This window comes from Chondromyces crocatus (assembly GCF_001189295.1).
In the GTDB taxonomy this organism is placed as follows: domain Bacteria; phylum Myxococcota_A; class Polyangia; order Polyangiales; family Polyangiaceae; genus Chondromyces; species Chondromyces crocatus.
Genome location: NZ_CP012159.1, coordinates 4,373,747 through 4,431,417 on the forward strand (window position 1 = coordinate 4,373,747; position 57,671 = coordinate 4,431,417).

The window sequence follows — 57,671 nt, forward strand, 5'->3', positions numbered from 1 at the left end:
CGCTCGACAGGCGCCCGACCCAGGCCACCGCGTGCTGGAACCCTTGCTCGGCCGCGGCGGCTGCAGGAGCGAGCCTCCCTCCAGCGGCACCCCCACAGAGGCGCGCGATCTCCGCTCCGAGCACCTCCAGCGAACGATCCTTCGCGATCGCGCGCAGGGCGTCGAGGGAGAGCACGTTGGTCGTCCCCTCCCAGATCGGGAGCACCTGGGCGTCCCGCAGGATGCGCGGCAGACCCGTGTCTTCGACGTACCCGGCCCCTCCGAAACACTCCAGGGCTTCGCTCGTCACGGCCACCACCTGCTTCGCCGTGGTGAGCTTCATCAACGGCGTGAGCAGCCGGAGCAGCCGCGCCTCGTCGGCCGTGATCTCACCGGCCTCTTCGCGCCCGAGCAGCTCGACCACCCGGAACGTCAAGTGGAGCGCGCCCTCGAACTCGGCCTGCATTCCGGCCAGCGTGTCCACGTGGAGGGGCTTGCGGTTCAGGGGCGCGCCGAACTGCACCCGCCGGTTTGCGTAGTCCATCGCCAGCGCGATCCCGCGACGCATGCCCGCCAGCGCCCCCACCGCGTTCCACGTGCGGGTGATGTTCAGCATGGGGGCGATGTTGCGGATCCCGTCGCCGAGCCCCGCGACCGGCAGGGCGAGCGCACCGTCGAGCGTCAGCTCGGCGGTCGGGACCTTGCGCGTCCCCAGCTTGTCCTTCAGCCGGTTCACCAGGATCCCCTCGCGCCGACCCTTCTCGTCGAACACCTCGACATAGAACAGCGCGAGACCTCGCCCTCCTGGCGGGTTGCCCTCGGGCCTCGCCAGCGTCAGCGCCATCTGCGAGGTCGTCGCCGAGGTGAACCACTTCGTGCCATGCAACCGAAACGCGCCGTCGGGACCGGGTGTGGCGATCGTCTCGCTGAGCCCGACGTCGGATCCTCCGGTGCGCTCGGTCATCCATTGCCCACTCGTCCACGCTTGCGCCGGATCGCGGCTGGTGAGACGCGCGACCGCGCGCTCGTTGATCTTTTGGTTGCCATGCACCACGAGCGTCTTGGCTGCCCCGTCCGTCATCGCGAGCGGGCAGGTGTAGACGTCGGTCGAGGCATCGAAGAGGAAAGCGAGGGCGAACTGATGCACCCGGGAGAACCGGCCGTGTGCGCGCTCGTACGCCGTCGCCACGACGCCGTGTTCGGCCGCGATGCGCGCGGCCTCTTTCCAGAGGGGCGTCACCTCGATGTGATCCACCCGCCTCCCCCAGGCATCCCACTGCGTGAGCACGGGCTCGTTCAAACGGTCGGCGAGCTGCAGGCGGTACAGGCTGCCACCGGCCAGCTCACCCATCTCCCTCAGCGAAGGGATGACCGCACCGTGGACGTCGGACGGCAGCGCGCGAGAGAGGTACGAGCGCAGGGCGCGGTCCTCGTCGAACTGATTGCCCAGAGCAGGGGGATCCTGAAAAAATGCCATCCCCACCGACTTAGCGCGGCGTGCGTCGGGCGCCTAGGAGCCACGGCATCCAGCGCTTATCCTCGCCGGGATGAGACACCTACAGCTTGCAGGGTGGGCCTTCGCTTCGACGCTCTCGTTCCTCGCCGTCGCCGCGTGTGGTGGCGATGACGATGGCTCGGGGGCGAGTGGGACGACCACCTCTTCCACCGGGGGTTCGGGCGGCTCAGGGGGGCAGGGCGGGGCGGACGGGCGTCCTCCCGCCGGCCAGGACTGGACCCGCGACATCCTCACCACCGACCTGCAGATCAACCTCGACGGGCTGTCTGGCCGCGCCACGATCACCCTCGCACCTTCGGACAGTCAGGCGGCCTCGTTCGAGATCGGTGATCTCGAGATCGTCTCGGTTCACGACGCGGAAGGGGACCTCAACCACGCCGTCGACGCGGACGCGGGCAGGCTCGACGTGGGCGTCCCTGCCGGTGGCGAGGTGACGCTCGTCGTCGAGTATGGCTTCCAGCCTCACGAGGACTTCGACGGGTGGACACCCGACACCGGCGTGTCGTTTCTCTGGCCCTACTTCTGCGGGAACCTCTTCCCGTGCAAATCGGATCCCTCCGACGGCGTGCGTTTCACGATGAACGTGACCGGCATCCCCGATGGCGCCACGGCCGTCTACCCGGCCACCATCCCGGCGGACGCACCGTCGTACATGCCAGCGATTGCCGTGGCGAGCTTCACCAAGATCGACCTGGGAACCACCACCGCAGGGACCGACGTCCATGCCTGGCACCTGCCAGGGGAGGAGACGCAGACCCTCGAAGGGGTCGCCCACCTCGTGGACGTCGTCGAGTTCTTCGAGGAAACCTACGGACCCTACACGTTCGGCAGCAGCGTCGGCAGCGTGTCCGCGAACTGGGGCGGCGGTGACTTCGGCGGCATGGAGCATCATCCGTTCTGGCATGTCTCCAGCGGCTCGATGTACAGCGAAGAGGTCCACGCCCACGAGGCCGCGCACGGCTGGTTCGGCAACGGCGTCCGCATCTCCTGCTGGGAGGACTTCGTCCTCTCCGAAGGGACCGTCACCTACATGGCGGCGCATGCCCTCGATCAGGTCGGCGTCGACGTCTGGGCGGACTACGAGTGCGAGCTCCAGTACTACTGCGACCCGGCCAACGACGAGAACACCATCGCCCTGCCGGACAGCTCCTGCAACGAGATCGATCTCCTGTCGCATCCCCTCTGGTCGGGCGTCCCTTACTACAAGGGCGCGTTCTTCTTCCGCGAGGTGGCCCAGGCCATCGGCGTCAACGTGCTCGATCAGGCGCTCGGCTCGTTCTACCTCGCCCAGGTCGGTCAAGACGCGCGCATGGTCGCCTTGCTCGACCACATCAAGAGCATGACGGACGCCGCTGGCGCCACGGCCGTCGACCAGCTCGTCGAGACGTGGCTCCGCTCCGAAGTCTGCCCGATCGACATCACCACCCTCTGCGCCCAGTGATGGCGACACCGGGGCGGCCGTCCTGCCGCGCCGGCACGTAAATCCTGACCCGGGCGCTCCTCGGCGCCCGCCGGCCGCTGGATCTCCAGGAAAGTGCTGGATAAACCAGTTCTTGACTCCTCCGATGTGCCAATGCACATCTGCTCCTGTGAAGCTCTCGAACAAGGGCCGCTATGGCGTGCGCGCGCTGTTCGACATCGCCTACCACAACGATGGCGGACCCACGCAGATCCGCGAGATCGCCGAGCGCGAGCTCATTCCCGCGCGCTTCCTCGAGCAGATCTTCCAGGACCTCAAGAAGGCAGGGATCCTCGGCGCGAAGCGTGGCCCACGCGGCGGCTACCACCTCACGCGCCCCGCGTCCGAGATCAGCATCGGGGACGTCATCCGGGCCCTCGAAGGCACCTCCCTGGTCTTCACCGACGATGGCGGCGAGGCGGCTGAAGACGCCACCGCCTCCATCTTCTGCGACCTCGCCACCTCCATCGAGCGCTGCTTCGACGCCGTGACCATCGCCGACGTCTGCGAGCGAGGTCGCGCCCTCGGTGTCGAGAGCAAGGGGCGCCTGGACCGTGTGAACTACGCCATCTAGGAGCTCTTCATGTCGCTCGAACACCCCACCTTGCCACCTCTCCCGTCCCACCCGCGTGTCGTCGAGAGCGTGCTCGATCTCGTAGGTGACACGCCGCTCTACGAGATCCGCAGGCTGGAGACCGCCACGCCGCGCGGGCGCGTTTTCGGCAAGGGAGAGCACCAGAACCCTGGCGGTTCGGTGAAGGATCGCATCGCCCTCGCGATGATCGAGGGGGCCGAAGCCAAGGGCGCGCTCGGCCCCGGTGGGGTCGTCATCGAGCCCACGTCGGGGAACACCGGCATCGGCCTCGCCCTCGTGTGCGCAGCCAGAGGTTACCGCTGCATCCTCACCATGCCTGCCAGCATGAGCCTCGAACGGCGACAGCTCCTCGAAGCGTATGGCGCCGAGGTGGTGCTCACCGAGCCCGAACTCCAGATGGACGGCGCCATCCAGCGTGCGCGCACCCTCGCCGCCGAGATCCCGGGCGCGCTCCTCCTCGGCCAGTTCGACAACCCGGACAACCCTCGCAGCCACGCGGAGACCACCGCCCAGGAGATCCTCCACGCGATGGCCAACCTGCGCATCGACGCCTTCGTCGCCGGTGTGGGCACGGGCGGCAGCATCACCGGCGTCGGGCGCGTTCTCCGACGGCAGCATCCACGACCGCGCATCATCGCGGTCGAGCCCGAGGCCTGCGCCACGCTCTCGCGCGGGGAGCGCGGCCCCACCAAGATCCAGGGGCTCGCGGCGGGCTTCGTCCCGGAGAACTACGACCCCGGTGTGGTCACCGAGGTCCGCACGGTGAGCGACCGCGCTGCCTGGGAGACCAAGCAAGCGCTGTCCCGAGAAGAAGGCCTCCTCGTGGGCATCAGCGCTGGCGCTGCCGTGCGCGTCGCCCTCGATGTGGCGCGCGAGCTGGGCCCGGACGCGAACGTGGTCACCATCCTGTGTGACACGGGAGAGCGCTACTTCAGCCTCGGCGAGTACTTCCCGTGAGCCACGCCCGTCGCGCTGTGGCGCCCCAGCTCCCTGCCGATCACGGCCCCCTGCTCCTCATCGGCGCAGGTGGGATCGGCGCCCCTGCGGTGCTCGCGCTGGCCGCCGCTGGCCTGCGCCGCCTCCGCGTCGTCGATGACGACGAGGTCGACCTCACCAACCTCCACCGCCAGATCCTCTTCGCCGACACCGACGTCGGCCGCCCCAAGCTCGACGCCTTCGTCGACGCCCTCGCCCTCCGCGCTCCCGACCTCACCGTCGACCCGCGCCCCGGTCGCTTCACGCCCGACACCGTCGACGACCTCCTGCAAGGGATCGGCGTCGTCCTCGATGCCACCGACAACTTCGCCTCGCGCTTCCTGATCGCGGACGCCTGCTACCTCGCCGGCGTCCCCGTGGTCCACGCCGCGGCCATCCGGTGGCGCGCGACCGTCCTCGCCACGGCCGCGCGCGGCGCCCCTTGCTACCGCTGCCTCTTCGAGGACCTCCCCGAGGGACCAGCCCCGGACTGCGCCACCGCCGGCGTCATGGGCCCCGTGTGCGGCGTGTCCGGCGCCATCGCGGCGGACCGCGCGCTCGCCCTCCTCCGGGGCGACCCGACCGCCGCTGGCCACGTGACCACCTACGACGGCCTGACGGACCGCCTCCGCCGCGTCCCCATCGCTGCCCGCGCGACCTGCGCCCTCTGCGGACCCGACCGCACCATCCGTTCCATCGACCTCTCACGCTACATCGCGGACGAATGTGCCGCCCAGATTGGAGACCACCATGGCTGAGACCGAGGCGACCATCCGCATTCCCACCCAGCTCCGCACCCTCACCGGAGGCCAGGAAGAGGTGAAGGCCCAGGGCGCGACCGTCGCCGAGATCATCGAGAACCTCGAGCGCGCCCACCCCGGCCTGCGCGACCGCCTCCTCGATGCCAAGGGAGTGCGCCGCTTCGTGAACATCTTCGTCGGTGACGAAGACATCCGCTTCCTTGAAGGCCTGAACACCCAGCTCAAGGGCGGCGAGCAGATCTCGATCATCCCCGCGATCGCTGGCGGCCGGAGCTGACCTCGTGATCGATCCGCGCTACCTGCGCCAGGCGCTCCTGCCCGAGGTCGGCTCCGAAGGCCAGGCCCTCCTCGCCAGCGCCACGGCTGCCATCCTCGAACCTGGTGCCGGCAGCGCGGAGGATCGCCTGACCCACGAGGTCGCCGAGCGTTACGCGCGTGGGGCCGGCTTCGGCGCGCTCACCCCTGGCGCCATCGATCGCGACGCCCTCGCTCCCCCCGAACTCGTCACCTCACCCGAGGCCGCCGCCGTCCTCGCTGGCGCCCGCGCGGCGCTTGCAGCCGTCCGCGCCGCCCTCTTCGCCAGCGCGCGCGTCGCAGACCACAGCCACCCAGCTCCCGAGGAGGGCGCGTGAGGACGACGCTCCTCCGATCGGTCCGCGCCACCGTGCTCGACACCGTCGGCAACACGCCCCTGGTGCGGCTCTCGCGCGTCACCCGCAGCGCTCCCTCCGTGGAGGTCTACGTCAAGCTCGAGTTCTGCAACCCGGGCGGCTCCGTCAAGGATCGCGCCGCCCTGCGCATGATGACCCGTGCCGCTGCCGATGGCCGGCTCACCTCGGACAAGACGCTCATCGACTCGACCAGCGGCAACACGGGCGTCGCGTACGCCATGTTCGGCGCCGCCATGGGCTTCCGGGTCGCCCTGGTCATGCCCTCCAACGTTTCCCGCCCTCGCAAGGAGATCGCCCGCGCCTACGGCACCGAGATCATCTTCAGCGATCCGCTGGAAGGCTCCGACGGCGCCATCCGCCTGGCGCGTGAACTCGTCACCCGCGACCCCGACCGCTACTTCTACCCGGACCAGTACTCCAACCCCGACAACCCGCTCGCCCACTACCACGGCACGGGCGCGGAGATCCTCGACGCCGTCGGCGATCGCATCACGCACTTCATTGCAGGCCTCGGCACCAGCGGCACCATCATGGGTACCAGCCGACGCCTCAAAGAGCACACCCGCCCCATCCGTTGCATCGCCATCGAGCCCGACGACGCCATGCATGGCCTCGAAGGCCTCAAGCACCTCCCCAGCTCCCTCGTGCCCGGCATCCACGACGCCAGCGCCTACGACGAGACCGTGCGCGTCGGCACCGAGGACGGCTGGGACATGGCCGACCGCCTCGCCCACGAAGAAGGGCTGCACGTCGGCCACTCCTCCGGCGCCGCCGTCTTCGCTGCCGTGAGCCTGGCCGAGCGCCTCCACCGGGAGCAAGGCGGCGGCTGCATCGTCACCATCCTCTGCGATCGCGGCGATCGCTACTTCGCGCCGGCTGCCTGGGAGAAGCGCTACACATGGTGACCCTCTCTCCTCCCTGGACCCGAGGTGGCCTCGCGATCTCCCGCGCGGCCCTGCAGGCCGTCGAGGCCGACGCCATTGCCGCCTACCTCCGCGACGAAGAGGCCTGCGGCTACCTCGTCGGCCCGTCCACCGAGCCGCTCCTCGTCGACGAGCACGTCCGCATGGACAACCTGGCGAACAAGCTGCACGCCCTCGATCCCGAGCAGTACTTCCGCACCGCCCGCTCCTTCTTCGCCTTCAACGAGAAGCGCTTCGACGACGCCGTCCGGCGCGGCGAGGCCGCTGGCCGCCCCGTGAAGATCCTCTATCACTCGCACCTCGACGCCGGCGCGTACTTCAGCCCCACGGACATCGCCGTCATGAGCGGCGGCGAACCTCCCGCCCACGAAGGTGGCTCGATCACCGTCGGCCCTGGCCCCGCGTGGCCGCTGGCGTTCCTCGTCACCAGTGTCCGGAAGGGGGAGGGCGGTGCCTCCGACGCTCCCCACGTCGACGAGCACCGCCTCTTCTTCTGGGACGGCGCGACCTTCGCCCCGAGCCCCTTCTCCATCGTGGAGTGAACCCACCACCACCTTCTCGCCAGGCGCCCTTCGCGCTGGCCTTGGGGGAGCGCCGAGCATGTCAGGATTCGTCGTCTGGTTCACCGGCCTGAGCGGCGCAGGCAAGAGCACCCTGGCCGCCATGCTCTCGGCCGAGCTGCGCGCCCGCGGCGTCCACGTCGAGGTCCTCGATGGCGACGAGGTGCGGACCCATCTCTCGAAGGGCCTCGGCTTCTCCCGCGAAGACCGCGACACCAACGTCCGGCGCATCGGTTTCGTCGCCAAGCTCCTCGCGCGCGCCGGCGCCTGCGCCATCACCGCCGCCATCAGCCCGTACCGCGCCACCCGAGACGAGCTGCGCGCCCAGATCCCGGGCTTCGTCGAGATCCACTGCGCGTGCGCGATCCCGGCACTCGCCGAGCGCGACCCCAAGGGCCTGTACAAGAAGGCGCTCGCCGGCGAGATCAAGCATTTCACCGGCATCGACGACCCCTACGAGCCACCGGAGCATCCCGAGGTCGTGGTCCACACCGACCGCGAGTCCAAGGAAGCGAGCCTCGCCCACATCCTGAGCGCGCTCGAAGACCTCGGCCACATCCCGCGCCTCGGCCACATCCCGCGCCTCGACCTCCAGCCGACCGGCTCGGGCGAGGCGTCCTCGGCGCCCCTGTCCATCTCGGCGCCGTCGCTGCCACGCGCGCTGGAGCCCTCGGCGCTGCCGCTGCCGCACGGCGGCGAGCTGATCTCACGGCAGGTCACCCCGGCGCGACACGACAGCCTTTCGGAGCGTGCCCGCGCCCTCGTCGCCATCGACCTCGACGCGCGCACGGAGAGCTTCGTCACGCTGATCGGCTCGGGCGCCTACTCACCGCTCGGCGGCTTCATGACCTCGCGCGACTACCTCCGCGTGCTCGGCGACCTGCGTCTGGAGCGCGGCCTTCCCTGGCCGCTCCCCGTCACCCTCGCCGTCCCCGAGCACATCGCGGCCAGGTTGCGCATCGGCACCGAGGCAGCGCTCCGTGCGCGGGACGGCCGCCTCGTCGCGATCATCGAGGTGAGCGAGCTGTGGCGCCCCGACCGGGAGCGGGAGGCCCTCGCCATCCACGGCACCACCGACCCATCCCACCCGGGCGTGGCCGCCCTCCTCGACGCAGGCCCCGTGTACGTGGGTGGTGAACTCCTCGGCCTCGAACGCCCAGCCCCGCCGTTCTCTCCCGCGTACGACCACACGCCCTCCGCGCTGCGCGCCGTCTTCACGGCCCGGGGCTTCCGTCGCGTGGTCGGCTTCCAGACGGTGGATCTCCTCCACCGCGGCCACGAGCACATCACCCGCGCTGCGCTCGAGATCTGCGATGGCCTCCTGGTTCATGCTCTCGCCGGGGGCGACCCCACGGAGGACCTGCCCCTCGACGTGCGGCTGCGCGCCTGCGAGGCCGTGCTCGCCCACTATTACCCCCTCGATCGTGCCGTGCTGTCCGTCTACCCGGCCGTGACGCATCACGCGGGACCTCGCGAGGCGCTCCTGCACGCGCTCACCCACAAGAACTACGGCTGCTCGCACGTCATCGTGGAGCACGACCACGCCGTGGGGAGCGTCCTCCAGGCCCCCTCCCATGAAACCCGCGCCCTCTTCGACCGCTTCGCCCCCGCGGAACTCGGCGTGGTGCCGCTTTTCTTCGAGGAAGCTTTCTACTCGACCGCGATCGCCGCCACGGCGACACGCAAGACGGCGCCTGGCGATGCCTCCACGCGCATCCCTTGCTCGGGCAAGGAGGTGCGGCGGATGCTCGCCCGTGGCGAACTCCCGCCCTCCGAGATGCTCCGCCCCGAGGTCGCGCGCCTTCTCGCCGGTTCGCTGCGGCGCTCCTGACCTTCCCCGGAGCGTTCCCGATCCCGGGGACGGGCGCTGCGACCCCGTCGGAGGAGCGACCCGCGGACGCGCCGGGGGTGCTCGACCTCGGACGCAGGGACGTCGATCTGGGCCAGCGGCCTGGACGCCTCGCCTCACCGGGCTGTGGTAGCTTCGCGGAGGGCCCTCATCGGGAGCGTGAAGGCGATGCGATGCGCCAAGTGCGACGGGACTTTGCAGCGGGTGCTCGTCGAGGACGTGGAACTGGATCAGTGCAACCGCTGCTCGGGGATCTGGTTCGACGCGGGAGAGCTACGGCGGATCCAGGACAAGCGGAGCATCGACAAGCTGCGTAGCCTCGCAGGCGCCCAGTCGGCCGACGACGAGCGAAGGGGGACGTGCCCTCGCTGCAAAGGCGTGGGGTGGCTGGTGCGGGTGGCGAGCTGGGACGCCGACATCCACATCGATACGTGTGCCGTGTGCGGAGGGCAGTGGCTCGACGCGGGCGAGCTGGAGCTGCTCCGGGGAGAGGGGGGCTTCATCGGGGGGCTCGTCGCGAGAGTCCGGCGGCTGGTCGGCTGACCGGAGGCGCCGCCGTCCGGGTGAGCCATGGCGAGGGCGGCCACGGTGGCCACCGTGCTTCGCCTCCGGGGGCCGCGAGCGGCTGGTGCTGGTCCGGTGTAGGATCGGAGGATGGGATCCTTGCCGTTCGAAGGGGGCCGGAAGGCAGCGTGCATCCGTCAGCAGGGGAGGCGGTCGGCGCTCCAGACGGTGTTCGCGCTCTCGCTGGGCGCATTGTTCTCCTGTGACGGGCTCGACAACATCGACGTCGAGGTCTCGGGAAAGGCCGTCGTACGGGCGGGAACGCTGCTGGAGGAGCTGCTCGACGCCCTGAACATCCCGGCGTTCGACAGCATCGACCTGACGCAGGAGCTCGAGAACCAGGGCGTCACCAAGGACGACGTCGACTCGGTGATCATGACCCAGTTCGTGCTCACCATCGAAGGGCCGCCAGAGGCGACGTTCGAGTTCCTCGACTCCGTGCGGTTTTACGCCGAGACGTCAGGGCAACCGAAGGTCCTGATCGGGAAGATCGACGAGATCCCGGCCGGTGCGCGGCAGGTCGCACTCGAGCTCGTGGAGGGAGTGGAGCTCAAGCCCTACGTGGTCGCGCCCCGGATGAAGATCACGGGGGAGATCTCGGGCCGGCGCCCCAAGCAAGACACGACCGTCGTCGCCGATGTCGTTCTGGATGTCGACATCACCATCCCAGGCTGCTAGCGCGCCGAGTCTTCGACGACGGGCCGCGCGACCTGGGGCGTGTGGCGCTCACCGCGGCCTCTTCACCCCTTCGTAGGTCTCCAGGGCGAATGGCAGCGTCAGCGCTCCGAAGTCCGGAATGCTGCCTGTGAGGGCGGCCTCGCCCTCGCCAGCCGGCGCGTCGAGTCTGCTGTTCTGCTCCAGCGCGATGTCCTGGTTGCGTGTCACATAGGCGCGCAGGGTGGCCTCGTACGAGGCGATGCCACCGACGAGGTCGTCCTTGTGCGCGGCGAGTTCACCCGCCAGGACGTAAGCGCCGACCATCGCGACCGAGGTCGCCTGACCTGTGCCCAGCGAGACGGCGTAGCCCGCATCGCCGACCAGCACGACCCGCCCGCACGACCAGCGATCCATGCGGACCTGGCTCAGCGAGTAGAAGTGGAAGTCGGTCGCGCGCAGCATGTGCTCCACGATCTCCGGGATCACCCACCCGGCGCCAGCGCACCGGTCGGCGAGCAGCCGCTTCTGCGCGTCGATGTCGCGGGAGCCCTGGTCGATCCCCTCCGGCGCGTTGAAGCCGAGGTACGTCCTCGCGTCGACGTCCTTCCGCAGGCCCATGACGAGCGCGCCCACGGTGTCGGGCTGCTGGTGCATGACCTGCCAGCGCTCGAGACCGAGGAAGTTCGGCATGCCGAACGTCGCGACGTACAGGTCGCCGAAGGGGCGTACGAACTGCTCGTCGGGGCCGAAGGCGATCCGCCGCACTGCCGAGCCCAGCCCATCCGCGCCGATCACGAGGTCGAAGCGTCGAGGCGTGGCGGTGACGAACGTGACGTCGACGCCCGACGCGTCCTGGATCAGCGACGCGATGGAGTCACCGAAGAGGTACTCGACCCGGGGGCCCACGGCGCCGTGGAGCACGTCACAGAGGTCGTCCCGCAGGATCTCCACATCGGGACTGTCGAGCCGGCCGCCGGTCAAGGTGCTTTCCGTGCTCCGGAAGATCTCCTGACCGGCTGCGTCGACCACCGAGATGCCCGTGAGCTTCGTGCTGCGATCGCGGAGCGTCGTCAGGACGCCCATCCGCGCCGCGACCTCCAGGGCCGGACCACGCACGTCGAGCGCATGACCGCCTGGCCGCAGATGGGGAGCGCGCTCGACCACCGTGACCTCGAAGCCATGGCGGGTGAGCCAGCAGGCAGTGGTGAGACCGGAGATGCTGGCGCCGGAGACCAGCGCTCGGCGCGGCGCGAGGGGCGTTGCGTTCATGAGCGTTCACGTACGCTGCGCGCATCGAGCCATCCAGGACGTTGATCGGCTGCGTATGATGCCTCTTTGGCAACGGTAGGACACCATGGAACTCCGACACCTGCGCTACTTCGTGACGATCGCCGAGGAGCAGAGCTTCCGACGTGCTGCCGAGAGGCTCCACGTCTCGCAGTCACCGCTGAGCCGGCAGATGAAGGATCTCGAGGAGGAGATGGGCGTCGCGCTCTTCGAGCCCGAGGGACGTGGCATCAAGCTCACTGCCGCCGGGAAAGCCTTCGCCGAGAGAGCCCGGGGCATCCTGGCGAGCGTCGACGCGGCCGTCGACGAGGCCAAGGGGGTCGCCGAAGGGAGGCTCGGCACGGTGGTCATCGGCTTCGAGACGGGGACGACCTTCATGGGGGCGCTGCTGTCCCTCGTCGCGGCGTTCCGGAAGCGCGCGCCCCGCGTCGGCTTGCAGCTCGTCCCCATGAGCAGCGTCGAGCAGTGGACGGCGCTACGACAGGGGACGATCGCCTTCGGTTATGGCGCCTACGCGCCCAGCGATGACACGCTCGTCCACCTGGAGATGAGCCGCGACCGGCTCGGGCTGCTGCTCTCCACGGACCATCGTCTCGCACGGCGGAAGAAGATCCGGCTGCGGGACCTCGACAGCGAGCGGGTGCTCCTCCAGCCGCGTCAGCTCTATCCACGGCTGCACGCAGACCTCATCACGGCGGCGCGTGCACAGGGGGTGACGCTGCACGTGACGGCAGAGGTGCTGGACCTGGAGGCGCTTCTGGCGCTGGTGGTGATCGGTGACGCGGTCACGTTCCTCACCGAGAAGTTCTGGGAGCCGGTCTTGCACACATCGCTCTCGTGGCGACCCGTCGAAGACCTTCACATCCACCTGAGCGAGGTCGTCACCTGGCGCGCGGAGGATGCCAGCGTGCCCGTGGTGCGTGCGCTGATCGAGAGCGCACGCGAGGTGAGCCCGATCGCGCAGAGCGCGACGAAGCGAGCGTCATCCTCCTCGACGGACGAGCGAAAGCGTCGTGACCAGCGCCGAACGTCCTGATGGGCGGCAGGAACGACCCGTGGCCCTTGTGTGCTGGGGTGGCGGCTTTGCTCCTGCAACGGCTGACGTATGTCCACGCGAAATTTTCCGTGTTCGAGAGCTCCTCCCGAGCGCCCCTTCGAGGGGAACCAGACCCTCCAGCAGAAGCTGGCTGACGCTCCTCGTCGTGGTTCCTGAAGCACGAGCAGGAGGTAGCGGACCCCCCTCATCGTGGTTCCTGAAGCACGAGCAGGAGGTAGCGGAAGCTCCTCATCGTGGTTCCCGGAGCACGAGCAGGAGGTAGCGGAAGCTCCTCATCGTGGTTCCTGAAGCACGAGCAGGAGGTAGCCGAAGCTCCTCGTCGTGGTTCCCGGAGCACGAGCAGGAGGTAGCGGAAGCTCCTCATCGTGGTTCCCGGAGCACGAGCAGGAGGTAGCGGAAGCTCCTCATCGTGGTTCCCGGAGCACGAGCAGGAGGTAGCGGGAGCTCCTCATCGTGGTTCCCGGAGCACGAGCAGGAGGTAGCGGAAGCTCCTCATCGTGGTTCCTGAAGCACGAGCAGGAGGTAGCGGAAGCTCCTCATCGTGGTTCCCGGAGCACGAGCAGGAGGTAGCGGAAGCTCCTCATCGTGGTTCCCGGAGCACGAGCAGGAGGTAGCGGAAGCTCCTCATCGTGGTTCCTGAAGCACGAGCAGGAGGTAGCGGAAGCTCCTCATCGTGGTTCCCGGAGCACGAGCAGGAGGTAGCGGCCCCTCTCCTCAGCCGATCTCTCCACCTTGCACAAGCCGTCCAGGGGGTCTGGCGTGGTGATGTCGATGTGGTGTGGAACACGTCCTCTCGCGTTTGCGGCAGGCGGATTCGCCCTCATGCAGGCGGCACGCCGTCTCGAACGGTCCACATCGCCGCGCTAGGCCCCTGGTGCCGTCCCGCGTACCTTCCACCCCGATGGCCCTGCGCTGGCGCCTCGTCCCGCTCCTCGCGTTTTCACTGGGCTGCCTCGTGGCCACCACGGCCACCTCCGCGGCGGACGCTCCAGCCGTCCCCAGCTCGGCCGAGCCAGGGCGACCCGACCTCATCGACGACGCCAACCGGCTCACGCGCCTCTGGTCCACGCCCACCGACGCGGATCTCGCTGCGGGGACGCGCCCCCTCGTACGCCGTCTCCCACCGGTGTTCGTCGAGCATGGCCGCATGACCCTGGTCCGACTGCAGGAGCCCACCGCGGTCGCGCCAGCGGGCAGCGGAGCGCCTGGCGCGCGACCCGGCGGCGCCTGGCCCGAAGGGTGCTTGTCCGTCGTCTTTCTGGGCCCTCGCACGGCCGACTTCGTCGTCGACACCGAGATCGTCCCCGAGGAGCAGGCTTCGCTCGAGGAGCTTCTGCGTCAGGTGCATCGGGGGGGAGCCACGCGCCGCTTCCGCAGTGTCGCCGGGGCAGCACGCATCGATCGCTGCGGTCCGGAGCGCGACAGCCTCCGCCTCGCGGTCCTCCAGATCGAGGGGCCCCGTGCCGCCATCGAGGTCATCGTGTCCGACTCGACGACGCTGCAGGAGCCGCTCGAAGCCGTGTTTCCGGAGCGCGTGTTCGGCCCCCTGGCGCCGCGAGGCGATCTCGGCCCCGCCCTGGAGCCCGGCCCGCTCGCCGAGCGCGTCGCACGGGCGGAGCGTCGCGCGCGTGCCGACGGGGCGACGCGCTTCGTCAAGACGGAGACCCGCTCGTCCGTGGAGGGGACGGGCGAGCTTGCGCTGAGGTTGCCCGAAGGGTGCCACCGCGTGGAGGTCATGGCCGATGTCCCGTCGACGCTTCCGAGAGCAGCCACGGACGTGGACGCAGCGATCCGAGAAGAAGGCGCGGGGCGCTTGCTCGACCGCGATCGCGGCGAGGCTGCCGACGCGCGCCTCTTCGCCTGCGTGGGTGAGCCGACCCTGGTCGAGATCCCCTTCGTGGGCACGGCGGGCGCGGTCCGGGTGATCGTTTCCGACGCGACCTGGCCCATCCCCTCCGCGGTCCCGGCGCACCATGGCGCGCGTGCGCGTGGGGGCTTTGCTGCTGCACTCCGGCGCCGCAATGCTCCAGCGCCCGTCGCGGCGCCGCTCCACGAGGTGGTGGGCATCGCGGGTGACACGCTCGTTCCTCTGTCGGTGGAGCCGGGCCGCTGCTACTTCGCGGCCGTCGCCGTGGCGCGAGGCGAGGCGCGTGCGCTCCGGCTCGGGGTGGAGATCGGGGAGCGCGCCTTGCGGGACGACGCGCCTCGCGCGGACAGCGCTGGCGCCGCCTTCTGTGCGGAGGCCGAAGACCGCGTGGTGGTGCGGGTGTTCTCGCGCGGTCAGTCGGCGTGGTGGGCGCTTGCCGTGTGGCCGATGAGCTGACGTCCTCCGTGCAACCAGCGCCTGGATTTCGTGCTCGATGCACTCAGCCGTGCAGGCCGCAAGGCTGGCATCGTGTGAGCGCTGGAGGTCCGCCGGAGCACGTGAGGGGGTGGGTCTCGGGTTCCCGGGTCGACCTCGCTCCCTTGACCAGGGTCCTCGCGTGGGTGATAGTGGGACCTCCATGGACGACGGGCCCCGCGTTGTCGGCGCTCCTTTACTGAAGCGTTATCAGCTTCAGACGCGCCTCGCGCGCGGCGGTACCGGAGAGGTTTTCCGGGCCCTCTGCACGGATCCAGACGCCGAAGAGGAAGACCGATCCAGCGAGCCGGTCGTCGTGCGTCGCATCATGCCGCTGCACGTCGGCAGCCAGGGGCTCACCGAGCAGTTCCTCGCGGAGGCCCGGGTCATGCAACGGCTCGACCACCCGAACCTCGTGCGCGTGCTCGACTACGGGGTAGGGGACGACGGCAATTTTCTGCTGGTCCAGGAGCTGGTTCACGGTCTCGACTTCGCCCGTTTCTGCCGCTGGCTCTGGGCGCGCGAGGAGCAGCTCCCCGTGCCGCTCGCCCTGTACGTCGTGGCGCAGGCCCTTCGTGGGCTCGCCCATGCGCACACCCACGAGGTGGCGGAGGGCGAGCCGCTCGTCCACCGCGACGTGAGCCCGGGCAACATCCTGCTCTCCACGACCGGGCAGGTGAAGCTCGCCGACTTCGGCGTCGCCCTGGCGGAGCGCGAGCCGAGCCCGCCCGACTCCACGCGCGAGGTCACGCCGAGCGGTCGCCACCTGCTCACGGGCAAACCCGACTACATGGCGCCAGAGCAGTTCGACGGGGCTCCCGTCGATGCCCGTGCCGATCTGTTCTCGGTCGGTGTCGTGCTCTACGAGGCCCTCACGGGCTCCCGGCCTTTCTCGGGGGCCTCGGTCAGCGAGCGCATGGAAGCCGTCCATGCCGGCCGCGCGCAGTCCGTTCGCGATCTGCGACCCGACGTCGGTCCAGAGCTGGAAGCCCTGCTGGCGCGCGCGCTCGCGCCTCACCCCGAGGATCGCTTCCCCGACGCCTCGACCATGGCCCACGCGCTCGACGTTCTCCGGTCGACGGTGGCGAGCCTTCCCGAAGAGCGTCGGTCCGCGGTGACCCGCGCTTCGTCCGCGGCGACGGCGCTGGAAGACCTGACCGTGCCCGAAGAGGCGAGTTCCTCCCCCGAGGACGAGGGCACCAGCGATGGCCTGCAAGGCGACGCCAACCAGTGCAGAGGCAGGTCGGCGAGACCCTCGGCATCGGATGACCTGAGCCAGCCGGATGCTCTCGACGCTGCCCTCCTGGCCGAGCTGCTCGCGGGGGCCATCCGTGACGTGCCACCGCCTCAGCCATCGCTTCGCCCTCCAGCGGATGCACCCGATGCGGACGAGGACCTCACCGGGCGTGAGCTCCTCCGCTCCCTGGAAGACGACCGCTTCACCCTCGCCCCCCTGCCCGAGCCGGTGTCGTTCGACAGTGACCCCGCGCTCGACCTCTTCGTCTCGAAATCCCTCCTCCGGGCCAGTGTCTCGGAGGTGCCGGGCCACGGCGCCCTCGCCACGCCCATCCCTCTGCTGTCCCATGCCGCCCTGGAGCGGAGCGCCGCGACCTCGCGTCCGCCGCCGACCCGGGCCCGCAGGAGCTGGATGCTCGTCGGTGCGGCCGTGGCGATCGCCGCCCTCACCGCGATCGCGCTCCGGCCACAACAACAGGGTGCGTCGAGCCGCGCCCGGCCAGCATCGCACCTGCTGCGCGCCGCGGTTGCCACGGCAGCACCCGCCGTGTCCAGCGTGGCCATGCCTTCCCTCGCCCCGACGCCTCCGCCGGCCACGGCCCAACCTCCTGCGGGGGCATCTCCTGCGTCGCTGTCCAGCCCGGCCGCGGTCCGATGACGCCCAGCGCTGCCCGCTGAGCGCCGCAGCGCGCCAGGATGCGCCCACGTCCCCGTGATGGATCGCCAGGTCGAGTGCGAGTCCTGACGGCGGCAGCGCGACGTGGGGGATCCGCATGCTCGGGACGCGGCGTGACCGCGGGTGTACTAGTACTCGTCGTGCGTTCCCCCCTCAGTCAGGGGACGCAGCACGAGCCTTCCACCCCCGACCTTGCGCACCTTCAAGAGTTCCTCTCCATCGCGTCTCCGCTTGTGGCTCCGGTCGTCCTCGTGGCCTTCCCTGGGCGCGCTGTCGCTGCTCGCCAGCGTCGGTTGCGGGGCCTCGGGTGCCACAGCCTCCACGGGGAGCGCCGGGGATCGTGAGCCCGTCGCGTTGCAGGTGCTCCCTGATCGCGTCGAAGGCCGCGCGCTGCTCACGAACGACGGGGCCCTGGCCGAGCAGGCGGGGGCTTCCGGCTTGGAGGTGGCGGCGGCGGACATTTTGGCCGAGGGGGAGCGCCTGGGTCGCTTTCTGGAGATCCCTGCGGGGGAGTGCGCGCTGGTGCTCGCGCGTGCCTCGCCGACCGTGGGCAGCGTGCACCTGTTCGCCTACGACGACGAAGGGAGCACGTTCGCCGCAGACGAGTCGACGGACGCGAAGGCGACCTTGCTCGCGTGTCCGCCGCATCCGCGGCGGCTCTACGTGGTCACGCGGGTGATGTCCGGGGCCGGGCTGGTCGCCATCGGGGTGCAGCGGGTCACCGTGGAGGTCGCGGACGCGGTGGCCCTGGCGGTGGGGGCGCGCGGTCGCCCGGGAGAAGGGAGCGAGCGGCTGGAGTCGTGGCCTGGGCTGGAGGCGAAGGTCCGCGCCCACCGGGCAGCCATCGGGGGTCGTTGGTCGGACGTGCGGCGCTCCCCGGTGCCGGTGGGGCCGCGGAGCCCGACGCGGGTGAGCTTCGTCATCGAGCCGGGCCGATGCCTGGATGTGTTCGTCGCACCGAGCGACGAGATCCCCTCGCTCGAGATGGTCGCCGAGGACGCCGGGGGGCGCATCGTGGCGCGCGCGCGGGAGACGGGCTCGGATCGCGCGCTCGTCCTGTGCTCCGCGACGCTCACCGAGGTCTCGCTCGCGCTGCGGTCGCGGGGGGCGCAGGGCGTGTGTGCGCTGGTCGCGGGGCGCTCCGGGGTGGGGGCCGAGGAGGAGATCGCGGCGTCGTCCGTGGCGGTGCAGGTGATCGAGACGCGCCCTCTTTCGGCGGTGCGCGAGGGGCACGAGCGCGCCTTGAAGGGGCATGGCTTCGGGCCCGCGCGGGCTTCGACGGGGACGGCGAAGGTGGGGAGTCGCAGCTCCGTCGCCCTCGATCTGCCGGCGGGCTGTGCGCGCATCGACGTGCTGGCGGGGAAGCCTCTGGGGGAGTTCGTCGCCGAGCTGTGGAGCGAGCACCACGAGCTGCTCGCGTCACGACGAGGCGGCGCGGCCACCACGCTCTACGCTTGTGGTGCGGGAGGCGCCGGGCGGGTGGATGTGGAGTCCCTTGCGAGGACCGGGCCGTTCGCCGTCACGGTGCGGAAGGATCCGGTGGCTCCCGCGGCGCTCGTGGCGCATCCGCTGGCAGCTTCGCGGCTGCTGTCGCGGCTCCTCGCCGGGGCCACGGGCGAGGGGGAGGGAGTGAGCGTCCTGGGGGCGGGGACCGCGGCGGGGGCCGAGGTGGTGGCGCTCGACGATGCGCGCTTGAAGCGGGTGCCGCTCTCGATCCCGGCGGACGGTTGTGTGGAGGTGATCGCTGCGCTCGACCGGGAAGGGGCGGGGCTCGATCTGCGCCTGGTCGATGCGGGGACGGGGGAGGGGCAGGTGGCGCGAGGTCGGTATGTGATCTCGGATCGCCGCTGTGCCGGGAGCGTTGCCTCGACGGGCGTGGCGGAGCTGCGCCTCGCTGCGGGCAAGGGGGACGCGCTGGTGCTGGTGCGCGCCGTCCCGGGGCCCTGAGCTGCGCGGTCCGGGAGGGAAGGGGAGGAGCCGAGAGGGGAGCGGGAGGAGGCGCGTCCCGCGCGCCGAGGGGCTGCGCGGGACGTCGATCGGGGTGGGGTCAGGTCACGCCGTGGGTCAGCCGTTTGAGTGGCTTGACCAGCAGGCACAGCAAGACGGCCCCGACGAGGGAGGTGTAGACGAAGATCATGAAGTACGACGTCGGCGTCACCAGGCCCCAGCTCTCGCCCAGGCTGCCGCCCACGTACTGCGCGACGGAGTTGGAGAGCATCCAGACGCCCATGAACAGCGAGCCGTAGCGCGCGGGGGACAGCTTGGTGACCATGGAGAGGCCGACCGGCGACAGGCACAGCTCGCCGAGCGTGGCGAGGAGGTAGCTCAGGACCAGCCAGAGGCCCGTGACGCGCGCGGCGTTGGCGCGCTCGGCGAGGTTCTGGAGTGCCTCCTGGTAATCCGTCGGGGCACCGGCGCGGAGGAGCTGGATCTTCGCGTCGACGTCGATCGAGTTCTTGACGGTGAGCGTGCTCGTCGCCGGATCCCAGGCCTCCACGATGCGTTCCCGCTGCTTGTCCGAGAACAGGAGCTGGAACCCTTCGGGCAAGGGGCTCAGCTTCACCGGGATGGCGTGCTTCGGCGAGGCGTTCTTGCTCTCCTTCTCCAGCGCGTTCAGGGATTCGAGGTAGGCCGGGTCGACGGCGTACTCGAGGGCCTCCTTGATGGCGTAGGAGGGGAATGCGCCGCGGGTCGACAGCTCCCCCTTCGCGGCGTCGAAGCTGACGCGACCGGCGTTGATCGACTCCAGCTGCACCCGCTCGGGCAGCGCCTTCAGCGGCACGCTCGACGTGGTCCCGTTCTCGCTCACCGCGGCGCCGACCATCGCCATGAAGGAGAGGGTCATCAGCGTCATCGCGACGGCCATCTTGCCCGGGATGGACAGGTTCATGTTCCGGCGCGCCAGCCACACCCAGAGGCCGGCGAACACGGGGCCGAGCGTGACGATGAAGAAGGGGTTCACCGACTGGTACCACTCGGCGGGGAACTGGAAGAACACCAGGGTGCGCGTCGTCTGGAACTCGGCCCAGAGGTTGAGCGCGTTGCCGGCCTGCTCGAAGGCCATCCAGAAGAGGACGGCGAAGAAGAAGACGGCGAAGATGACCGTGCTCTTGTCGCGGGTCGCGCCCTTCAAGGTCCGGAGGGTAATTCCCATCCAGCCAGCGATCGCGCCGAAGGCGACGGGCATGATCAGGTCGCTCCAGTGCGCGGCGCCCCGGAGCACGTCGACCGTGTACTTGGCCGGGAGGAGCACGGCGATGACGAGCATCAGGATCGGCAGGCCGTTCGAGATCATCCCGGCGAAGCCATCGGCGCCGGGCTCGTGGGCGTCGTGCGCGTCGCGGGTCACCGGATCGTCGATCTCGCCCGCGTGGGCAGGATCGCGCTTGGCCTTCTCCGCGTCGTCACGCTCGATCTGCCGGGCCGTGCGGAAGTCGTTGCCCGCCGCCTTCACGGCGTCGGCGATCTTGCCCTGGCCCGCGAGGAAGATGATGAGCCCGAGGACCATGCCCACGCCGGCCGCACCGAAGCCGTAGTGGAACCCGAACTTGTCGCGGAGCCAGCCGCAGACCAGGGGCGACAGGAAGGCGCCGGTGTTGACGCCCATGTAGAAGATGGTGAACGCGCCGTCGCGCCGCGAGTCGCCAGGGCCGTACATGCGGCCGACCAGGGTGGAGATGTTCGGTTTGAAGAAGCCGTTGCCCACCACGAGGAACACCAGGGCGGAGAACAGGAGGGGCAGCGGCTCGAAGGCCATCAAGAAGTGGCCGATCGCCATCAGCACGCCGCCGGTGATGATCGCGGCGCGCAGCCCCAGGTAGCGGTCCGCGAGCCAGCCGCCGATGAGCGGCGTCAGGTAGACCAGGCTGGTGTACCACTTGTACACCTGCGAGGAGTTGCTCGGGTTCCACCCCAGGTAGCTGACGAAGTACAGGACGAGCAGGGCGCGCATGCCGTAGTAGCTGAAGCGCTCCCACATCTCGGTCGCGAACAGCACATACAGGCCGGTGGGGTGTCCCTTCGGCGTCGTGCCGTCCGCGGTGTGGGCCCCCTCTGCTCCGGGGGCAGCAGTCGAACTCATGGCGCGGAGCACACCCGGCAGGAAGAGCCTTGTCAAGGCGTGCGGGGGCCCGGCACCCTCGGAAATGCACGGCGAGCCGCCCTGTGTCGAACGACGCAAGGCGGCGTGGCGCGTGCGGGCCGGCGGTCAGCGGCGGCTGATGGCCGTCATCTGCGTGGCGCGATACCCCCCCATGTCGAAGCGGCCTTGCATGCCAGCGTAGACGAAGGTGCTGAGGGAGCGATCCTCGAGCAGCCGGTCGCCGCGTGGGCCCTCGGGGTTCTCCCACATGAACATGGTGAGATCGGCGCCGATCATCGGGCCGATCGCGACGCTGTCGCTCAGCCGCATGTCGAGGCCGAGGTTCACCCTGGCGATCTGGAAACCATGGGTGAGCGTGTTGTCGTTCAGCCCGCCCTCCGGGATCCGCCAGAGCATGCGGTAGCCCGCGCCGACCGTGAGGTGCGGATCGATGCGCTGGTACGGGAGGAGGTGGAACGTCGCCTGCGCGCCGGCGGTCATGCCGTGCACCTCGGTGCGGGTGCGCGCCGACGGCGTGTCGAAGGTGAAGTTCTGGTACTGCGAGTACAGCCCGAAGCCGAAGCTGGGCACGGCGCGGTAGCCGATGCCGAGGCCGACCCCGAGACCTGCGCCCGCGGTGTCGCTCACCGGGCTCCCCGAGGCGATGTCACCGAAGCCTTGCGTGTAGCCCACGTCGATGCCGAGCTCGGCGGCGTTGACGGGAGCGCGCACGGGTGAGCGCAGATAGGTCGGTCGAAGCTCCTCGTTCACGGGCTGGGCGAGGGCCGTGCCGGCCGCGGCCACGGTGAGCGCGGCGCTCGCGAAAGCGATCCCAAACGTTGCATTCATCGCTGCTTTCCCCTTGATCGGAGGCGCTGAACTGGGAGCGCCGTGTCGCCCGGGGAGAGCATCGCGTATGCCAGGGGCGCGCGAGCAGGAGGTTCGCGCTACGGCCTGGGCGGGCACGCACGATCGACCTCGCGCGCCCTCGCGATCGAGGGTGGGCGGAGAAGTGCGCACGGCGAGCGCAGGGTGGGCGCGACCCGCGCGGGACGTGGACGCTGGGCGGAAAGCCGAGGTGAAACCTGGGGTTCGCATCCGTCCCGCCCCTTCGCAGCGCCATGTCGATTCCGTTCCTGGGAGAGGAGTGCTTTGCAACCGCGGGCACCTGGGCGAGCATCCCCGCGACCATGAAGCCCCTCATTCATCTCGAAGGAAAAGTCGCGCTGGTGACCGGCGGAAGCCGTGGGATCGGTGAAGCCATCGCGCGCGCCTACGGTCTCGCTGGCGCCGAGGTCGCCATCGCCTCGCGCAAGAAGCAGGGCGTCGACGAAGCCGCCGAGCGCCTCCGCAAGGAGGGCATCACCGTCGAGCCGTACGCCTGCCACGCGGGCAAACCGGCCGAGCTGGATGCCCTCGTAGAAAGCGTCATCAAGCGCTTCGGCCGGATCGACGTGCTCGTGAACAACGCTGCGACGAACCCGCACTTCGGCCCGATGATGACGGCGGACGAGCCCGCCTTCGACAAGACGTTCGAGGTCAACGTGAAGGGGTATCTCCACCTGGCGCGCCGCGTGGCAGGCCACCTCGTCGATCGCGGTGCCCCGGGATCGCTCGTGTTCGTCTCCAGCGTGGTGGGGCTCGCGGCGGCGCCGCTCCAGGGCATCTACGGCATGACCAAGGCCGCCGTCATCTCGATGACCCGCACCCTGGCGCTCGAACTCGGCCCCAGCCGGATCCGGGTGAACGCCATCGCGCCGGGGCTGATCGAGACGAAATTCTCGCAAGCGCTCGTGAACAACGAGGACATCTCGCGGCGCATCCTCGATCGCACGCCCCTCGGTCGCGTGGGGCAGCCCGACGAGATCGCCAGCGCGGCGCTCTACCTGGCGTCCGACGCGGCTTCGTTCGTCACCGGGCACACCCTGGTCGTCGACGGCGGTATGACGATCGCTTGAACCGCGGACCGGCGACGCTCCGTTCGGCGGCTCAGCGGCAGAACGGGGCGAGGTCTCGGGAGCCCACGTCGCAGGCAGGACGGGCCACCTCGGTCGCCTCCGCTGCGCGCCCCTGGTTCGTGAGCATGACGGCGAGCATGCGCCGCATCTCCACATCGAGCTTCCGATCCGGGTAGTGCAGCCGCAGCGCCCCTTGCTTGGAGAGGCCCTGCCGCAGGTAGGCCTCTCGCTCCTTGGTGCCACCGTCGTCCTGGGGCTGCAGGGCGGCGAGGTAATACACGTACGGATCCTCGGGGAACCGGCTGATCAACTCGCTCACGGGCTGGGACGCGAACTTCTTGTCGAAGTCGTCCTTGGTGAGGAACTCTCCCTGGAACGCGCCTTCGTAGGTCGGGCGCAGGAGCGCCGCCTGCCAGATGGCGAAGGCGTAGAGCATCACGCCCACGCCGGTGAGGGTGAGCGCCGCGCGACCGAAGCGTGGCGTCGGCCTGTCGCGCGGCCAGAGGCGGAGGAGGATGGCTCCCGCGACGGCGCCCGCCAGGGCACCACCGAGGTGCGCTGCGAAGTCGACCTTGCCGGACGAGCGGTGCGTCGCGAGCGGGATCAGCGACGGCACGAGCATCTGCATCAGGGGCATCGTCAGGGGAGCGCGGTCGCGCGCTGGCAGGCGATACGTCAGCACCAGCGCTCCTGCCAGGAGCCCCATGATCGCGCCGGACGCCCCCACGCCGACGGCCGCCTCGCTGTTCCACATCAAGCTGGCCAGCGACCCGCCGAGCGCCCCGGCGAGGAAGAGGGGGACGAGCCACGCCCGACCGACGAACGACTCGAGCAGCGCAGCGCCCAGGAACAGCGCGACGCCGTTGAGCGCGAGGTGGAAGAGATCGCCGTGGAGGAGCGTGGCGGTGAGCACGCGATGCCACTCGCCGGCCCCGACGGTGAGTTCGCCGCGGAGACCGCCCAGGGTGATCAGCGTCGGCACGGACGAGCCGAGCAACCCCTTCGCCTCCGCGAGCACCGAGAGGCTCCCCGGCTGTCCGGGCCCGACGGCGTAGAGGTGCTGCGCCGCGAAGGCGAGCGCCAGGACGGCCAGCATCGCGCAGGTGACCACCGGCCGCCCACCCGCTCCGGTGGCGGCGACGGGCCCAGGCTCGTCACCAGGCTCCACGCGCGGCTCCGTCATCAGCTTGCGCATCTCGCGCTGCCGGAGGAAGCCCAGCGGCGCGCTCGACCACGCCTCGCCCGTCGCGGGGACCAGGATCATCGCCGTCACCCCCACCTTGGCGAGCCCCGGGACGCGCTGCAGTGCCTTCAGGCGCGCTCGATCCTCTTCGGTGATCGACGAACGCACCTCGATGATCTGGATCCCGACGGGCAGCTTGGTCCCGTTCATGCGGCCGGTGAACTCGAGGCACCCCTTGCCGATCTCGACGAGGCGCTCGACCTCGATCGGCCATCGCTTCGACGCGTCCTCCTCGGCGTCGACGATGCAGAGCATCGAGAAGGCGTAGCCGTCGCCGTAAGTCAGCGCGAGATCGGCATGCTCCGAGAGCGGCGCCGCGATGTCCGGCAGACCGACGACGAAACCTTTGTCGGTGACGTGGCGGCGCGCGAGGTACGACGCGAAGGGCTCCACGGCGGGGAGGCTACCAGCCGTGGTCGGGACCGCCTACCAGCGGTGGTACGCCGGGTGCCCCTCTTTCACCGCGACGAACGTCCCCTTGCACGTCGCGGTGATCTTGCCCCCCGCCTCCAGGGTCGCCTCCACGATCACGCGGTCGCCCTCGGTCTCGACCACCCGCGCGCGCAGGCGCATCGGGCCGAGGGGCGTCGGTCGCTTCAGCTTCACGTGGAAATCGGCGGTCACGGTGCAAGGAGGTGCCTCTTCTCCCCGCACCTGCATCAGGTGATGGGCCGCCGCCCAGTTGGAGTGGCAGTCGAGGAGCGCCCCGGTGATGCCGCCGTTGAGCATCCCCGCGAACGCCTGGTGGTGCTCCTCGGGGACGAAGTCGGCCACCAGCTCGTCGCCCTCGACGCGGCTCTTGAGACGGAGCCCCTTCTCGTTGGCCGGACCGCAGCCGAAGCACATGTTGTTCGGTGCGTACCGATCCTGGAGGCTCTCGGGCGTGTTCGCGGTGGCGCTCATGCTCAGCTCCCGAAGGCCTCGTCGACGAGCATCTTCTGCTCGATCAGGTGGGCGGCCTTCGAGCCCGTCGCCGGGCTCGCGCTCGGCGCGCGGCCCGCGCAGCTCAGAGGGAAACGGTCCCCGAGGATCTGCGGCAGCACGGCGTTGATGTAGTACCAGCCGCCGTAGTTGAGCGGCTCCTCTTGCACCCAGACGAGCTTCGTCCCGTCCTTGTACGACGCGAGGGCCTGCACCAGCTCGTCGTTGATCGGGTAGAGCTGCTCCAGCCGCAGGATCGCCACGTCGTTCGCCTTGCGCTCGTCGCGTGCGATGGCGAGGTCGTAGTAGACCTTGCCCGAGCAGAGCAGGATCTTGCGGATCTCCGTCGGATCCACGCCGCCCGTGTCGGGCAGCACGCGGTGGAAGCGCCCTTCCGAGAGATCCTTCAGCGTCGACACCGGGCGGTGCGGCCCCTTCGAACTCGCTGCCACGCGGAGCAGGCTCTTCGGCGTGAAGATCACGAGCGGCTTCCTCCAGGGCCGGTGCACCTGGCGTCGCAGCGCGTGGAAGAGCTGCGCGGGCGTGGTCAGGTTGCAGACCTGGACGTTGTCCTCGGCGCTGTTCTGGAGGAAGCGCTCCATGCGGGCGCTGGAGTGCTCGGGCCCCTGACCTTCGTAGCCGTGCGGCAGGTAGAGCACGAGGCCCGACAGCCGGTGCCACTTGTCCTCGCTCGACGTGAGGAACTGATCGATGATCACCTGCGCCCCGTTCAGGAAGTCGCCGAACTGCGCCTCCCAGATCACGAGCCCGTCGGGATGATCGAGGCTGTACCCGAGGTCGAAGCCCAGCACGCCGGCCTCGCTCAGCGGGCTGTTGAACACCTCGAACCGAGCGGGCCACTCGGCCACCTGGCCCAGCGGCGCGAAGCGGTCCCCGGTCTCCACGTCGGACAGCACCGCGTGGCGGTGGCTGAACGTACCGCGCTGGGCGTCCTGACCCGAGATGCGCACCGACGCCTTCTCGGAGAGCAGCGAGGCGTAGGCGAGCATCTCGCCCGTACCCCAGTCGAAGCTCTCTCCAGCGATGAGTCGCTCGTGTCGCGCGTTGAGCAGCGGCAGCACCTTCGGATGCGCCTTGAAGCCGGCCGGCAGCACCAGCGTCTGCTCGGAGAGCGCGATCAGCTTCTCGGCGGGGACGGCCGTGTCCACCTCCGGCGTCGCCGCATCCGGCCCGCCACGGTAGCTCGTCCACACGCCTGCCATCGAGTAGGTGACCGGCGCGAAGCCCTTCTGCTTCACCTCGTCGAGCGCCGTCGTCAGCACCTCGCGGCGCTTCTTCACGAGCTCCTCGGCCGCGGCCTCCGTCACCTGACCCATCTCGACCAGGCGCTGCACGTAGGCCTGGCGCACCGTCGGCTTCTTGTCGATCGCCTGGTACATCTTCGGCTGCGTGAAACGCGGCTCGTCGCCCTCGTTATGGCCGTACTTGCGGTAGCAGTACATGTCGATGACCACGTCCTTGCCGAAGCGCTGACGCCAGTCGATCGCAAGCTGCGCCACGTGGGTCACCGCCTCCGGGTCCTCACCGTTCACGTGGAACACGGGCACCTTGAGCATGCGCACGATGTCCGACGCGTAGCGCGTCGAGCGCGACTCGTGCGGCATCGTGGTGAAGCCGACCTGGTTGTTCACGATCACGTGGACCGTGCCGCCCGTCGCGTAGCCGTCGAGGCTCATCATGTTGAGCGTCTCGGCCACGACGCCCTGCCCGATGAAGGCCGCGTCGCCGTGGATCAGGAGCGGCATCACCTGGCGGCGCGTCTCCTCCGCGTTCCCTTCCTGCGTGAGCAGCCGGTCTTGCTTGGCGCGCGTGCGCCCCTCGACGACCGGGTTCACGAACTCCAGGTGGCTCGGGTTGAACGTCATCGTCAGGTGGACGTTGCGCCCGTTCTCGAGCTTGCGATCCGTCGAGTACCCGAGGTGGTACTTCACGTCGCCCGACCCGAGGTTCCGCTCGCCGTCCTTGTCCTCGAACGCCGCGAAGATCTCCCGGATGCTCTTGTCCATGATGTTGACGAGCACGTTGAGCCGGCCGCGGTGCGCCATGCCCATCACGATCTCGCGCACGTCGTGATCGCCGCTGTGCTCGATGAGCAGGTCGAGCAGCGGGATCAGGCTCTCGGCGCCCTCCAGCGAGAAGCGCTTCGTCCCGGCGCCGTACGACACGTGGATGAACTGCTCGAAGATCTCCGCGTCGCTGAGCTTCGTCAGGATGCGGAGCTGCTTCTCCCGGTCGATCTGCAGCCGGTTGCGCGTCGACTCCATCTGCTGCTGGAGCCAGTTCCGCTCCTCGGGCACCTCGATGAAGTTGAACTCCACGCCGATGGTGCGGCAGTACGTCTCGGAGAGGTGCTGGATGATCTCCCGCAGCGTGAGCACCGGCGGGACGCCGGCGATGTCGCCGGTGGGGAAGGGCTTGTCGAGATCTTCGATGCTGAGCCCGAAGTTCGTGAGATCGAGCTCGGGCGGCGCGCCCGGCGGCCGGTTCAGCGGATCGAGGTGGGCGAACAGGTGACCGCGCACGCGGTAAGCGTTCATCAGCGCGTAGGCACGCGCTTGCAGCGCACCCTGGGCGAGCACCTGCAGATCGCGCGTCGTGTCCGCGGCGGGGTACTGGCTGAGCGTCTTCGCGAAGGCCGTCTCCAGCTCGCGCGCCTGAGCGTCGTTCGAGGTTTTCTGCGGCTCCTCCCGGCCGGCGGCGGCGGCAGCGGGCGCCGTGGCGCGCCGCTGCGCCACGGAGAGTGTCGGACCGGCTCCGTTGCCATGGCCATTGCCATGACCGTTCGCGCCGTTCGCCTCGAAGAAGGCGCGCCAGCTGGGGTCGACCGACGCCGGGTTCTCCACGAACTGTGCGTAGAGTTCCTCGACGAAACCTGCATTGACTCCGAAATCAAGCTGCATTGGGACGCCTTGCAAATAACGCGAGACGGACTCGCGTGCCAGACCGGAAGTTGACTCGAATGCCGGTCTGGCGCCGAGGCACGGGTTGTCAAGGTCTCGGCCGACGTTTTCCGGGCCTGTACCGACCGGTCGGGGTACAACGGGCCCATGGCCCTGGACCGTTTCGACCGCTTCCGCGACCTCTTGATTCACGCGCCAGCCCTGGGTTTCTGGCTCGATGTCAGCCGGATTCGTTTCGACGAGGGGTTCTTCGAGCGAATGGCGCCGCGCATCCAGGATGCTCTGCGCCGCATGGCCGATCTCGAGGCGGGCGCCGTCGCCAACCCGGACGAGCAGCGCCGCGTCGGCCATTACTGGCTGCGCGCTCCTGCGCTCGCGCCCACCCCCGAGATCCGCGGCGACATCGAGCGCACCCTGGCCCGCGTCCTCGCGTTCGCCTCCGACATCCACGCCGCTCACCTCCGGCCCGAGCGCGCGGCCCGCTTCCGCCGCCTCCTCGTGGTCGGCATCGGCGGCTCGGCGCTCGGTCCTCAGCTCGCGGCGGCAGCCCTCGGCTCACCGGCAGACCGGATGGTCCCTCACTTCTTCGACAACACCGATCCGGATGGCTTCGATCGTGTCCTCGACGCCATCGGCGACGACCTCGGCGCCACGCTCGCCGTCATCATTTCCAAGTCGGGCGGCACCAAGGAGACCCGCAACGGCATGCTCGCCCTCGAGGCTGCGTACCGGCGTCTCGGCCTGACCCTCGGCGCCCACGCCGTCGCCGTCACCGGGGAGGACAGCGCGCTCGATCGCTACGCGACCGAGAACGGCTTTCTCGCGCGCTTCCCCATGTGGGACTGGGTTGGCGGACGCACCAGCGAGCTCAGCGCCGTTGGTCTCCTCCCCGCCGCGCTCCAGGGCCTCGACATCCAGGCGTTGCTCGCCGGTGCCGCCGACATGGATGACCTCACCCGCACCGCGGAGCCCCTCGAGAACCCTGCCGCCCTGCTCGCCCTTGCCTGGTACAGCGCCACGGGCGGCGCTGGCCGCAAGGACATGGTCATCCTGCCCTACAAGGACCGGCTGGAGCTGTTCTCCCGCTACCTGCAGCAGCTCGTCATGGAGTCGCTCGGCAAGCAGCATGATCTCGACGGCCGCGAGGTCTGGCAGGGCATCGCCGTCTACGGCAACAAGGGCTCGACCGACCAGCACGCTTACGTGCAGCAGCTCCGTGACGGTGTCGACAACTTCTTCGCCACCTTCATCGAGGTCCTCCGCGATCACGCGCCCGGGCGTCGTCACGACGAGGTCGAGCCTGGCGTCACCGCGGGCGACTACCTCTCGGGCTTCCTCCAGGGCACCCGGAGCGCTCTCACCGATCGCGGCCGCGAGTCGATCACCGTCACCATCGAGGCGATGGGCCCCCGCGCGCTGGGCATGCTCATCGCCCTCTACGAGCGCGCCGTCGGCCTCTACGCCTGGCTCGTCAACATCAACGCCTACCACCAGCCCGGCGTCGAGGCCGGCAAGAAGGCGGCGCAGGAGGTGATCAGCTTGCAAGGGCAGGTGCTCGCGGCGCTCTCCAGGCACCCTGGCCGCGCGATGACCGTGCAAGAAGTCGCTGCCGCTGCTGGCGCCGACGATCCCGAGCCGGTCTTCTGGATCCTCCGCCGCCTCGCCGCGAACCCGGAGCGTGGTGTCGTCCGCGAGGTGCCCCCGGGAGGATCGATCTTCGACGCGACCTACCGCATCACCGGCTAGCGCCCTGGCGCCGCCTGGAGCCGGCCCGAGGCGCGACGCCTCATTCACACGGCAGGGGCACGCGCCCCCGCCGCCCCGCCGAGCCAAGCTCGTCGGGGCCACACCACCCCGCGATCCACGCGGGAAATCAGGCATGTCTCGCCGCTTCGGGCCTGACGTCGTTGCATCGAGAAGCGGACGAAGTTTCCGGTCGTGTGCATCAGAACCGCACGCGCACGCCACCGCCCTGCGGACCCATCGTGAATTCCGGCAGCGTCACCCGGGGCGTCACCTGGGCCTTCTGCGGGATGTCGTCGCGCACCCAGACCGGTTTGTTCGACAGCAAGCCTGCGACGAGCAGCACCGCACCCGTCACCTGGGCGACTCCATCGAAGAGCAGCAACATGCCGAGCGGCCCGTCATGTCGTCCCCCGATTCCCGCGTCGGGGGCGGTGGCCATCGTGATGAAGGGGCCTGCGAGCGGAACGAACAGCGGGAGGTGATCGCTGGCCCCGCGCTCTCCCATGGTGACGATGGTCCCCCCCGTCAGCGCGGCGACGAGGTATGCGGTGCCCAGCAGCGCGCCTCCGCTGATCACGAGCGGCCTGCTGACCGTCGTCTCCAGGCGGTACCCAGGCGGCGGAGGCACCCTCTCCCGGTAGGGCAGCGTGCGCGGGAACGCCGCGGGTTCCATGTAGACGGGCGGGTACGGGTAGGGGAAGGGGGCGCCATGGCCGCCGCCGGGAGGCACGGGAGGGCCGTAGTCGCCTGACGGTGGCGCAGCAGCAGGTGGCCCCTCCTGCAGCGCTGTCTCTGAACGCGGATCACCCGGCACCGGCGCGTGAGGCCCTGGTCCCCCGGGTTGCGCTTGCGGTGGCTGTGCTTGCGGTGGCTGTGCTTGCGGTGGCTGTGCTTGCGGCGGCTGCGCTTGCGGCGGCTGCGCTTGCGGCGGCTGCGCTTGCGGCGGCTGCGCCTGAGGCACCTGCGCCTGAGGCACCTGCGCAGCGGCCGATGCTGGCAACCAGGGCACGCCGGCGAGCGCGGCGAGGGACACGAGCCTGCGGAGCATCTTCACGGGACCTCTCATCCTCACTCGGAACTGCCAGCGCACCGCGCTCAGAACTGCCAGCGCACCGAACCTCCGCCGAACCCGAGCTGAACTTCCGGGCGGAGCGCGACGTCGAGCGCTGTCTCTCGTGACGCATGCCCCTGGCGCTTCAGGTAAACGTCTTCATGCGCGAACGCTGCGGCCAGGAGGAGAACCCCCAGCGTCTGCATCACCCCGTCGGCGGCGAGCCAGAACGCCCCGGCGCGCTCGGCGCCGAGTGTCTCGATCGCGATGAACGGCCCCGCCACCGGGATCAGCAGCGGGGCGGTTCGGCCGTCTTGTTCTCCCGAGAGCAGCGTGATCGTCGCGACGGTGAGCGAAAACAGGTAGGGCGTCCCCAGCGTGAGCAGCCCCGCCAGCCCCAAGGCACGACTCGGGCGCGTCGCCAGGGCGTACCCCTGAGGGATCGGATCTCCCGGCTCGTAGTCCATCGTGGGGGGGTTGAGCCACGTGGGCAGCCCTCGCCGCGCATCCGGCGCATACCAGATGGGCGGTGGCGGGGCGGGCCATCTCCCCTGTGCCTGAGCGGCCGGCGTCCCTGTCCCGGGTGGTACGGCAGGCCAACCTCCCTGCGAGGGCGCGGATGACCACCCTGGCGGAGGCTGTGCCCCGGGCCACCCTGGCGGAGGCTGTGCCCCGGGCCACCCTGGCGGAGGCTGTGCCCCGGGCCACCCTGGCGGAGGCTGCGGCGCCGGCCAACCTCCCGCTGGTGGCGGCGGGGTCGCGCCGGGAGCAGCGGGGGGTGGAGCGGTCGGCGCCTGGGCCGGGCTCGACTGTGCCCTCGCGTGGGACGACGCGAGCACGATCGCGCAGCTCACGGCCATCGACCAGGTCAGGCCGAGCAAGGGAGCGCGCATCTACATCTTCCCTATGACTCCGAGGCCCATGCCGCCGATGCCCATCGGCATGGGCGTCACGTCGACGAACGGGCGCGCCACGTCGTTGCGGACGAGTACCTTCTTCGGGGCGACCAGGCCGCCGATCAGCATCGCCGCGCCACCCACCTGCGCCAGTCCGTTCACCACCATCAGGAACGTCACGCCGCTGAGGTCCGAGTTGCGTGAGCGGCTGTGGAGCATCCCGAGCGAGATGAAAGGCCCGGCGAGCGGCGCATACAGCGGTACCAGCTCGTCGGCGTTGGCCATGTCGGCGATCGCCGCGGTCATCGCCGAGATCAAGTACATCGTGCCGAAGGTGACGGCGCCGCCGATGACCAGCCCTCGACGCGCACGCTCCTCGAGCGTGTACCCCGGCGGGATGTCCATCCCCTCTCGGTAGTCGATGATCCTGGGCGCCTCTCGTCGCGCTTCGCCCGGCGGGGGGTAATACCCCGGCGGCGGATAGTATCCCGGGGGCGCCCCCTCGTACCCGGGCGGAGGCGCACCGTATCCAGGCGGAGGCGCGCCGTACCCAGGCGGAGGCGCGCCGTATCCAGGCGGAGGCGCGGCCTGCCCTGCTCGACCCGCAGCGCCTGCTGACGGATCGGCGTCGACCTGCTGCGCGGTCGCGCCCGCCGCGGACTGCGCCAGCGCGGGCGTCGGCGCGAGCAGCGCGACACCGAGCAGCGCCAGGGCGCCAGCGACATGTGAATTGCGAGATGAGGAACGAGATCTCGTCAGCGTCGTCCGCATGAAGCCTCCTCACCGCTCTCGCGGCGACGGCAGAATGAAGCAACCCAGAAAAGGAAGAGCGAGGGAGCAGCATACGTGGCTCGACCTCGGGATCAACGGCGCCCACCGCGTGCACGCCCCGTCGCACCGCGCAGTCGCTTGCGCAGGGCCCACCGCGTCACCGATCACATCGACCCCATGACGCCGAGCCCCAGGCCCCCGACGCCCATCGGCATCGGCGTGACCTCGACATGGGACAGGCCCACATCCTTGCGGACCAGCTCCTTCTTCTTGAAGCGCAGGCCCGCCATCAGCAGCACCAGACCCCCCGACTGCACGAGCGCGTCGAGCATCAGCACGCCCACCGCCGTGCCTCCGTCGTCGCGTGACTCGGCGAGGTAGTACGTGGGGATGGTGATCATCGGCCCGACCACCGGCACGAGGAGCGGGATCAGCTCCGTCGAGCCCTGCGCGGTACCCACCACCGCGGTCGCCACCGAGGCCGCGTAGGCCGTGCCGAACGTCACGGCCCCCGCGATGACCAGCCCGAGCCGCGTGCGTGTCTTCAGCGTGTACCCCGGCGGGATGGCCGTCCCCTTCTTGTAAGGGAGCCGCTCCGGCCAGCTGCCGGCCTCTCCGCCCTGCATCCGCATCAGCGCAGGATCCTGGGAAGCTGGCGGCGCCCCGTACGGCGGTGGGTAGGCTGCCGGTGGCGGGGGGTCCGCTGCACCGCTCGTCGGCGCTTCGCCTCCCGGTACCGCTGGCTCCCCCGACATCGGCGGCTCACCTGGAGGAGCAGCCGTCCCGCTGCCCGTCGGTGGCGTTTGTGCCCTCGCGGGGGCACCCCCCATCAGGACCAGCAAAGCACCCAGCCCGGCGGCGCGGGCGAGTGCGTTGCGTCGTTGCGACCAGGAACAGCCACCCCTCCGTCTCGATACCACGACGCTCGTCCCTCCCTCGGTTGCGCCGACGGACGCGCGAGCGCATCACCGTCGACGACGGCCCAGCATACGCAGCTTCAACGCCACCTCAAAGGCCGACGCCGTCTGCTCGTGGGCTCCAGCACCGTGTCGACGCCTGACGCGACGTGCCAACGCGCGTCGCGTCGCGTCGCACGCGTTGCGCCTGGCCACTCACCCCGCGTTCGGTGGCGTCGTGTCCTGCGGGCTCGCGGCGTGATCGCGCCTCCCACCCGATCGCCCGGCGCCCGTGCCTCGACGCGCCCGCCACCACCGCGCCTCGGCGTCTCCCCGCGCAGCGGGCTCCCTGCGCTGCGCCAGCGCGGCCGCCTCGCTCACCGGATCGTCGCCCTCGATCCACACGTCGGGCAGGAACCCACGCATCTCCTCGAAGTCACCCAGCGCGTCCTTGAACGCGCGCGTCCCGAGCGACACCTGGATCCCGGAGCGCGGGAGCTGGAACAGCGCCACCTCGCCCACGGCCATCCCACCGCGTGTCGGCTGGCCTGCGATGATCACCGACGGGAGCTGCCGCGCCATGGACACCAGCATCTCGCACGCAGAAGCGCACCCGTCGTCGACCAGGAGCACCGCCCGCGCGCGCAGCGGTCCAGCCGCGTGACCGCGCACCAGCGCCCCTTCCGTCACCACGTCTTCTCGCGGAGCGCCGCGCACCCGCAGCTCCTCGGCCTGCGCCTCCAGCTTGGCGATGTGCGCCATGAACCGCGCCTCTGCCTCGGCCGGCACATCCCCTCGGCCCAGCCGCCGCCGCGCGCTGTTCGCTCGACCCTCCGCTGCGGCCGCCGAGCGCACCTCCCGCTCCGACAGCCGCTGCATCGGCTCGTCGGTGAGCGCGAGCAGGAACGCCTCCGCGTAGCGGTAATTCCCTCCGCCGTTGCCCCGCAGATCGAGCACGAAGCCGGGAGTCGTCCGCAGCGCCGCCGCCATCGCCGGCAGCGTGTCCAGCTCCAGCGCGGCGCCGTTGTCGAACGTCCGGATCGACAGCACCGGCACCTCACCCTGCCGCGTGAACGTCACCGCGCCCGTCGCGCGCGGCGCCACCTCGGCGTCCGTCGTGTGCAGGGCGAGCTGCGCCGGCGCGCCCTCTGCGCTGAAGCACGGCACCTCCGCGGTCTCCGGCCCGACCGCGAACACCCCCAGCACGAACCGCCCTTCGGGCGTCGGCAGCACCTCCACCCCTCTCGCGCCCAGCGTGCACCCCGCGAAGCGCTCCTCGCCCAGCCACAGCCCACCGTCCGCGTCCACCCGCTCGATCGGCGCCGTCACGTAGGGCCTTCGCCGAGGCCCTGCCATCAACCGCAGCGGCGCTTGCCCCCCGTACCCGAACGAGAGGTGACCATCCGGCCTCTGAAAGACATCCCGCAACAGCCGCGTGAGTTCCTCGGGCTCCCACCGCGGCTTCGCCTGGACCCGCGCGTGCGCCCTCGTCAGCGCGTGCGCGGAGGGTGACCGCTGCCCGCCGTCCACCCCCGCGTAGGCCTCGTCGAACACCCGCGTCACGTGGCGGAGTTCCTCCACCGCCTCGGCCGCGCTCACCGCCTGCGGATCGCGATCGAACGCGGTGTCCGCGATGCGCCAGGACGGGGCCGACGCCCGACCGATCGCCGCCATGCAGCCGAGCTGCGAGAGGGCGAGCGCTCCTGTGAGCGCGAGCGCGGAGAAGCCGGAAGAAGCGATCTCCCGAGCCGGCACCCGCAGGTCGGGCGAGCCCTCGGAGCTCGAACGGTGGAAAGCGTGTCGAGGGTCAGGCACGGCCCGACGATGGTGAGCGAAATGCCGACCCTCGTGCAACCGCGCCGAGCCCGCGCGTGTGCGACTTGTCTCCCTGTTTCCAGGTTGTCCTGCAATCCCCCGTCGCGTTCGCCCGACACGGTCGGAGGCCCTGCGCATCCGGGCCAAATGCGAAGGACGCCTCGTGAAGCGCCCTGGTCGAGCACCTCAGGAGGCGTCCTTGCGTCGAAGGACCTCTCGCGGAGGGTTACTCCTGCGAAGCGCCCTCGGCCTGAGCCGCGCCCTGCTCGGTGAGCGGAGCGTACTGGGCGACCCAGCGGGACCACGCCTTGGTGCGCTTGCCGGTCTTGCGGTTGCTTTGCTTCGCGAGGGACTCCTTGCGCGCAATCTTCTGAAGCAGGTGCTGATGCTGACGCGACGGACGATGCATGGCGGCGGATGCTGCTCCAGCCGGCCTCGACGCGCAAGCCCCAGATGGGCCGCCGAGGCCTTCATCGCCTCTCCCCGGGGCCTCGTGACCTGGCGCTCCCTCCCATCGGCCCACGAGCTTCGCGCCGGGGCCCCTGTACCCCGCGCGCTCTCACCCAGCTCGTCGACGCTTCTTCCTGCCTTCGCGTGCGCGTTCCCCCTCGCGGTTGCCAGCGCTTGGGCCTTCATCAGCAGTTGCGCTCTCGTCAGCGCCCTCGCCAGCCCCAGCGCCTGCGCTCTCGTCAGGGCCCGTGCGGTGTGCAGCGCTTGCGCCCTCGCCAGCCCCAGCGACCGCGCTCCTGCCAGCGCCCTCGCGGTCGCCAGCCCCAGCGCCCTTCCGCGCTTCCGTGCTGCCGCCGTCTTCTCCCTCCGGCCCCAGCCGCCCGAACGTGTGAACCCCGTAAATCGTCGCCAGCAGCCCCACCACCGCGAGCACCCGCCCGACCTCGGACGGCCCGATCCCCACGAACCCCAGCCCTGCCAGCAGCAGCAGCCCCCCACCCACCAGCGCCACGCGCGCCCGCCGCTCCGTGCCCGTGCCCCAGGGCCCGTCGGGCGGCGCTTCGCCTTCCGCGACCATCATCGGAACTTCCGCGTCCTCGCGTGCGTGATGAAGTCCTGCACGTCACGCGTGAGCTGCCGCTCCGCCGTGATCGTGGTCTGCTCGTGCGACTCGCCCACCAGATCGTCGTAGCGGTAGTTCGTCTGATACAGCAGCACCAGCCGCACCTCACCATCCTCACCGGCGCGCACCAGCCGCAGCTTCTCGTCTTGCCGGTTCGCGGGCGGGATCGCTGGACCCAGCTTCGCCGCGTCTTCCTCCGTCACGTAGACGACGCCGTAGTCGCGCCCTCGCACCCCGACGTCGATGTGGATCGTCGCGCCCGTGCTCAGCAGCGTCACGTCACGACCTGGCGCGGGCTGCGCCCCCTCCTGGGTGATCGCGCGCTGGATCACCTCGAGCGCGCGTCGCTCGTCCAGCGTCCGCATCGCGTTCGGCTGCCGGATCGGCGGCGGTCCGCAGCCGAGCGCGCCCAGCAAAAGCGCGCCCATGGCGCCCCACCCCAGCGCGACGAGGCCCGCGCGGCGCCCCACCCGCGCCAGAGGTCGCTGCGCTGCGACCGACGATTCTCGACAGGCCGACGGCACCCCCACCACGTCGTTTTCCGAGGTCCCGGGCACCTGCTCCGCCTCCTGAGTCTGCATGGCCGTCCCTCAGAGTAGCCAACGCGCGTCGGCTTCGCTACTTCTCCCGGCATGGCGCGGCTCGCGGCGATCGACATCGGATCCAATGCCATCCGCCTCCGGATCGTCGACGTCGAGCCTCCGACGTCGAGCCCACAAGGGCCGATGCTCTCGCCGTTCCGCGACGTGGCCGTCGATCGCGCCCCGGTCCGGCTCGGCCATGACGTATTCACGAAGGGTCACCTCGAGCCCGGCATCATCGGCGCGGCCTGTGATGCTCTGCGTCGGTTCCGGGCCACCATGGATGCCGTCAAGGTGGATCGATACCGCGCCGTTGCGACCAGCGCCGCGCGCGAAGCCTCGAACGGCGATCTCTTCGTCGAGCGCGTCGCCCGCGAGGCCGGCGTCCACGTCGAGGTCATCGAAGGCTTCGAGGAGGCCCGCCTCGTCCAGCTCGCCGTCAGGGAGCGCATCCGCCTCGGCGATCGCGCCGCCCTCCTCATCGACATCGGCGGCGGCTCCACCGAGCTCACCCTCCTCCAGGGCCGAGAGCGCGTCTTCTCTCGCTCCTTCCCCGTCGGCACCGTGCGCCTCATCGAGGCCTTCCTCGACGAGCGCCGCCCCCTCGACGCCACGCGTCGCCACCTCATGGAGGAGTACATCGGCCGCATCCTCGCCGACGCCCTCCGCGAGGTCCGTGAGCTGACCGGCGGACGCCCCGACATGCTCATCGGCACCGGCGGCAACATCGAGACCCTCGCCGACCTCTGCCCCGTGCAGAGCGCCTTCCCCGAGGGCCGCGCCATCGAGGTCTCCTCCATGGATCGCCTCCTCGCCGAGCTGAGCATCCGCTCCCCGGACGAGCGCATCCAGCTCTACAACCTCCGCCCCGACCGCGCCGACACCATCGTCCCGGCCGCCACCATCCTCAGCCGCGTCGCCGGAGATTTCGGACATCGATCCATCTCGGCCCCTGGCGTCGGCCTCAAGGAAGGCGTCCTCGTCGACCTCGCGCACGTCCACTTCATCGGCCACGACTTCCCCGCCGAGATGGCCGCGGTCCACGACGCCTGCCTCCGCCTCGGCCGCCGCTACCACTTCGACGAGGCCCACGGCACCCTCGTCGCCCGCCTCGCGGGCCGCCTCTTCGACGACCTCGCCCCGCGTCACCGCATGGGCCCTCGCGATCGCATCCTCCTGCACGCCGCGGCCCTCCTCCACGACGTCGGCGACTTCGTCCGCTACGAAGGCCACCACAAGCACAGCTACTACATCATCATCCACAGCGACCTCATGGGCCTCACCCCCGACGAGCGCGCCATCGTCGCCAACGTCGCCCGCTACCACCGCAAGACCCCGCCCAGCCCCGAGCACGAGAACTTCCGCGCCCTCTCCCGCGAAGGCCGCTCCCAGGTCAAAGCCCTCTCGTCCATCCTCCGCGTCGCCGACGCCCTCGACCGCGAGCACCGCGCCAAGGTCACCGGCGTTTCCGCGCGCATCGAGGGCGACACCCTGCTCCTCGACCTCCAGGGCACGGGCGAGCGCGCCCTCGAAGAGTGGACCGTCCACGCCAAGGCCGGCATGCTCCGTGACGCCTTCGGCCTCGACATCCGCATCCTCGGCGGCCAGCTCGGCACCTCCAGCGCCGCCAAGCGCATCAGCTCGAACCCCCCTTCGGTCGCTGGCCCCACGAGCGGCCAGCGCTGACGTCCTGGTCCCTCACCCCAAGAGCGGCCAGCGCTGACGCCGACGCGCGGCGGTCAGCGCAGCAGCGCCACCGCCGTCACACCCGGTGGCCCCAGCGCGCGCAGAGCCGAGCGTGTCGGTGCGTGAACAGCCGCCGCACGAACCAGGACGACGCTGGCACCGGGAAACGTGGCTCGAACGCCAGCCGATCCACCACCGTGCACCCGTCCCCCGCCGGTGTCACCGACCGCTCATGCTCCCACAGCTTCATGGCGAGCATCGGCGACCGCTCCACGAACCGCCGCTCCCCCAGCTCCACCAGCGTCACATCACTCCGGTCCACGGGCAGCACCCCGCCGAGCAGCAACCAGCTCCGCCCGATTCGCTCCCCGAGCACCACCCGCGAGAGGTCGAGTGCCGGGACATCCTCGGGCCACGTCATTCGCATCAGTGGCCCGAGCTCGTGGTTGATCCCCTCGGCCGTCGTCGCCCACCGCCAGACGTCATCAGGCGCGGCGCGGAGCGCGCTCTCGATGCGGAAGTGATGGACCGTCACAGGACGCGCGATTCGAACATCCCGCGGCGTGGATGTCGACGAAACTCCGAAGCCCCGATGGAGGGTACATGAAGCGCACCAGGCGCACGTGGACGATGAACACGGCAGATCCTGCTGGAGAGCGACTGCTTCGTCAGGCGCTGGTCGAGCCGCGCCGCTTCCATGAGCGCGGAGCGCCCTACGGCCTGCTTCAGTTCTACTTCGAGGGGCGGCTCTCGCTCGAAACGCTCCGCCCTCTCCTGAAAAGCGACGACGTCTTCGTTCAGGCGACGGCTTCATTCATCGCGTCCGAGCTCGGTCATGTTGCCCAGCCGCTGATCGACGACATCATTCCGTTGCTCGGTGCACCGATGGCGCGTGTCGTCTGGGATGCCATGGACAGCCTCACCGTATGCGCTACGGGGGAGCACCTCGCGACGTTCGCGCACGTCGTCGGCATGCTGGCGAGCCGCGACGACACCCTGAGGAAGCACGCCATGTCCCTGGTCTCCAGGGCCGAGCTGCCGCAGATCGAGGCAGCGCTGTGCACCTTCGAAGCGCGGATGCCGCGTGATGACCACCATGAACGTGGCCTCGCCGTGCTGATGGACGCACGGCAAGTCGATGCAGAGAAGATCATCACCCTGATGCGTGACCCCAGCCCGCTGCTCCGACGTTACGGCGCCATTGCTGCAAAGCGGCTCCTACGACAGCTCCCGGAGCTGATCGAACTGGCGGGCACCAGCGACGATCCCGACCTGCGCGATTTCCATGACGCCTCCCGACGAGAACTCGACGCTACTCGAGAGCAGCCAGGGGACTGACCCCCCGACTGCACGCGTCCGGTGGGTCCAGGTCACCGGCTGCACGCGTCCGGTGGGTCCGGGTCACCGGCTGCACGCGTCTGGTGGGTCCAGGTCACCGGCTGCACGCGTCTGGTGGGTCCGGGTCACCGGCTGCACGCGTCTGGTGGGTCCAGGTCACCGGCTGCACGCGTCTGGTGGGTCCAGGTCACCGGCTGCACGCGTCTGGTGGGTCCAGGTCACCGGCTGCACGCGTCTGGTGGGTCCAGGTCACCGGCTGCACGCGTCTGGTGGGTCCAGGTCACCGGCTGCATACGTCCGAAAAGGGGTCGGTTCAGGGATGCGTGTCCAAGGCGGTGGCAGCCTGGTTCAATGGGTGGAATGAGGCCTACCGAGCGGTGAATGGGGCGGACTCAGCGGAAGCGTCGAACGAGGAAAACGTGAAACAACCCACGGATCTTGTTCCGGAAAATGTGAGTACGCTTTCCTGTCTGTTCAAGTTCTGCCGTGGGCATGTAACCTGGCTGTCGTGATGGACCCAGATCGTAGCCGACGTACTCATCTACGGTTAGTGAGCGCCGGTACACGATGTAGCTCAGCAGGGAGATCGGAACGATGAGCCAGCAAACGCAGGATGACGTTCTCCGGATCATGGCCAAGGTGACCGCGCAGGCGCAGGCCGACGCGGAGTTCAAGGCGGAGTACCTCGCGAACCCCACCGAGGTGTTGCGACGTTCGGGGCTCATCATTCCCGACAACGTCACCTTCAAGGTGCAGCCGGCGAACTCCGTGAGCCCGGAGTACCAGGTGGCCTCCGGCGATGTGGTGTACCTCGTCCTTCCGGAGGTGGAGGAGCTGGTGCAGGACGAGTCGATGGCGACCGCCGCTGCCGCGAGCTGCGAGACGACGGCGAGCACCGCTGGCACCGTGTCGACGTGTGCGAGCAGCGCATCGACGGCGTCGTCGAACTCCTGCTCCTGATCGCACCTCGAGGCATGTTGCCCGGCGACCGTGTCGCCACGAGGCCATGTCTCGTTGCTGGACTCCGCGCGCCGTGAGTCTGGTGTCGTGTCCTCACGTCGACGTTCGTCCTCCTGTCCGCCGCGCGTCGAGCGCGTCGAGCGCGTCGAGCGCCTCGTTTTCAGGCGGGCGGAAGCGTTTGAAATGAGCCAGGAGGCAGTTTATTCATCGAACGGATGCTGAAGCGTCGGTATCGCTCGGTCACGAGCGGGACGCTTCCAGGCGCAAGGATCGGTCGAGGACTCCATGCTCAAGACACCGAGACTCAAGCCGCACCTCAACGTCGAAGTCCTCCCTCCCGACAAGGTCTTCTTATTGGCGGAGTCGGGCTACCAGCTCCTGAGCGCACAGTCGTGTGCTGCGGTGGTCCGATGCATCGACGGTGTGCGCACCTCGGACGAGATCGTCGAGGCCGTGGCGAAGGACGTCACGATGGCGCAGGCCTATTACATCCTCGCGCTGCTGGAGAAGAAGAAGTACATCGAGGAGGCGACGGACGCGCTCTCGCCGAGCGCCGCGGCCTTCTGGACCGCGATGGACGTGGACAGCGTGGTGGCCGCGGAGGCCCTTTCGACGAAGTCCGTGTCGGTCCACTCCTTCGGCGACGTGCCCGTCTCCGGCCTCCTGCGCACGATGGCGTCGATCGGGATCCGGGTCACCGACGAGGAGCACGCGGCGCTGCGTGTCGCACTCGTGGACGACTACCTCCAGGAAGGGCTGGAGGCGGTGAACGAGAAGGCGCTCGGGGAAGGGAAGCCCTGGATGATCGCCAAGGCGAACGGCGCTTACTCGTGGCTCGGGCCCGTCTTCACGCCCGGTCGTACGGGGTGCTGGAGGTGCTTGAGTCAGCGCCTGCGCGCGAACCGTGACGTCGACACGTTCCTCCAGGACGTGCTGGAGAGTCGCAAGCCGTTCGTGGTGCGGCCCGCGTTGCCGACGGTCGTCGAGGCCGCGCTGAACATGATCGCCACCGAGGTGGCGAAGTGGATCGTGCTCGGTGGCAACGAGACCCTCGATGGCAAGATGGTCTCCTTCAACACGGCGAAGCTGGACACGCAGGTCCACACGCTGGTGAAGCGACCTCAGTGTCCCGCGTGCGGCGATCCTCGGGTGCAGGCCCGGGTGTCGGGGCCGATCGAGATCCAGAGCCGGAAGAAGGTCCACGTCGTCGACGGGGGCTTCCGGAACACGACGCCCGACGAGACGGTGCGCCGGCTGGAGCACCACGTCAGTCCGATCACGGGCGTGGTGAACAAGCTCGTGCGCATCACCGACGACGCGGATCGGCTCCAGCACGTCTACGTGTCCGGCGCCAACATCGCCGTACGAACGCACACGTACGACATCCTGCGGTCGAACCTGCGGAGCCGGACGGCGGGCAAGGGGCTGAGCGATGCGCAGGCGAAGGCGAGCGCCATCGGGGAGGCCATCGAGCGCTACTCGGGGACGTTCCGGGGCGACGAGGCGAAGGTGACCGCGAGCTTCCGTGCGCTGGAGGGGCGCGGGATCAACCCGAACGCCTGCATGATGTTCAGCGAGGCGCAGTACCGCCAGCGTCAGTCGTGGATCGATCGGAACAACCCCTTCATGCGGGTGCCGTTGCCCTTCGACGAGGACGCGGTGATCGACTGGGCGCCGGTCTACTCGCTCACCCACGAGCAGACCCGGTACTTGCCGATGGAGTATTGCTACTACTCCGTCCCGATCCGGCCCGAGCACCACTTCGCGCTGCCGGACTCGAACGGGTGCGCTGCTGGAAACAGCCGAGAAGAGGCGATGCTCCAGGGGTTCCTCGAACTCATCGAGCGCGATGCCGTCTGCTTCTGGTGGTACAACCGCCTGCGGCGCCCGGCGCTGGATCTCGACAGCTTCGACGATCCGTACATGCGCGAGCTCACCGCGTTCCACCGCGCCGCGAACCGGGATCTGTGGGTGCTCGACATGACGGCGGATCTCGGGGTCCCGGTGTTCGTCGCCATCACCCGGCGGAACGACAAGCCGATGGAGGACATCGTCTTCGCGCCCGCCTGCCACCTGGATCCGCTCATCGCGGCCCAGCGTGCGCTGACGGAGATGACCCAGATCGTCTCGGCGGTCCTCGATGTGACCGAGGGCGGGGTGTACACGTTCGACGACCCGACGTCGGTGAACTGGTGGAAGACGGCGACGCTCGCCAACCAGCCCCACTTCGTGCCGAGCGACTCCTTGCCAAGGACGCGGCGGTCGGACTTCGAGGTCCGGCGCTCGGACGACATCGCCGAGGATCTCCGGTTCTGTCAGTCGCTCGTGGAGAAGCAGGGGATGGAGGTGCTCGTCCTCGATCAGTCGCGTCCCGACATCGAGATGTCGGTGATGAAGATGATCGTCCCCGGGCTCCGTCACTTCTGGGCGCGCTTCGGGCCAGGCCGGCTCTACGACGTGCCGGTGCGGATGGGCTGGCTGGACAGGCCTCTGGCCGAGTCGGAGCTGAACCCGATCCCGGTCTTCATCTGAGGTGCCTCCACCCGGGCCGCGTGGCGAGCGGCCCGGGGTCGGCGCACCGAGAGGATCGCTGGCGTCCGGGCTTTGCGCGGAGGGGGAGCTCCGGTCGAGAGGAGTGGTGGAGATGAGCAGCTACGAGCAACTACAGTCCTACGTCGCATCGCTGGCACCCGGGATTGCGCTGGTCGAGGCGCCAGAGGGCGGCGCGGTGCTGACGTCCCCGTTCGGAAGGTTCCCGCTCGGGCCGCTCTCCGGAGGCATGCAGGACGCTCTTCAGGCGCTCGCGGCGGGGAGCCGGACGGTGAAGGCGCTCGCCGGGATGGTGCTGGAGCGTGACGGGCTCGGTGGTCTGACGCGATGGACCCATGTCTTCGAGCAGTGGGCCGCGCGGGGTCTGGTGCAGCTCGATGCCGTGGTGGACGGGGTGCGGTTCGCGCGCTTCGCGTTCACCGTTCCCGTGCGCCGGTTCGTGCTGCCGGAGATCGCGACGGGGCTCCAGTACGTGATGTCACGGTTCGCCGTGTGTCATCGCGGTCCGGCCGAGCTGTGGGTGGAGTCGCCACTCCAGAGCGGGAAGGTGACGCTCGTCGATGCGCGCGCGGCCGCCCTGCTCTCGGTGTTCGCCCAGCCGAGGACGGTGGACGAGGCGATGGCAGCGTTCCCCGGGGTGTCGCGGGAGGCGCTGATCGCGGTGCTCCGGCTCCTCGTCGGCGCCGGCGTGTTCTGCGTCCGTGCGGACGGGGTGGGGACCAAGGAGGACGCGGATCCTGCGCTCCGACAGTGGGAGATCCACGATCTGTTCTTCCACGCGCGGAGCCGCATGGGCCGCCACAACAACCCCACGGGGGCGACGTTCGGCTACGTGGGCAAGGTCCCGCCTCCGCCGCTGGTCAAGCCGGTCGAGGGGCAAGTGATCCCGCTGTTCCGCCCCAGCTCCGACGTGCTCGACAGCCGCATGACGCTCGGGGAGGCCATCGAGTGGCGACGGTCGATCCGGTCGTACGGCAAGGTCCCCGTTCATCTGAACCAGCTCGCAGCGTTCCTCTTTCACGTCGCGCGCATCCGGTCGACGTTCGATTTCGAGGTCAGGAACGCGGAGGGAGCGCTGCTGGAGACGTTGCAGCTCGGCAACCGCCCCTGTCCTGCGGGGGGCGCGATTCACGAGCTGGAGATCTACGTCACCGTCAATCAGTGCGTCGATCTGGAGGCCGGTCTCTACCTCTACCGCCCCATGGAGCATCAGCTGATCCGGATCTCCGGACGCAGCGCGAGCGTGGAGGGCATCCTCACCATGGCGAGCCGGTCCGCGGCGATCACGCACGCGCCTCAGGTGGTGCTGACGCTTGCCGCGCGGTTCGAGCGGATGACGTGGAAGTACAGCTCCATCGCCTACGCCGCGACGCTCAAGAACGTGGGGGTGCTGTACCAGACGATGTACCTGGTGGCGACGGCCATGGGGCTCGCACCGTGCGCGCTCGGCAACGGAAACTCGGACGCCTTCGCCGAGGCCATCGGGACGAACTACTACGCCGAGACCTCGGTGGGAGAGTTCATGCTGGGGAGCCTTCCCGATGGGGAGGAGGCGCCAGCGTGGTCGAAGTTCGTCGGGCATGCACCGAACGCGGCCCTCGCGCCCGCTGCGGCGGCGCAGGCCGAAGAGGCGGTGTCACCAGGGGGGGCGGTGTCACCAGGAGGAGGGGCGTCGCCTGATGGCTCCGCGTCTGCTGGGAACGCGGCGCCGCCAGGGAGAGCGTCGACCGGGGAGGTCGGCGATGCGCTGGATCGCGAGCTGGTGCGCCTCGTCGCCCGGGCCGCGCCGCCTGCCGATCGCACCGAAACACAGTGGTTCCAGCCGTCGCCGGAGGCACGCCCGGAGGAGGTCGCGCGCCGTGTCGGGCGGTGGGTACACGCCGTCGCGCAGGGCGATCGAGCGCGCTTCGATGCGCTGCTCGCGGCGCGCGGGATCTCTCAGGAGCGGTTTCTTCGCGGCGTCTCCGAGGTCGTGGCCGAGGATCCCGAGCGCCTGCCGAGGTGGGGGCGGGTGTTCGTGGCGCTGATGCGGAAGGTGGTTTCCGGTGCTGCTCCGACGCTCTCCGAGGGGGAGCTTGCGCGGTTCGGTGGGCTCAATCCGTTCAACGATCTCCTGCACCCGTTCCTCGGGATCGCGCTCGGGGAGCTGCGGGAGCGGGTGGCCGCAGCCGGGGTGGCGGTCACGGCGCAGGCGGAGATGCACCTCGTCGGGCTGCTCGGGGGGCGGCTCGCCTCCGCCGTCCTCCACGTCGTGGATGGTGAGCTGCAGACGCAGCTCGCGGCAGCGCGCCTCTCGGGCAAGCCTCTGGAGGGGGCCACGCCACGGCTCGACGGGTCGGGCGCGGGCTGGATGGAGCGGCTCCGCAGGTATCCAGCGCTCTCGCTCCTGCTGGGGACCATCCACGCCAATTGGAGCGGCTTCACCGAGGAACTGCTGCGGCGGCTCGCGGCCGATCGCGCGCTCCTCGAAGCGGAACTGTTCTCCGGTCGCGCGCTCGGGGCGCTGGACGTGGTCCGCGGCGACGCAGGCGATCGGCACGACCACGGCCGCGCGGTCGCCCTGTTGACGTTCGATTCGGGACATCGGGTCGTCTACAAGCCGAAGGATCTGCGGGTCTCCGCGGCGTTCCAGGATCTCTGCGCCGCGCTCCAGCCGTCGCTGTCCATGCCGCTCCACGTGCGCCGGATCCTGTGCCGCGAGGGGTATGCGTGGGAGGCCTGGGTCGAGCATGCGCCGTGCGCGTCGCCCGAGGAGGTTGCGCGGTTCTACCGGCGCATGGGCATGACGAGCCGGTTGCTCCAGCTCCTCGGGGCGCGGGACTTCTGGCTCGACAACCTGGTGGCATGCGGTGAGCACCCGGTGTTCATCGATCTGGAGATGGTGCTGCAGCCGCCCATGCGGCCCCCGTCACGGCTGTCGTCTGCCGAGCAGCGCGCCTTCGCCAGGGTGCAGGAGACGGTGGTGCCTTCGGGCACGGTCGCGCACTCCACGCCCATCGGGCGCGGGATCAAGGCAGAGGACCTGGGGGCGCTGACGCCGCAGCGGGTGCTCAGCTCTCCGTTCAAGATGGCCTACTCCGCGCCGATGAAGGCGCTCCTCGCGCCGACCACCGGCCGGCACGAGCGCACGGCGTGGTCCAAGGCGGGCTATGCGCCGGTCTTCGAGGGAAAGCCGGCGGTCGCTGCCGATCACCTCGGCGAGGTGCTGGAGGGCTACCGGGAGATGCACCGCTGTCTGTGCGCGAACGAGGCGATGCTGCGCGCCGAGGACGGGCCGCTCCTGCGGATGGCGGGGTTCCCGATCCGGCACATCCACCGCGATACGTGGTCCTGTCTGCAGATCGCCAGCGACAGCGTGCGCACGCCGCTGCTCGTCGACGGGGTGACGCGGGAGATCTTCCTGGAAGGGCTCATGCGGAGTGCGGTGGAAGGGTCTCTGCCCGACACCCAGGCTGCGCAGATGGTCGAGAGCGAGATCGCGTCGTTTCGCGAGCTGGACGTCCCGTTGTTCCAGGCGCGGACGTCGGAGACGAGCGTGCGTCCCAGCACGGGGGGCGTGATCGAGGCGTATTTCAGCCGCTCGGCGCTGTCGGCGGCGCTCGAACGGGTGGCAGGGCTCCAGACGTTTCCTCTCGAAGAGGAGGTCGACTTCTTCCGGAGCTCGTTTTCCACGGGCGCCCACGAGCCGCCTCCCTTTCAGCCGCTGGCGGCAGGCGAAGGTGCGGTCGACGGGAACGATGCCTGGCTGGACCAGGCGGTGGCGATCGGAGACCAGGTGCTGGCGCTGGCCGTCGAGGGAGCGGATGGCGACTGGGCGTGGCCCGGGATCATCCATCACCCCGACATGGATCTGCGGGTCGTGGACGTGCTGCGCCCCGATCTCCTCACGGGAACCTGCGGCCTGGGCGTGATGCTGGCCGAGCTGTATGCCGCGACGGGTCTATCGCGTTTCCGCGAGGGCGCGCGGCGGGCGCTGCACTCCACGGAGCGCGCGGCACAGAGCGCACATCCACTGTTCAAAGTGCTGGAGCGGGGGGCGGTGCAGGACAAGGGACAGGTGGCATGCGGCGGATTTCACGGGATCGGTGCCCAGATCTACGCGCTGCGGCGAGGGGCTGCGCTCCTGGGGGAGCCGGCGCTCGCGAAGGCCGCTGCGGCCTACGTGGATGCCCTGCCGGTGGAGAAGCTGATGCAGGTGGCGCCGGTCGACGTGATCTCGGGCGCCTCGGGGCTGCTGCTCGCGTTGCTGCCGTCCTCGGATGGCGCGGCCCTTCCTGGCGCTCTGGTGGCCGCGGGAGCGATCGCCGCGCGACTGCTGGAGGGAGTGCAAGGGGGCGCGAGCCTCCCGGCGGCGCCATGGCCAGCCGAGTTCGATCTCCCCGACAGCCTGGCGGACGTGCCGCGCGGTCTCTCGCTGGCGTTCGCGAGGTTCGCGCATGCGGTGAAGGACCATCCGCTCGTCGAGCGCGGGGAGGCGCTCGCGCGTGCGCACGAGGCGTTCTGGATGGCGCCGGGGCGGCCAGGGTCAGAGGGCGCGTCGTTGCTCGTCGCCCTGGCCGTGGACGAACTCGGCGTGCGCTCTCTGCCGGAGCTGTTCGCGCGCGTCGATGCCTACCTGGATGTGGATCCTGGTTCGCTCGGATCGCGCCGGCTCCTCGGCGCGCTGGAGCTTGCGCTCGTGGCGTACCGGCGCACGGGGGAGGCGCGGTACCATCGCGTCGCAAGCACCGCAGCGCGTGCGCTGGTGCAGCGGAAGCGGGCGCGGGGTGGCTGGTTTCCGGATGGCTTCGCGGCCGATCGGCACAACCTCTCGGTGGTGACGGGGATCGGGGCCCTCGCGCACCTCTTCATGCGGGTCCACGACCCGAAGTGCGGGCGTTCCCTTCGCCTGCTGGAGTGAGCCATGAACGTCCTCGTCGACATCGGTAAGCAGCGGTATGGGCTGACGCGAGACCCTTGCTGGGCGAAGTACCACCAGTGGACGTGGGATCGGTTTCCACTGCGGTTGCCCGCGTGCGAGATCCACTGCACCCAGCGGGACATCGAGACTCCGGACTGGGGGGTCATCACCTGGGACATGGAGGATGGCATCCCGATGGTGTGCCGGCTGGACGGGCCGGAAGGGGACGTCCTGGTGGAGCTGCTTCCTCGCCGGAACATCGGGACGGAGGAGGCTCGGTCTCGGTCGATCCGGAGCGAGCGGTTGCCGCGCGCCCGGCTCGCGTCTGCCGCCGGGTTCGGGTTCGAGTGGGTCTTCGAGATCCCTGTGAAGCCGGTGGGGGACTATCAGCCAGCCAAGGCGCTCGGGATCATCCGGGTGGACGGGGAGCGGTTGCTCGGCAAGGAGACGACGCTCACCATCATCGCGCGCCTCAAGCTGGCGTGAGCTGGGGCGATGGCGCGTCTGATCGTCGTGCCTGATCGGGCGTGGCTGGAGGCGGGAGCCGAGCGCGCGGGGGTCGGTCGTGCAGGCCACGGCGTGCGGAGGGCGCGGCTGTACGCGCTGGCGGCGAGCGCCTTGCCGCCGGGTGAGGCGCGGCGTCGGGCCGAGCGGCGCGCGGGGGGCATCGACGTGGGCGAGGGCGAGGGGTACGCGGTGCTCGAAGGGCTCGGTGTGCTGCTCGTCGACGAGGCGGTCCTCGATCGGGAGACGCTGCGGCGTCGCACGGGGGCGCTCGTGGTGCCGAATGTGACGATCGCTCGCGTGGCGTCGGTGGAAGTGGGGAGGGAGGCCTCGGGGCAGGGGCAGGCGCATCCCTTCTGGCACCTGGAGACGATCGGTGTGGCCTCGCTGTGGGATCAGGGGATGAAGGGCGCCGGGGTCACGGTCGGCGTGCTCGACAGCGGGATCCAGGCTTCTCACCCCGAGTTCGAGGGCAAGACGGTGCACTTCGGCGCGTTCGACGAGGAGGGGAACCTGACGAGCGTGGTGCCGAAGGACTTCGGTCAGCACGGGACGCACGTCGCCGGGGTCATCGGAGGCCGGCGAGCCGGGGTCGCCCCCGAGGCCACGCTCGCGGTGGCCGCGGTGCTCACGGCGCGGGGCAAGGGACACCTCGCGCAGGTGCTCGGTGGCCTGAACTGGCTCCTGACCACGGCGTTTGGCGGGGAGGAGGACGAGGTGGGCTGCGATGTCCTCAACGCCGCCCTGGAGATTCCAGGGTATGCGGCCGTCTTCTATGCGCCGCTCGCGGCCGCCGTGCGCTGCCCGGGCATGCTGACCGTGGCGGCGGTCGGGAACTTCGGCACGCGCAGCGCTGGGCGCCTGGCGAGCCCGGGCAACTACGACGTGGTGGTGGGCGTGGGCGCGACCGATCGAGCGGATCGGGTCGCCGCGTTCAGCCAGCACGGGACGGTCGAACAGCACGGCGGCAGGGCCAAGCCGGACCTGTGCGCGCCCGGGGTCGAGATCTGGTCGAGCGTGCCATACGGGCAGTACACGCCGCAAAGTGGGACGTCGATGGCGAGTCCGCTGGTGGCGGGGACCGCGGCGTTGCTGGTGCAGCAGGAGCCGGCGCTGAGGAGGAACGTGCCCGCCTTGACGGAGGCGCTGCTCGCGAACGTCGTGCCGCTCCCCGAGCAAGGGCCCAGGGCGGGGTACGGGAGGCTCTGTCTGCGTGAGGGCGCGAGGCGGGTGAGGTCGCGCGAGGCGGGTGAGGCCGAGCGAGGTCGGTGAGGCCGAGCTGCGTTTCTGGACCGAGCGGGATCAGGCCTGCGCCAGGGTGTCCAGATAGGTGGCCATCTGCTTCAGAAGCTCGACGGCGTCTTCGCGCTTGGCGTCGGGCTGCGCGGACTGGAGGAAGCCGAGGAGTGCGGTGCGCTCGGTGTCAGGGATCTCGGAGGCGAGCATGCCGAGCACGCGCTTGTAGGACCGATCCGGGTAGTACAGCTTCTTGGCCTGATCGATGATGCGACGCCCGAGCGGCTCGGAGATGACGCCGGCGTCGACGGCCGACGCGATGGCCAGGCGGATGTTGACCATCGGATCGGACAGAGGCCGCTGCGTGGCGCTGTCGTAGACCATGGCGACCTCGTCGTCGGCGTCGATCGCGCCGGAAGCGAAGAGGTCGTAGATGCGGCCGACGCCGATCATGCCGTAAGGGGAAAGCTCGGTGGCGCGGAGGGCGCCCATGCTCGACGCTCCGTAGACGCGGACGCCAGCGTCGATGGCCCTCAGCACCTCCTTGGGGGAGATGGAGAAGCTCTGGAAGAACTGGCCGTCGACGATGCCGATGGCGTCCGGACGGCCTTCCTTGAGGAGCGCGTGGATGTCCCCTCGGCGGATCGGGGGGAGGAAGCGCGTGTCGAGGATGCGGCGGGCTTCTTCGACGTCGAGGCTAGGACCGAGGTAGACGACCGAACAAGGCATCGAGGACCCTCTGGCTGTTGATCTTGGCGGCGGCTTCCACGCGTTTGGCTTCGACGCGCTGGCGCATCTGCTTGTCGGCGCGCGGGCCGATCCTGCCCTTCAGGGCCGCCCACGTCTCCATGCCGGGCACGAGGACGCGGGCCACGCTCGCGGCGAGGTCCGGAGACGAGAAGTCGACGACGATGGCCTTGGTCATGCCGCAGGCCTTCAGGCGGTCGAGCATGAGGTCGATGTCTGCGACCACCTCGTCGGTGGGGTGGCTGGGGACGTCCGTGAAGCGGATGGGGTGCTTCGAGTCCGAGTGGTAGAAGTTGGGCCCCTCGAACTTGCCGACGCGCTTCGCGTGACGGCGCGCCTCGTCGGTCTGCTCGTCGGCCATGGAGATGTCTTCGCGCAGCGCTTGCATGTCGACGGCGCGGCACTGGGCTGCCTCGGTCATTGCGCGCGTGAGCGCCACCGTCGCATCGGGGTGGGTCCCGATGCCGGCGTGGGCCGGGGAGACCTGGTCGTGCAGGTCGTCGCAGACGGTGCAGAGGATGGTGGCGATGCCGGTGTCGGAGGTGATGTTGCGGATGACGGGCCGGAGCCCCGCCGCGTCATAGAGGCCGAGGAGGTCGCGCGGGACGCCGCCGAGGGTGGCGAGGTCGACGCTCGGGTAGCTCTCGAGGTCGTCCTCGGTGCCGAAGCTCAGCCCGGGGGACGAGGTGGCGAGATACCTGGGCATGCTGCGGCTCAGGAGTTCGGCGAGCGTCCAGGCGTCGCGCTCGATGATCTCGCAGAGGGCGTGGCAGATCGCCTCCTCCAGCGTATTGCCGGACGCGAGGCCGTTGGTGGAGGTGACCGTGTAACAGAGGTGCCTGCCATCGGCAGGGGTCTCGAAGTAAGCGGCCGCGTAGAACGGGACCCAGATCGGCTCCTGCGCGAAGAGGTCGAAGCCTTCGAGCCAGGCGATCTCGGTCGAGTCCGTGTAGTCGTCCTCGATGGTGGCGATGATGGAGCGCGGGTCGAGGACGTTCCGGTGCGTGCGCAGGGACGCATAGCTGCCGATGACGTCAGGGGTGCGTGCGCTCCAGGCGGCGTAGCGCTCGATGGCCTCCATGATCGCGCCGACCTTCGCGTCGATCGGCCGCGCGCCCTTGCCGTTGTACACGGACACGGAGTCGTTCGAGCGCGGCATGATCGCGCTGTAGACGGGGATGCCGATCCGATCGAGGCCCGTGATGTCCGCGAGCCGGGTGATCCCGATCCGGTCGCCCACGGGTTTGACCCGCGCGAACGTCGCCTCTGCGGTGGCGACACGATGGACACCCTCGCCGAAGATCTTCGGTGAACGCTTCAGTTGCATGGCTCAGCCGTTCTGCAGTTGCCAGAGGTAAGCGTAGAGGCCGGCGTGCGCGACCAGCTCGTCGTGGCGTCCTCGCTCCCGGATGCGCCCCTCGTCGAGGACGACGATCTGGTCGGCGTGCCGGACCGTCGCGAGCCGATGGGCGACCACGATCATGCTGACACCGGCCGTGGTGTCCCTGAAGGCACGCTGGACGGCGGCCTCCGTCTCGTAGTCGAGGTGCGAGGTCGCCTCGTCCAGGGCCAGGATCGGCGCCCTCTTCAAGAGCGCCCGCGCGATGGCGACACGCTGTCGCTGGCCCCCGGAAAGCCGACGTCCGCGCTCGCCCACGTCGGCGTCGAGGCCATCGGGGAGGGCCTCCACGAACTCGAGCGCTTCGGCTTTGCGCAAAGCATCGCGCACCTCCTCCTGGGAGGCGCCAGGCCGCCCGAGGAGGACGTTCTCCCGCACCGTGCCGCGGAACAGATACGGCTCTTGCCCCACGATGGCGATCGCCGCGCGGGTATCCGAGAGCACGAGGTCGCGGAGATCGTGGCCGTCGAGGAGGATGCGCCCGGCGTCGACGTCGTAGAGGCGGAGCAAGAGCCGGAGCAGCGTGCTCTTGCCCGAGCCGGTCGGCCCCACGATCCCGAGCGTCTGCCCCGGCTTCAGGTGGAACGACACGTCGTCCAGGATCTTGCGGGAGGGCTCGTAGCCGAAAGAGATCCCCTCGACCACGATCTCGCCGCGGATGCTGTCCATCGGCAGCCGGGTGGGGCCGCTCCGGATGGTGGGCCGATCGTCGAGGAGTTCGAGCAGTCGCCGGGCGGATGCGACGGCGTTCTGGTAGAGCGCGATGACCTCCTGCACGCCGGTCATGGTGCTGACGAGCTGGGGGAACGAGTACAGCGCCTTCGTGTAAGCCTCCTCCGAGGCCTTTCCCCGGGCCACCCGTGCCCCACCGAAGGCTGCGGCGAGCGCGAAGCTGGCGGAGAAGAAGCCCTCGAAGACGACCTGCTGGAGCGAGATGGCGCGGGCCGAGACCGTGGAGGCATCGGCCAGATCATGGGCACGCCCGGCCACGCGGCGCGACGTCGCCGTCTCGGCGTTGTGGCTCTTGATGTCGCTGATGCCCGCGAGGCTGTTCTCGAGGAGATCGTGGAACTCGTCGGAGCTCGCGCTCCTCCTGCTCCGGGCCTCGCTCGCGCGGCGCTCCAGGTGCCGCGAGGGCAACGCGACGAGGAGCAGAGGAGCCGCCGCCGTGACGACCAGATGAGGCGACCCCAGGAGAGATTTCGCCGCGACGAGGATGGCCAGGGTGTTGGACACGACCGTGTCCCCACCGCGCTCGATGAACGCCCCGATCCGCGCTACGTCCTCGGTCACGACGCCGATGAGACGACCCGTACCCTGCTTGTCGCGGGTGGCCATGTCCTGCGCGACGATGGCTTCGAACACCTGCGCCCGGAGGGAGCTCTCCGCCGAGCGCGCGATCTGCCGCCAGGACTGGGTCCGGTGATGGCGTAGAAACAGCTCTGCCGCGCTGAGCGCGAGCGTCACCATCCCCATCCGGACGGGGTTCGATTCGGCCCTGGCGTCCTCGACACCGTCCCGAGGTGGCGAACCCGGACCGCGGGCGGCGGTCACGGTGGAGAGCAAGCTGAACCCTTGCGCGATGCGGGCGGCGTGGCCGACCGCGGAGAACAGGGTCAGCGGGAGGAGTTGCTCCGGTTTCTCGATGCACTTGCCGAGCACGCGGAGCAGGGCGCCGACATCGTCGTCGACGGCGATCTCGGGACCTCCCCGAGACAAGATCTCGCTCAGGCTCTCGCGGAGAAGCTCCTCGACTGGGGCCTCGATCGATTGCGACGTGAATTCGACGACGACGCGCCCGGTCCACGCATTGACGCTGGCGCGACGCACACCGGTGCGCGCTTCGAGCGCCCTCTTCAGCGCCGGAGCGAGGGCCCACCGCCCCTGGATGGCGTTCGAGCGCCAGCTCTCTCGCCCCGCCTTCGACGAGAGGAGGTGCAGGCGGAGTTCGTGTGCGCTGCGAGGATCGATCATGGGTTACTCCCTCGACGATACCGATGCGGGGAGACGCTCCCGCTGACAGAACGCGAGCCGATGGTATGGCCATCCCATGGATCGCCGCAACCCCTCCGCGGATTCGATGCCCGGCGCGTCACGCCTGCCACGTGGGTGAGATCTGCGTGATGTTGAACGCGCTGTGATAGCAGTGCAGCCAGTACACCTCGACGTAATCGGAGGGGGCATACTCGAACTGATTCTGCCGGTGATCGATGCGGATCGGGTTCGATTGAAAGGTGGCCTTCGCGCCGAGGAAGGAACGGGACGATGCCAGGTGGGTCTCCGGGATCTCGACGACGTACCCACCTGGCTCCACGGCCTGGATCGTGACGTGCTGGAGGGAGAGGCGCGTGTCGGGGGCCTCGGGACGATAGAGATTCGGCCTGTTCAGGAGATCGATCTCGAAATACACCTGCGCGCCCTCGTCGCTCCACCAGGGCTGTGTCGAGACGAACGCGGACAGGAGCGCGTCGAACTCGTCTCTCGCGCTGTGCATGTAGTAGGCGATCCGGCCCAGGGTATTGGGGTCGACGCTCTTCTCCTCGATGACCTCCTCGAGGAGCTTCGCGAGCGGCGCCGAGGGGTTCTCCTGGAGGAATCGGCTGAACTTCATGTAGAGCGCGCTGTGGCTCTCCAGGCCCTTCGTGCTCAGGTACTTGGACAGGCAGTAGAGCGCGCGCAGGTTGAAGAGGATCATCGTGGCGTACACGAACCGCCAGCCCACCATGTAGTCGTCGCGTGGCACTTCGCGGGTCTCCACGACGATCTCGGCCTCGCTCCCGGGCTCACGCGAAGGCTCCGTGACGAGCCCGTAAGGGCCTCGCATGCTGTTCAGCGCAATGTTGTTGATGAGATAGAGCGGGTGGCAAAAGAAGAGGTCGGCGCCCCCTGCGCAGAGGCGATCGACCCCCTCCACGAAGGACGTCAGGGTCTCCCCGGGAAGGGGCCAGATCAGCTCGACGTGGGAGCTGATGCCGTTGTCGTTGAGGTATCTCTGCATCGCGAGATACGCCTTCGTCTTGATGTTCTGCCGGCCAACGAGCTTGAGGCTCTTTTCCTGCATCGTCTGCAGCGAGATCGTGTGGCTCAGGAGCAGCCCGGCGTCGTGGAAGATCTTGGTGATCTCCGAGACGCGCTCGGGTGTGTTCTTCGACGCGGAGAAGCCGACCAGCCGCGGGGATCCATGCTGTTCTTTGCATCGGGCCAGGTGGTGGGAGAGCTCCACGTCCCGCGGCAGGATCCCCCAGTTCGCATCCACGATCGCCAGGCTGTAGACCCCGCTTCGCGCGATCCACTCGAACTCGGCCTCGATGCGCGCCTGCGAGAACCTGTTCACCTTGGCGCCGATCGCGCCGCCCCAGTAGCAGTAGGTGCACGTGAAGGGGCAGCCCCGGTTCGTCTCGATGACGGCGTTCTTGTAGAGAGCGGGATCGAAGAGGCCCCCGAGGAACGGCGAAGGAATCTCGTCGAGATCGCGGATCCTCTCCTCGGACTCCGTCGTGACCAGTTCCCCCCAGCGATAGAAGCTGAGCCCTTTCACGGACGCGAGGTCGGGCTCGTCTTTGCAGAGCTGCTTGAGAAAGCTCCGGAAGGTCTTCTCGCCTTCGCCATTGCATAACACGAGGCGCTCGTGCTCCGGGCTGAGGTACTTCTGCGCGCAGTTCATCACCTGCGGGCCGCCGAGGATGATGTGAACTCCCTCCTTGGCCTGGAGAAGCTCCTGGACCGTCGCCTTGAAGAGGCCCGTATTCCAGGCATAGCAACTGAATGCGTAGACGTCGGCGTCCGATTTCAAGAGGCGCGCCGTCAGGTCACGGCTCGTCATCGTTCCGCGCGTGCCCGCATGCTGTTCGAAGTGCCAGGTGGACTCGATCTCGGGGTCGAGGCAGGCATACGCCTGGAGGTAGCCGCCAGCCAGCGGGACCATCTGCGGCATGATGTCTAAGGTGACGAATGTGACCTTCTTCCGGCTCATCTGCGTCTCCTTGTCACGAGGACTCAGCGCATCGCAGACCGAGGACGCTGTCAAGCTCCGCAAGGCAGGTCCGGGTCGGGGAGCGCCCTCTCTGCGCATCGGAGCAGTCGCTGATCCTCGCACGATCTGCGCTAGGCTGTTTGCCCACCCATGTTCTCCCTCCCGGTCTTCCGCGGCCTCTCGGCGGCGCTTGCGCGGTTGCCCTTGCGAGCGGTCCTCGTCGTCCCGTTCGTTCTCCAGGTCGTCGTCGCGGTCGGGCTCACCGGGTACCTGGCACTCCGGAATGGTGAGCACGCGGTCGCCGATCTCGCCGGGCAGCTCCGGTCCGAGATCAGCGCGCGCATCCACGAGCGCATGGCCGCCCATGTCGCCGTCCCGCCGCTCGTCAACCAGCTCAATGCGGACGCCATTGCGCGAGGGCACCTCGATCTCTCGGATCGGCAGGGGCGCGAGATGCACTTCTATCACCTGCTCCGCGCCTTCGAACCGATCAGCCTCACCTTCTTCGGGACCGCGGAGGGCGACTTCTATGGCGCGCGCCGGAGGCCGGACGGCAGCATCCAGGTGGTGCTGGAGGACGCCTCGACCGGACGCGCCTCTCGCTATTACGAGGTCGATGCGCAGGGACGTCGCACCCGCGAAGCAGACGTCTTTCCCGATTTCGATCCGCGCAAGCGCCCCTGGTACGCCGCCGCGATCCAGGCGAATGGGCCCACGTGGAGCGGCGCCTACCGTCATTTCATCAGCAAGGGGATGGCCGTCACGGCCGTGCAGCCGGTCCGCAACGAGCAGGGCGAGCTGCTCGGCGTGCTCGGATCGGACTTCCTGTTCCTCCAGGTCAACGAGTTCCTCCGCAGCCTGTCCATCGGGCGCTCCGGGCAGACCTTCATCATGGAGCGCTCCGGTGAGCTGCTCGCCACGTCGACGAACGATCCCATCTTCGTCATCGAAGGAGAGCGCACGGAGCGCATCGCCGCGCCAGAGAGCGAGCAGCCCCTCGTGCGACTCACCAGCCGCCACCTGATCGAGCGCTTCGGCGATCTCTCGCGAATCGATGGAATCCAGCAGCTCGACTTCGAGATCGAGGGGGCGCGGCAGTTCGTGCAGGTGGAGCGCCTCCAGGACGGGCTGGGGATCGACTGGCTCATCGTGGTGGTCGTGCCCGAGGCCGACTTCATGGATCGGATCCACGCGAGCACCCGCAACACCGTGGCGCTGTGCGTGCTGGCACTCCTGTTCGCCATCGCGCTCGGGCTCATCACCACGCGCCGGATCGCGGCGCCGATCCTGCGCATCGGCGCGGCCGCCGGCGCCATCGAG

Annotated in this window: 45 protein-coding genes (2 of these 45 running past the window's edge); 25 read left to right on the forward strand and 20 right to left on the reverse strand. The window is 69.6% G+C overall.

Annotated elements, in window-relative coordinates; translation table 11 throughout:
• Positions 1-1,456, reverse strand: the 5' portion of a protein-coding gene (locus tag CMC5_RS16160) for an acyl-CoA dehydrogenase family protein (protein WP_050431277.1). The gene continues 221 nt to the left of window position 1, outside the view; 1,456 of the gene's 1,677 nt are visible here — the first part of the coding sequence; the start codon lies at positions 1,454-1,456; its stop codon lies off the left edge, out of view.
• 70 nt (positions 1,457-1,526) lie between these two features.
• On the opposite strand from CMC5_RS16160, the gene CMC5_RS16165 reads away from it, so the two are divergent.
• The 11 genes from CMC5_RS16165 (at position 1,527) to CMC5_RS16215 (ending at position 10,530) form a co-directional block, all read left to right on the forward strand.
• Positions 1,527-2,936: a M1 family aminopeptidase gene (locus tag CMC5_RS16165; RefSeq protein WP_050431278.1), complete on the forward strand. Its 1,410-nt coding sequence runs from the start codon at positions 1,527-1,529 to the stop codon at positions 2,934-2,936.
• Positions 2,937-3,084: 148 nt separating this feature from the next.
• Positions 3,085-3,528, forward strand: a complete 444-nt coding sequence (locus tag CMC5_RS16170; RefSeq protein WP_050431279.1) for an RrF2 family transcriptional regulator — start codon at positions 3,085-3,087, stop codon at positions 3,526-3,528.
• Positions 3,529-3,537: 9 nt separating this feature from the next.
• Entirely contained in the window at positions 3,538-4,506 is a 969-nt protein-coding gene (cysK, locus tag CMC5_RS16175) for a cysteine synthase A (RefSeq protein ID WP_050431280.1), read from the forward strand.
• Positions 4,503-5,282, forward strand: coding sequence for a HesA/MoeB/ThiF family protein (locus tag CMC5_RS16180; protein ID WP_082362531.1), 780 nt, complete (start codon positions 4,503-4,505; stop codon positions 5,280-5,282). The genes cysK and CMC5_RS16180 overlap by 4 nt, the downstream gene beginning before the upstream one ends.
• The gene (locus CMC5_RS16185) at positions 5,275-5,562 is read left to right on the forward strand and encodes a MoaD/ThiS family protein (protein WP_050431282.1); all 288 of its coding nucleotides are present in this window, start codon (positions 5,275-5,277) and stop codon (positions 5,560-5,562) included. The genes CMC5_RS16180 and CMC5_RS16185 overlap by 8 nt, the downstream gene beginning before the upstream one ends.
• A gap of 4 nt (positions 5,563-5,566) precedes the next feature.
• Entirely contained in the window at positions 5,567-5,917 is a 351-nt protein-coding gene (locus CMC5_RS16190) for a ubiquitin-activating E1 family protein (protein WP_050431283.1), read from the forward strand.
• Entirely contained in the window at positions 5,914-6,861 is a 948-nt protein-coding gene (locus CMC5_RS16195) for a PLP-dependent cysteine synthase family protein (RefSeq protein WP_050431284.1), read from the forward strand. Before CMC5_RS16190 ends, CMC5_RS16195 begins: the two co-directional genes overlap by 4 nt.
• Complete coding sequence (locus CMC5_RS16200; RefSeq protein ID WP_050431285.1) at positions 6,855-7,421, forward strand: M67 family metallopeptidase; 567 nt, start codon at positions 6,855-6,857, stop codon at positions 7,419-7,421. Before CMC5_RS16195 ends, CMC5_RS16200 begins: the two co-directional genes overlap by 7 nt.
• 58 nt (positions 7,422-7,479) lie before the next feature.
• The gene (cysC, locus tag CMC5_RS16205) at positions 7,480-9,270 is read left to right on the forward strand and encodes an adenylyl-sulfate kinase (RefSeq protein ID WP_050431286.1); all 1,791 of its coding nucleotides are present in this window, start codon (positions 7,480-7,482) and stop codon (positions 9,268-9,270) included.
• A gap of 186 nt (positions 9,271-9,456) precedes the next feature.
• Positions 9,457-9,831 (forward strand): zf-TFIIB domain-containing protein, encoded by a 375-nt coding sequence (locus tag CMC5_RS16210; protein ID WP_063796577.1) that lies wholly within the window; start codon positions 9,457-9,459, stop codon positions 9,829-9,831.
• Between the two features lie 111 nt (positions 9,832-9,942).
• Entirely contained in the window at positions 9,943-10,530 is a 588-nt protein-coding gene (locus CMC5_RS16215; protein WP_050431288.1) for a hypothetical protein, read from the forward strand.
• 48 nt (positions 10,531-10,578) lie between these two features.
• Here the strand turns inward: CMC5_RS16215 and CMC5_RS16220 are convergent, their stop codons facing one another.
• Positions 10,579-11,778 carry an FAD-dependent monooxygenase gene (locus CMC5_RS16220; protein WP_050431289.1) on the reverse strand — a complete coding sequence of 400 codons (1,200 nt, stop codon included), beginning with the start codon at positions 11,776-11,778 and terminating at the stop codon, positions 10,579-10,581.
• Between the two features lie 85 nt (positions 11,779-11,863).
• Here CMC5_RS16220 and CMC5_RS16225 point away from each other — a divergent pair, with 85 nt between their 5' ends.
• The 4 genes from CMC5_RS16225 to CMC5_RS48515 all read left to right on the forward strand — a co-directional run bounded on the left by CMC5_RS16225 (position 11,864) and on the right by CMC5_RS48515 (position 19,053).
• Entirely contained in the window at positions 11,864-12,832 is a 969-nt protein-coding gene (locus CMC5_RS16225; RefSeq protein WP_050431290.1) for a LysR family transcriptional regulator, read from the forward strand.
• Between the two features lie 922 nt (positions 12,833-13,754).
• Positions 13,755-15,176 carry a hypothetical protein gene (locus CMC5_RS16230; protein ID WP_050431291.1) on the forward strand — a complete coding sequence of 474 codons (1,422 nt, stop codon included), beginning with the start codon at positions 13,755-13,757 and terminating at the stop codon, positions 15,174-15,176.
• Positions 15,177-15,336: 160 nt separating this feature from the next.
• Positions 15,337-17,088 (forward strand): serine/threonine-protein kinase, encoded by a 1,752-nt coding sequence (locus CMC5_RS16235; RefSeq protein ID WP_218920274.1) that lies wholly within the window; start codon positions 15,337-15,339, stop codon positions 17,086-17,088.
• Positions 17,089-17,337: 249 nt separating this feature from the next.
• Positions 17,338-19,053: a hypothetical protein gene (locus CMC5_RS48515; protein WP_156338634.1), complete on the forward strand. Its 1,716-nt coding sequence runs from the start codon at positions 17,338-17,340 to the stop codon at positions 19,051-19,053.
• A 100-nt stretch (positions 19,054-19,153) separates the two neighbouring features.
• On the opposite strand, the gene CMC5_RS16250 is transcribed toward CMC5_RS48515, so the two are convergent.
• Positions 19,154-21,187 (reverse strand): peptide MFS transporter, encoded by a 2,034-nt coding sequence (locus CMC5_RS16250; RefSeq protein ID WP_082362534.1) that lies wholly within the window; start codon positions 21,185-21,187, stop codon positions 19,154-19,156.
• 126 nt (positions 21,188-21,313) lie between these two features.
• Positions 21,314-22,036 (reverse strand): autotransporter domain-containing protein, encoded by a 723-nt coding sequence (locus CMC5_RS16255; protein WP_050431295.1) that lies wholly within the window; start codon positions 22,034-22,036, stop codon positions 21,314-21,316.
• Between the two features lie 341 nt (positions 22,037-22,377).
• Between CMC5_RS16255 and CMC5_RS16260 the strand changes: the two genes are divergently transcribed.
• A complete protein-coding gene (locus tag CMC5_RS16260) occupies positions 22,378-23,145 on the forward strand; it encodes a glucose 1-dehydrogenase (RefSeq protein WP_050435924.1) in 768 nt (255 codons plus the stop codon).
• Between the two features lie 31 nt (positions 23,146-23,176).
• Here the strand turns inward: CMC5_RS16260 and CMC5_RS16265 are convergent, their stop codons facing one another.
• From CMC5_RS16265 to CMC5_RS16275, 3 genes are read right to left on the reverse strand one after another with little or no spacing between them, the layout of a single operon-like run.
• Positions 23,177-24,781 carry a rhomboid family intramembrane serine protease gene (locus CMC5_RS16265; protein ID WP_050431296.1) on the reverse strand — a complete coding sequence of 535 codons (1,605 nt, stop codon included), beginning with the start codon at positions 24,779-24,781 and terminating at the stop codon, positions 23,177-23,179.
• A gap of 33 nt (positions 24,782-24,814) precedes the next feature.
• The gene (locus CMC5_RS16270; RefSeq protein ID WP_050431297.1) at positions 24,815-25,291 is read right to left on the reverse strand and encodes a PaaI family thioesterase; all 477 of its coding nucleotides are present in this window, start codon (positions 25,289-25,291) and stop codon (positions 24,815-24,817) included.
• Positions 25,292-25,293: 2 nt separating this feature from the next.
• Positions 25,294-28,230 carry a 2-oxoglutarate dehydrogenase E1 component gene (locus tag CMC5_RS16275; RefSeq protein ID WP_050431298.1) on the reverse strand — a complete coding sequence of 979 codons (2,937 nt, stop codon included), beginning with the start codon at positions 28,228-28,230 and terminating at the stop codon, positions 25,294-25,296.
• A gap of 147 nt (positions 28,231-28,377) precedes the next feature.
• Between CMC5_RS16275 and CMC5_RS16280 the strand changes: the two genes are divergently transcribed.
• Positions 28,378-29,976, forward strand: a complete 1,599-nt coding sequence (locus tag CMC5_RS16280; protein WP_050431299.1) for a glucose-6-phosphate isomerase — start codon at positions 28,378-28,380, stop codon at positions 29,974-29,976.
• A 199-nt stretch (positions 29,977-30,175) separates the two neighbouring features.
• Here CMC5_RS16280 and CMC5_RS44570 read toward each other — a convergent pair whose 3' ends face one another.
• From CMC5_RS44570 to CMC5_RS16320, 8 genes are all read right to left on the reverse strand, one after another.
• Complete coding sequence (locus tag CMC5_RS44570; protein ID WP_156338635.1) at positions 30,176-31,030, reverse strand: hypothetical protein; 855 nt, start codon at positions 31,028-31,030, stop codon at positions 30,176-30,178.
• Positions 31,031-31,071: 41 nt separating this feature from the next.
• Positions 31,072-31,494 carry a hypothetical protein gene (locus CMC5_RS16290; RefSeq protein WP_050431301.1) on the reverse strand — a complete coding sequence of 141 codons (423 nt, stop codon included), beginning with the start codon at positions 31,492-31,494 and terminating at the stop codon, positions 31,072-31,074.
• A gap of 426 nt (positions 31,495-31,920) precedes the next feature.
• A complete protein-coding gene (locus tag CMC5_RS46515; protein ID WP_050431302.1) occupies positions 31,921-32,694 on the reverse strand; it encodes a hypothetical protein in 774 nt (257 codons plus the stop codon).
• A gap of 164 nt (positions 32,695-32,858) precedes the next feature.
• Positions 32,859-33,449 carry a hypothetical protein gene (locus tag CMC5_RS16300; protein ID WP_156338636.1) on the reverse strand — a complete coding sequence of 197 codons (591 nt, stop codon included), beginning with the start codon at positions 33,447-33,449 and terminating at the stop codon, positions 32,859-32,861.
• A 357-nt stretch (positions 33,450-33,806) separates the two neighbouring features.
• Positions 33,807-35,405 (reverse strand): S41 family peptidase, encoded by a 1,599-nt coding sequence (locus CMC5_RS16305; protein WP_050431304.1) that lies wholly within the window; start codon positions 35,403-35,405, stop codon positions 33,807-33,809.
• 226 nt (positions 35,406-35,631) lie between these two features.
• On the reverse strand, positions 35,632-35,814 hold the full coding sequence (locus CMC5_RS16310) for a hypothetical protein (RefSeq protein WP_050431305.1): 183 nt from the start codon (positions 35,812-35,814) through the stop codon (positions 35,632-35,634).
• Positions 35,815-35,964: 150 nt separating this feature from the next.
• Entirely contained in the window at positions 35,965-36,435 is a 471-nt protein-coding gene (locus tag CMC5_RS46950; protein ID WP_050431306.1) for a hypothetical protein, read from the reverse strand.
• Positions 36,432-37,058, reverse strand: coding sequence for a hypothetical protein (locus CMC5_RS16320; protein WP_050431307.1), 627 nt, complete (start codon positions 37,056-37,058; stop codon positions 36,432-36,434). The genes CMC5_RS46950 and CMC5_RS16320 overlap by 4 nt, the downstream gene beginning before the upstream one ends.
• 51 nt (positions 37,059-37,109) lie before the next feature.
• Here CMC5_RS16320 and CMC5_RS16325 point away from each other — a divergent pair, with 51 nt between their 5' ends.
• Positions 37,110-38,744, forward strand: coding sequence for a Ppx/GppA phosphatase family protein (locus CMC5_RS16325; protein WP_082362536.1), 1,635 nt, complete (start codon positions 37,110-37,112; stop codon positions 38,742-38,744).
• 76 nt (positions 38,745-38,820) lie between these two features.
• Here CMC5_RS16325 and CMC5_RS16330 read toward each other — a convergent pair whose 3' ends face one another.
• On the reverse strand, positions 38,821-39,279 hold the full coding sequence (locus CMC5_RS16330; protein ID WP_050431308.1) for an SRPBCC family protein: 459 nt from the start codon (positions 39,277-39,279) through the stop codon (positions 38,821-38,823).
• 68 nt (positions 39,280-39,347) lie between these two features.
• Between CMC5_RS16330 and CMC5_RS42590 the strand changes: the two genes are divergently transcribed.
• The 6 genes from CMC5_RS42590 to CMC5_RS16360 all read left to right on the forward strand — a co-directional run bounded on the left by CMC5_RS42590 (position 39,348) and on the right by CMC5_RS16360 (position 50,268).
• Entirely contained in the window at positions 39,348-40,082 is a 735-nt protein-coding gene (locus CMC5_RS42590; protein WP_156338638.1) for a hypothetical protein, read from the forward strand.
• 594 nt (positions 40,083-40,676) lie between these two features.
• Positions 40,677-41,042, forward strand: a complete 366-nt coding sequence (locus CMC5_RS16340) for a thiocillin family RiPP (protein ID WP_050431310.1) — start codon at positions 40,677-40,679, stop codon at positions 41,040-41,042.
• Between the two features lie 285 nt (positions 41,043-41,327).
• The gene (locus tag CMC5_RS16345; protein ID WP_050431311.1) at positions 41,328-43,574 is read left to right on the forward strand and encodes a TOMM precursor leader peptide-binding protein; all 2,247 of its coding nucleotides are present in this window, start codon (positions 41,328-41,330) and stop codon (positions 43,572-43,574) included.
• 196 nt (positions 43,575-43,770) lie between these two features.
• Positions 43,771-48,492 carry a type 2 lanthipeptide synthetase LanM gene (gene lanM / locus CMC5_RS16350; protein WP_218920275.1) on the forward strand — a complete coding sequence of 1,574 codons (4,722 nt, stop codon included), beginning with the start codon at positions 43,771-43,773 and terminating at the stop codon, positions 48,490-48,492.
• Between the two features lie 3 nt (positions 48,493-48,495).
• Complete coding sequence (locus CMC5_RS16355; protein WP_050431313.1) at positions 48,496-48,978, forward strand: hypothetical protein; 483 nt, start codon at positions 48,496-48,498, stop codon at positions 48,976-48,978.
• A 9-nt stretch (positions 48,979-48,987) separates the two neighbouring features.
• Positions 48,988-50,268, forward strand: coding sequence for a S8 family peptidase (locus CMC5_RS16360; RefSeq protein WP_050431314.1), 1,281 nt, complete (start codon positions 48,988-48,990; stop codon positions 50,266-50,268).
• A gap of 30 nt (positions 50,269-50,298) precedes the next feature.
• Here CMC5_RS16360 and CMC5_RS16365 read toward each other — a convergent pair whose 3' ends face one another.
• From CMC5_RS16365 to CMC5_RS16380, 4 genes are all read right to left on the reverse strand, one after another.
• Positions 50,299-50,961 carry a TfuA-related McrA-glycine thioamidation protein gene (locus tag CMC5_RS16365; protein WP_050431315.1) on the reverse strand — a complete coding sequence of 221 codons (663 nt, stop codon included), beginning with the start codon at positions 50,959-50,961 and terminating at the stop codon, positions 50,299-50,301.
• The gene (locus CMC5_RS16370; protein WP_050431316.1) at positions 50,930-52,306 is read right to left on the reverse strand and encodes a YcaO-like family protein; all 1,377 of its coding nucleotides are present in this window, start codon (positions 52,304-52,306) and stop codon (positions 50,930-50,932) included. The genes CMC5_RS16365 and CMC5_RS16370 overlap by 32 nt, the downstream gene beginning before the upstream one ends.
• A 3-nt stretch (positions 52,307-52,309) precedes the next feature.
• Positions 52,310-54,352 (reverse strand): ABC transporter ATP-binding protein, encoded by a 2,043-nt coding sequence (locus tag CMC5_RS16375; RefSeq protein ID WP_050431317.1) that lies wholly within the window; start codon positions 54,350-54,352, stop codon positions 52,310-52,312.
• Between the two features lie 118 nt (positions 54,353-54,470).
• Complete coding sequence (locus CMC5_RS16380) at positions 54,471-56,351, reverse strand: B12-binding domain-containing radical SAM protein (protein WP_050431318.1); 1,881 nt, start codon at positions 56,349-56,351, stop codon at positions 54,471-54,473.
• Positions 56,352-56,501: 150 nt separating this feature from the next.
• Between CMC5_RS16380 and CMC5_RS16385 the strand changes: the two genes are divergently transcribed.
• Positions 56,502-57,671 carry the start of a hybrid sensor histidine kinase/response regulator gene (locus CMC5_RS16385; protein WP_050431319.1) on the forward strand. Its footprint extends 1,740 nt past the window's final position, so the window shows 1,170 of its 2,910 coding nt (coding positions 1-1,170); it begins with the start codon at positions 56,502-56,504; the stop codon falls past the right edge of the window.

Bases quoted from the DNA above. Each gene is read 5' to 3' on its own strand.
- CMC5_RS16165 (WP_050431278.1), top strand. From the start codon at position 1,527: ATGAGACACCTACAGCTTGCAGGGTGGGCCTTCGCTTCGACGCTCTCG.
- cysK (WP_050431280.1), top strand. From the start codon at position 3,538: ATGTCGCTCGAACACCCCACCTTGCCACCTCTCCCGTCCCACCCGCGT.
- CMC5_RS16185 (WP_050431282.1), top strand. From the start codon at position 5,275: ATGGCTGAGACCGAGGCGACCATCCGCATTCCCACCCAGCTCCGCACC.
- CMC5_RS16200 (WP_050431285.1), top strand. From the start codon at position 6,855: ATGGTGACCCTCTCTCCTCCCTGGACCCGAGGTGGCCTCGCGATCTCC.
- cysC (WP_050431286.1), top strand. From the start codon at position 7,480: ATGTCAGGATTCGTCGTCTGGTTCACCGGCCTGAGCGGCGCAGGCAAG.
- CMC5_RS16210 (WP_063796577.1), top strand. From the start codon at position 9,457: ATGCGATGCGCCAAGTGCGACGGGACTTTGCAGCGGGTGCTCGTCGAG.
- CMC5_RS16215 (WP_050431288.1), top strand. From the start codon at position 9,943: ATGGGATCCTTGCCGTTCGAAGGGGGCCGGAAGGCAGCGTGCATCCGT.
- CMC5_RS16220 (WP_050431289.1), bottom strand. From the start codon at position 11,778: ATGAACGCAACGCCCCTCGCGCCGCGCCGAGCGCTGGTCTCCGGCGCC.
- CMC5_RS16225 (WP_050431290.1), top strand. From the start codon at position 11,864: ATGGAACTCCGACACCTGCGCTACTTCGTGACGATCGCCGAGGAGCAG.
- CMC5_RS16230 (WP_050431291.1), top strand. From the start codon at position 13,755: ATGGCCCTGCGCTGGCGCCTCGTCCCGCTCCTCGCGTTTTCACTGGGC.
- CMC5_RS16250 (WP_082362534.1), bottom strand. From the start codon at position 21,187: ATGAGTTCGACTGCTGCCCCCGGAGCAGAGGGGGCCCACACCGCGGAC.
- CMC5_RS16255 (WP_050431295.1), bottom strand. From the start codon at position 22,036: ATGAATGCAACGTTTGGGATCGCTTTCGCGAGCGCCGCGCTCACCGTG.
- CMC5_RS16260 (WP_050435924.1), top strand. From the start codon at position 22,378: ATGAAGCCCCTCATTCATCTCGAAGGAAAAGTCGCGCTGGTGACCGGC.
- CMC5_RS16270 (WP_050431297.1), bottom strand. From the start codon at position 25,291: ATGAGCGCCACCGCGAACACGCCCGAGAGCCTCCAGGATCGGTACGCA.
- CMC5_RS16275 (WP_050431298.1), bottom strand. From the start codon at position 28,230: ATGCAGCTTGATTTCGGAGTCAATGCAGGTTTCGTCGAGGAACTCTAC.
- CMC5_RS16280 (WP_050431299.1), top strand. From the start codon at position 28,378: ATGGCCCTGGACCGTTTCGACCGCTTCCGCGACCTCTTGATTCACGCG.
- CMC5_RS16290 (WP_050431301.1), bottom strand. From the start codon at position 31,494: ATGGACTACGAGCCGGGAGATCCGATCCCTCAGGGGTACGCCCTGGCG.
- CMC5_RS46515 (WP_050431302.1), bottom strand. From the start codon at position 32,694: ATGCGGACGACGCTGACGAGATCTCGTTCCTCATCTCGCAATTCACAT.
- CMC5_RS16300 (WP_156338636.1), bottom strand. From the start codon at position 33,449: ATGTCGGGGGAGCCAGCGGTACCGGGAGGCGAAGCGCCGACGAGCGGT.
- CMC5_RS16310 (WP_050431305.1), bottom strand. From the start codon at position 35,814: ATGCATCGTCCGTCGCGTCAGCATCAGCACCTGCTTCAGAAGATTGCG.
- CMC5_RS46950 (WP_050431306.1), bottom strand. From the start codon at position 36,435: ATGATGGTCGCGGAAGGCGAAGCGCCGCCCGACGGGCCCTGGGGCACG.
- CMC5_RS16320 (WP_050431307.1), bottom strand. From the start codon at position 37,058: ATGCAGACTCAGGAGGCGGAGCAGGTGCCCGGGACCTCGGAAAACGAC.
- CMC5_RS16325 (WP_082362536.1), top strand. From the start codon at position 37,110: ATGGCGCGGCTCGCGGCGATCGACATCGGATCCAATGCCATCCGCCTC.
- CMC5_RS42590 (WP_156338638.1), top strand. From the start codon at position 39,348: ATGAAGCGCACCAGGCGCACGTGGACGATGAACACGGCAGATCCTGCT.
- CMC5_RS16340 (WP_050431310.1), top strand. From the start codon at position 40,677: ATGAGCCAGCAAACGCAGGATGACGTTCTCCGGATCATGGCCAAGGTG.
- CMC5_RS16345 (WP_050431311.1), top strand. From the start codon at position 41,328: ATGCTCAAGACACCGAGACTCAAGCCGCACCTCAACGTCGAAGTCCTC.
- CMC5_RS16355 (WP_050431313.1), top strand. From the start codon at position 48,496: ATGAACGTCCTCGTCGACATCGGTAAGCAGCGGTATGGGCTGACGCGA.
- CMC5_RS16360 (WP_050431314.1), top strand. From the start codon at position 48,988: ATGGCGCGTCTGATCGTCGTGCCTGATCGGGCGTGGCTGGAGGCGGGA.
- CMC5_RS16365 (WP_050431315.1), bottom strand. From the start codon at position 50,961: ATGCCTTGTTCGGTCGTCTACCTCGGTCCTAGCCTCGACGTCGAAGAA.
- CMC5_RS16370 (WP_050431316.1), bottom strand. From the start codon at position 52,306: ATGCAACTGAAGCGTTCACCGAAGATCTTCGGCGAGGGTGTCCATCGT.
- CMC5_RS16375 (WP_050431317.1), bottom strand. From the start codon at position 54,352: ATGATCGATCCTCGCAGCGCACACGAACTCCGCCTGCACCTCCTCTCG.
- CMC5_RS16380 (WP_050431318.1), bottom strand. From the start codon at position 56,351: ATGAGCCGGAAGAAGGTCACATTCGTCACCTTAGACATCATGCCGCAG.